The organism is Acinetobacter sp. (genome assembly GCF_036659555.1).
Lineage (GTDB): Bacteria > Pseudomonadota > Gammaproteobacteria > Pseudomonadales > Moraxellaceae > Acinetobacter.
The window spans coordinates 1-48,090 of sequence record NZ_JAVXCI010000011.1; the positions used below are offsets into that span (position 1 = coordinate 1).

The 48,090-nt window shown below is 52.2% G+C and carries 44 protein-coding genes; 19 read left to right on the plus strand and 25 right to left on the minus strand.

The window, feature by feature from the left end:
- Window positions 1-162 precede the first annotated feature (162 nt).
- The gene (gene glpK / locus RSA72_RS02735; RefSeq protein ID WP_332632723.1) at window positions 163-1,647 is read left to right on the plus strand and encodes a glycerol kinase GlpK; all 1,485 of its coding nucleotides are present in this window, start codon (window positions 163-165) and stop codon (window positions 1,645-1,647) included.
- 600 nt (window positions 1,648-2,247) lie between these two features.
- Here the strand turns inward: glpK and RSA72_RS02740 are convergent.
- From RSA72_RS02740 to RSA72_RS02750, 3 genes are all read right to left on the minus strand, one after another.
- Window positions 2,248-3,777 (minus strand): DHA2 family efflux MFS transporter permease subunit, encoded by a 1,530-nt coding sequence (locus RSA72_RS02740; protein ID WP_332621981.1) that lies wholly within the window; start codon window positions 3,775-3,777, stop codon window positions 2,248-2,250.
- A gap of 6 nt (window positions 3,778-3,783) precedes the next feature.
- Window positions 3,784-4,920, minus strand: coding sequence for an HlyD family efflux transporter periplasmic adaptor subunit (locus RSA72_RS02745; RefSeq protein WP_332621980.1), 1,137 nt, complete (start codon window positions 4,918-4,920; stop codon window positions 3,784-3,786).
- Window positions 4,921-5,173: 253 nt separating this feature from the next.
- Window positions 5,174-5,671 carry a thioesterase family protein gene (locus tag RSA72_RS02750; RefSeq protein ID WP_332621985.1) on the minus strand — a complete coding sequence of 166 codons (498 nt, stop codon included), beginning with the start codon at window positions 5,669-5,671 and terminating at the stop codon, window positions 5,174-5,176.
- 106 nt (window positions 5,672-5,777) lie between these two features.
- Between RSA72_RS02750 and hemB the strand changes: the two genes are divergently transcribed.
- Window positions 5,778-6,791 (plus strand): porphobilinogen synthase, encoded by a 1,014-nt coding sequence (hemB, locus tag RSA72_RS02755; protein ID WP_332621979.1) that lies wholly within the window; start codon window positions 5,778-5,780, stop codon window positions 6,789-6,791.
- 21 nt (window positions 6,792-6,812) lie between these two features.
- Window positions 6,813-7,934, plus strand: coding sequence for a glycine oxidase ThiO (thiO, locus tag RSA72_RS02760; RefSeq protein ID WP_332621978.1), 1,122 nt, complete (start codon window positions 6,813-6,815; stop codon window positions 7,932-7,934).
- Window positions 7,935-8,070: 136 nt separating this feature from the next.
- On the opposite strand, the gene RSA72_RS02765 is transcribed toward thiO, so the two are convergent.
- Entirely contained in the window at window positions 8,071-8,973 is a 903-nt protein-coding gene (locus RSA72_RS02765) for a TIGR01777 family oxidoreductase (RefSeq protein WP_332621976.1), read from the minus strand.
- A gap of 69 nt (window positions 8,974-9,042) precedes the next feature.
- The gene (locus RSA72_RS02770; RefSeq protein ID WP_332621984.1) at window positions 9,043-9,495 is read right to left on the minus strand and encodes an ABZJ_00895 family protein; all 453 of its coding nucleotides are present in this window, start codon (window positions 9,493-9,495) and stop codon (window positions 9,043-9,045) included.
- Window positions 9,496-10,406: 911 nt separating this feature from the next.
- Between RSA72_RS02770 and RSA72_RS02775 the strand changes: the two genes are divergently transcribed.
- On the plus strand, window positions 10,407-11,660 hold the full coding sequence (locus RSA72_RS02775) for an exonuclease SbcCD subunit D C-terminal domain-containing protein (RefSeq protein ID WP_332621975.1): 1,254 nt from the start codon (window positions 10,407-10,409) through the stop codon (window positions 11,658-11,660).
- A 9-nt stretch (window positions 11,661-11,669) separates the two neighbouring features.
- Window positions 11,670-15,266 (plus strand): AAA family ATPase, encoded by a 3,597-nt coding sequence (locus tag RSA72_RS02780; protein ID WP_332621974.1) that lies wholly within the window; start codon window positions 11,670-11,672, stop codon window positions 15,264-15,266.
- 86 nt (window positions 15,267-15,352) lie between these two features.
- On the opposite strand, the gene RSA72_RS02785 is transcribed toward RSA72_RS02780, so the two are convergent.
- The 3 genes from RSA72_RS02785 to RSA72_RS02795 all read right to left on the minus strand — a co-directional run bounded on the left by RSA72_RS02785 (window position 15,353) and on the right by RSA72_RS02795 (window position 18,298).
- A complete protein-coding gene (locus RSA72_RS02785) occupies window positions 15,353-16,168 on the minus strand; it encodes a hypothetical protein (RefSeq protein WP_332621973.1) in 816 nt (271 codons plus the stop codon).
- A 463-nt stretch (window positions 16,169-16,631) separates the two neighbouring features.
- Window positions 16,632-17,429, minus strand: a complete 798-nt coding sequence (locus tag RSA72_RS02790) for a thioesterase family protein (RefSeq protein ID WP_332621972.1) — start codon at window positions 17,427-17,429, stop codon at window positions 16,632-16,634.
- Window positions 17,430-17,611: 182 nt separating this feature from the next.
- The gene (locus tag RSA72_RS02795; protein ID WP_332621971.1) at window positions 17,612-18,298 is read right to left on the minus strand and encodes a YggS family pyridoxal phosphate-dependent enzyme; all 687 of its coding nucleotides are present in this window, start codon (window positions 18,296-18,298) and stop codon (window positions 17,612-17,614) included.
- A 123-nt stretch (window positions 18,299-18,421) separates the two neighbouring features.
- Here RSA72_RS02795 and RSA72_RS02800 point away from each other — a divergent pair, with 123 nt between their 5' ends.
- Together RSA72_RS02800 and RSA72_RS02805 are read left to right on the plus strand one after the other, a co-directional pair.
- Entirely contained in the window at window positions 18,422-19,459 is a 1,038-nt protein-coding gene (locus RSA72_RS02800; RefSeq protein ID WP_332621983.1) for a type IV pilus twitching motility protein PilT, read from the plus strand.
- 27 nt (window positions 19,460-19,486) lie between these two features.
- Entirely contained in the window at window positions 19,487-20,608 is a 1,122-nt protein-coding gene (locus tag RSA72_RS02805) for a PilT/PilU family type 4a pilus ATPase (RefSeq protein ID WP_332621969.1), read from the plus strand.
- Between the two features lie 83 nt (window positions 20,609-20,691).
- Here the strand turns inward: RSA72_RS02805 and fur are convergent, their stop codons facing one another.
- On the minus strand, window positions 20,692-21,129 hold the full coding sequence (gene fur, locus RSA72_RS02810) for a ferric iron uptake transcriptional regulator (protein ID WP_332621968.1): 438 nt from the start codon (window positions 21,127-21,129) through the stop codon (window positions 20,692-20,694).
- 112 nt (window positions 21,130-21,241) lie between these two features.
- Here fur and RSA72_RS02815 point away from each other — a divergent pair, with 112 nt between their 5' ends.
- A complete protein-coding gene (locus RSA72_RS02815) occupies window positions 21,242-21,640 on the plus strand; it encodes an outer membrane protein assembly factor BamE (RefSeq protein ID WP_332632725.1) in 399 nt (132 codons plus the stop codon).
- 357 nt (window positions 21,641-21,997) lie between these two features.
- Here the strand turns inward: RSA72_RS02815 and RSA72_RS02820 are convergent, their stop codons facing one another.
- The 10 genes from RSA72_RS02820 to RSA72_RS02865 form a co-directional block, all read right to left on the minus strand.
- Window positions 21,998-22,312: an RnfH family protein gene (locus RSA72_RS02820; RefSeq protein WP_068910645.1), complete on the minus strand. Its 315-nt coding sequence runs from the start codon at window positions 22,310-22,312 to the stop codon at window positions 21,998-22,000.
- Window positions 22,312-23,394: a hypothetical protein gene (locus RSA72_RS02825; RefSeq protein WP_332621565.1), complete on the minus strand. Its 1,083-nt coding sequence runs from the start codon at window positions 23,392-23,394 to the stop codon at window positions 22,312-22,314. The genes RSA72_RS02820 and RSA72_RS02825 overlap by 1 nt, the downstream gene beginning before the upstream one ends.
- A 141-nt stretch (window positions 23,395-23,535) precedes the next feature.
- A complete protein-coding gene (locus tag RSA72_RS02830) occupies window positions 23,536-23,991 on the minus strand; it encodes a bacteriohemerythrin (RefSeq protein WP_332621566.1) in 456 nt (151 codons plus the stop codon).
- 285 nt (window positions 23,992-24,276) lie between these two features.
- On the minus strand, window positions 24,277-25,125 hold the full coding sequence (locus tag RSA72_RS02835) for a class II glutamine amidotransferase (RefSeq protein WP_332621567.1): 849 nt from the start codon (window positions 25,123-25,125) through the stop codon (window positions 24,277-24,279).
- Between the two features lie 93 nt (window positions 25,126-25,218).
- Complete coding sequence (locus RSA72_RS02840) at window positions 25,219-26,001, minus strand: GNAT family N-acetyltransferase (RefSeq protein ID WP_332621568.1); 783 nt, start codon at window positions 25,999-26,001, stop codon at window positions 25,219-25,221.
- A gap of 122 nt (window positions 26,002-26,123) precedes the next feature.
- Window positions 26,124-27,032, minus strand: coding sequence for an acetylglutamate kinase (argB, locus tag RSA72_RS02845; protein ID WP_332621569.1), 909 nt, complete (start codon window positions 27,030-27,032; stop codon window positions 26,124-26,126).
- A 10-nt stretch (window positions 27,033-27,042) separates the two neighbouring features.
- On the minus strand, window positions 27,043-28,464 hold the full coding sequence (locus RSA72_RS02850) for a phosphomannomutase/phosphoglucomutase (protein WP_332621570.1): 1,422 nt from the start codon (window positions 28,462-28,464) through the stop codon (window positions 27,043-27,045).
- 725 nt (window positions 28,465-29,189) lie between these two features.
- Window positions 29,190-29,642, minus strand: coding sequence for a dUTP diphosphatase (gene dut / locus RSA72_RS02855; RefSeq protein ID WP_332621571.1), 453 nt, complete (start codon window positions 29,640-29,642; stop codon window positions 29,190-29,192).
- A gap of 38 nt (window positions 29,643-29,680) precedes the next feature.
- On the minus strand, window positions 29,681-31,720 hold the full coding sequence (locus tag RSA72_RS02860; RefSeq protein WP_332621572.1) for a UvrD-helicase domain-containing protein: 2,040 nt from the start codon (window positions 31,718-31,720) through the stop codon (window positions 29,681-29,683).
- A 126-nt stretch (window positions 31,721-31,846) separates the two neighbouring features.
- Window positions 31,847-32,497, minus strand: coding sequence for an OmpA family protein (locus tag RSA72_RS02865; RefSeq protein ID WP_332621574.1), 651 nt, complete (start codon window positions 32,495-32,497; stop codon window positions 31,847-31,849).
- A 249-nt stretch (window positions 32,498-32,746) separates the two neighbouring features.
- Between RSA72_RS02865 and RSA72_RS02870 the strand changes: the two genes are divergently transcribed.
- The 6 genes from RSA72_RS02870 (at window position 32,747) to RSA72_RS02895 (ending at window position 37,226) form a co-directional block, all read left to right on the plus strand.
- Window positions 32,747-33,679: an acyltransferase gene (locus RSA72_RS02870; protein WP_332621576.1), complete on the plus strand. Its 933-nt coding sequence runs from the start codon at window positions 32,747-32,749 to the stop codon at window positions 33,677-33,679.
- An 11-nt stretch (window positions 33,680-33,690) separates the two neighbouring features.
- Window positions 33,691-34,749: a preprotein translocase subunit SecA gene (locus RSA72_RS02875; protein ID WP_332621578.1), complete on the plus strand. Its 1,059-nt coding sequence runs from the start codon at window positions 33,691-33,693 to the stop codon at window positions 34,747-34,749.
- Window positions 34,750-34,871: 122 nt separating this feature from the next.
- Window positions 34,872-35,591 (plus strand): septum site-determining protein MinC, encoded by a 720-nt coding sequence (gene minC, locus RSA72_RS02880; RefSeq protein WP_332621580.1) that lies wholly within the window; start codon window positions 34,872-34,874, stop codon window positions 35,589-35,591.
- A gap of 64 nt (window positions 35,592-35,655) precedes the next feature.
- A complete protein-coding gene (gene minD / locus RSA72_RS02885) occupies window positions 35,656-36,468 on the plus strand; it encodes a septum site-determining protein MinD (RefSeq protein WP_332621582.1) in 813 nt (270 codons plus the stop codon).
- Window position 36,469: 1 nt separating this feature from the next.
- Complete coding sequence (gene minE, locus RSA72_RS02890; RefSeq protein WP_332621583.1) at window positions 36,470-36,742, plus strand: cell division topological specificity factor MinE; 273 nt, start codon at window positions 36,470-36,472, stop codon at window positions 36,740-36,742.
- Between the two features lie 196 nt (window positions 36,743-36,938).
- Window positions 36,939-37,226 carry a PA4642 family protein gene (locus tag RSA72_RS02895; protein WP_332621584.1) on the plus strand — a complete coding sequence of 96 codons (288 nt, stop codon included), beginning with the start codon at window positions 36,939-36,941 and terminating at the stop codon, window positions 37,224-37,226.
- Window positions 37,227-37,284: 58 nt separating this feature from the next.
- Here RSA72_RS02895 and RSA72_RS02900 read toward each other — a convergent pair whose 3' ends face one another.
- Window positions 37,285-38,187, minus strand: coding sequence for an AEC family transporter (locus RSA72_RS02900; RefSeq protein WP_332621586.1), 903 nt, complete (start codon window positions 38,185-38,187; stop codon window positions 37,285-37,287).
- A gap of 80 nt (window positions 38,188-38,267) precedes the next feature.
- Between RSA72_RS02900 and RSA72_RS02905 the strand changes: the two genes are divergently transcribed.
- Window positions 38,268-38,432, plus strand: coding sequence for a helix-turn-helix domain-containing protein (locus RSA72_RS02905; RefSeq protein WP_443098272.1), 165 nt, complete (start codon window positions 38,268-38,270; stop codon window positions 38,430-38,432).
- On the opposite strand, the gene RSA72_RS14575 is transcribed toward RSA72_RS02905, so the two are convergent.
- Window positions 38,387-38,611 carry a hypothetical protein gene (locus RSA72_RS14575; RefSeq protein WP_443098273.1) on the minus strand — a complete coding sequence of 75 codons (225 nt, stop codon included), beginning with the start codon at window positions 38,609-38,611 and terminating at the stop codon, window positions 38,387-38,389. The two genes, RSA72_RS02905 and RSA72_RS14575, sit on opposite strands and share 46 nt — an antisense overlap.
- 154 nt (window positions 38,612-38,765) lie before the next feature.
- Here RSA72_RS14575 and RSA72_RS02910 point away from each other — a divergent pair, with 154 nt between their 5' ends.
- Window positions 38,766-39,308, plus strand: a complete 543-nt coding sequence (locus tag RSA72_RS02910) for a hypothetical protein (RefSeq protein WP_332621588.1) — start codon at window positions 38,766-38,768, stop codon at window positions 39,306-39,308.
- Between the two features lie 23 nt (window positions 39,309-39,331).
- On the opposite strand, the gene RSA72_RS02915 is transcribed toward RSA72_RS02910, so the two are convergent.
- Window positions 39,332-42,403, minus strand: coding sequence for a DNA translocase FtsK (locus RSA72_RS02915; protein ID WP_332621590.1), 3,072 nt, complete (start codon window positions 42,401-42,403; stop codon window positions 39,332-39,334).
- A gap of 251 nt (window positions 42,404-42,654) precedes the next feature.
- On the opposite strand from RSA72_RS02915, the gene trxB reads away from it, so the two are divergent.
- From trxB to RSA72_RS02930, 3 genes are all read left to right on the plus strand, one after another.
- Entirely contained in the window at window positions 42,655-43,608 is a 954-nt protein-coding gene (trxB, locus tag RSA72_RS02920) for a thioredoxin-disulfide reductase (protein ID WP_332621593.1), read from the plus strand.
- Between the two features lie 411 nt (window positions 43,609-44,019).
- A complete protein-coding gene (gene aat / locus RSA72_RS02925; protein ID WP_332621603.1) occupies window positions 44,020-44,751 on the plus strand; it encodes a leucyl/phenylalanyl-tRNA--protein transferase in 732 nt (243 codons plus the stop codon).
- Window positions 44,752-44,790: 39 nt separating this feature from the next.
- The gene (locus RSA72_RS02930; protein WP_332621595.1) at window positions 44,791-45,606 is read left to right on the plus strand and encodes an arginyltransferase; all 816 of its coding nucleotides are present in this window, start codon (window positions 44,791-44,793) and stop codon (window positions 45,604-45,606) included.
- Between the two features lie 5 nt (window positions 45,607-45,611).
- Here RSA72_RS02930 and rimI read toward each other — a convergent pair whose 3' ends face one another.
- The 3 genes from rimI to RSA72_RS02945 form a co-directional block, all read right to left on the minus strand.
- The gene (gene rimI, locus RSA72_RS02935; RefSeq protein WP_332621597.1) at window positions 45,612-46,070 is read right to left on the minus strand and encodes a ribosomal protein S18-alanine N-acetyltransferase; all 459 of its coding nucleotides are present in this window, start codon (window positions 46,068-46,070) and stop codon (window positions 45,612-45,614) included.
- A gap of 119 nt (window positions 46,071-46,189) precedes the next feature.
- Window positions 46,190-47,071 (minus strand): metal-dependent hydrolase, encoded by an 882-nt coding sequence (locus tag RSA72_RS02940; RefSeq protein WP_332621599.1) that lies wholly within the window; start codon window positions 47,069-47,071, stop codon window positions 46,190-46,192.
- A gap of 216 nt (window positions 47,072-47,287) precedes the next feature.
- On the minus strand, window positions 47,288-48,090 hold an 803-nt coding region (locus RSA72_RS02945), incomplete at its 5' end, for an elongation factor Tu (protein ID WP_332632727.1).

The following is a 48,090-nucleotide window of genomic DNA, read 5'->3' on the forward strand; positions in this document are numbered from 1 at the left end:
TCATCACCAGCGTCGAAGCCAGAAACACCCCCAAAGTACAGCGCAATCATAGCACAAATGTCTAAACACGCGGTGTTTTTTTTAAACATTTGCACAATCAGATGCGCTTAATTACATAATTGCGCTAATATTTTGTTTTTCAAGCCTACATAAAGAAAAAATATGAGCTATTTATTGGCACTCGATCAGGGAACGACATCCAGCCGCGCAATTATTTTCAATGAGCACGGGCAGGTTCAGGCAGCGGCTCAGCGCGAAACTCATATCAAAACCCCGCATTCCGGCTGGGTGGAGCAGGACGCTCAGGAAATCTGGAGTTCGCAGATTGCCGTAGTGCAGCAGGCTTTAGCCACGGCGCGGATTCTCGCCAAAGACATTAAGGCGATTGGCCTGACCAACCAGCGGGAAACCACCGTGGTTTGGGACAAGCGCACAGGCAAGCCGCTGGCGCCGGCCATTGTCTGGCAAGACCGCCGCGCCGCCGGCTGGTGCAATCAGCTGATGCAGCAGGGCCTGCACGGCAGCATCCATAAAAAAACCGGCCTGCGCATAGATCCTTATTTCAGCGCGGGCAAGCTGGTCTGGCTGCTGGAAAATACTGCAGGCTTGCGGGAACTGGCGCTGCAGGGCCATGCCGCATTTGGCACCATTGACAGCTGGCTGATCTGGAACCTGACCCAAGGCGCTGAACACGTCATAGAGGCCAGCAATGCTTCCCGCACCATGCTGATGAACCTGCAGGCGCAGCAATGGGATGAAGAACTGCTGCAGCTGTTCAATATTCCGCCGGCGATGCTGCCTAAAATCATCAGTTCAGACAGCTATGTGGCGGATACGGCAACCGGCCTGCTGGGCGCGGATATCCCCATTACCGGGATTTTAGGCGACCAGCAGTCCGCCCTGTTCGGCCAGTCCTGTTTCGATGCTGGCACGGCCAAAAACACCTACGGTACAGGCTGCTTTCTGCTGTTCAATACAGGCAATCAGGTGCAGTTCAGCGCCAATCAGCTGCTGTCTACGCTGGCCTGGCAGGCGCAGGGGCAAACCGTTTACGCGCTTGAAGGCAGCGTATTTATGGCCGGCGCGATTGTGCAGTGGCTGCGCGACGGCCTGGGCATTATTCAAAAAAGCAGCGAAGTGGAAAAGCTGGCCTGCCAAGTCCAGCATACCGATGGCGTGGTTCTCGTTCCGGCATTTACCGGGCTTGGCGCGCCGCATTGGGACAGCGAAGCGCGCGCCCTGCTCTGCGGCATGTCGCGCGGAACCAATAAGGCCCATATTGCCCGGGCGGCGCTGGAGTCAATCGCTTTTCAGGTTTCAGATGTGCTGACCGCCATGCAGTCCGATATTTCCAGCCCGCTGAAGGAATTACGGGTCGACGGCGGCGCCAGCAGCAATGACATGCTGATGCAGTTCCAAGCCGACATTTTAAATGTGCCGGTGCTGCGGCCTAAGCTTTTAGAATCGACCGCATGGGGCGCAGCCGCCATGGCGGGCCTCAAATCCGGGGTGTTTTCCAGCCTGGATGAAATCGCCGCCTCTTGGCAGCTGGAGCGCGCTTTTGAACCGAAGATGAGTGCCGACCAGCGCGGCTATCATCTGGATCTGTGGCAGTCTGCGCTGAAGCGCGCCAAGTCTGATTTATAACAGCATCATCCTTTTAAAGCTCATCCCGCGCGGATGGGCTGAGGATTTCAACCTTCCCTGCCCCTAATGCTGATCAGTTAAGGAGTTTTGCAATAAACTCCTTAACTGATCAGGGCAGTTCACGGCGGAGTCTTACCGTTTTTAAATCGAATTTTGGGAGCTCGTTTTGTTCCTTGCGAAACAGTGTTTCTCATTCGCCAAATGAGAAGCGAAGCTTCGCAAGGAAAGCATCTTGCGGCGCAGTGCGCCTCACCGCGAAACCTGTTCACTTTCTGCACTTGAACAGCTTTCATCGCAAAAACAGTCCATTTCAAAGGCCACCGCTGCGCCTTGCACTGCAAACAAAGCAGTGCTTTGTTTTTGCTCAGGTTGCGGATGACACTTCCGTGTATCAAATAATATCGTAAGTTTAAAAAAGAGAATGCCAATCAGTTTCTTAACTGATTGGCATGATTCCCTGCCCCCTGCTTTTTAAAAAGCTGAGGGGTCTAAAAGGCATCCCAAAAAACCGCGCCGGAAAATAAATAAAGCCAGCCCATTTCCCAACTGGCCTGCTTTATTGCAAAACGCGGTTTTCCATCCGCATGGCTTATGGCCGCTTTAATGTGCATGCCCGCCGCCGCTGGCGCCCGCTTTCGGCTTCGGGCACAGCCAAATAATCAGGGCCGCGAAGATGAAGACCATCGCCAAAATTAAAAATACATGATTCGCCGACAGCGTCAGCGCCTCTTTATCCACCAGGCTGGAAATATAGCCTAATGCGCGCTCTGAACTCATGCCGCTCTGCATTAAGCTGTTTTTCACTTCATCCACATGCAGCGCGCCCGCCATCTCGCTTCTGGCCACTTTGGCATGGTCATCCCAAATAGTGACTGCCAGCGATGCGCCAATCGCGCCCGCCATGGTGCGCAAAAAGTTCATCAAGCCGGCTGCCGAAGCCATTTCCTGCGGCAGCACCGAAGCCAGGGCCATATTCGACAGCGGAATGAAGAAAAACGGCACGGCGAAACCCTGCAGCATCTGCGGCAAGGCCAAGGCCATAAAGTCGGCATCCGTCGTCCAAAAGGCCCGCATCAGCGTTACCCCGCCTAAAATGCTCAGGCCGAAACTGGCCAAGGCGCGCTGGTCATATTTGGCGGCCAGCTTGGCGACCACCGGCGACATGGTCAAGCTGCCAAGGCCCATGGTTGCAGTAAGGTAGCCTGCCCATGTTGCGGTATAGCCCAGGTTAATCTGCAGCCACTGCGGAATCAGCACAATGCTGCCGAAGAACGCGCCGAAGCCAAAAGCCAAGGCCAGCACTGAAACCGTAAAGCCGCGGTATCTGAAAATCTGAATATTGACGATTGGATGGCGCTCTGTCAGCTCCCAAATGGTGAAAACGGTCAGGCCGACAAGCGCGGTCAGCGCCAAAATCACAATAGACGGACTGCTGAACCAGTCGCGTTCATGGCCCAAATCCAGCATCAGCTGCAGTGCGCCGATCCACAGCACCAGCAGCAGCAGGCCGCCTTTATCAATTTTGAGCTGCGCGGTTGCTGTTTCGGCAGGTTTCAATAAACGCATGGCCGCCAGCGCGCAGGCTATGCCGACCGGAATATTGATAAAGAAAATCCAGTGCCAGGACAGGTTGTCGCTGATTGATCCGCCTAAAACCGGCCCTAAAATCGGCCCCACCACGGTGGTCATGGCCCACATGCCCATCGCCTGCGACTGCTTTTCCGGCGGGAAAATCCGCATCAGCAGCATTTGGCTCAGCGGCATAATCGGGCCGCCGAACAGGCCTTGGCCAATCCGGCAGAACACCAGCATCTCCAGGCTGGAAGATAAGCCGCATAAGACCGAAAAAACTGTAAAGCCGATCAGGCTGATAATAAACACCCGCACCCCGCCAAAGCGCCCCGCTAGCCAGCCGGTCAGCGGCACGCAGATCGCTTCGGCGACAGCATAGGAAGTGATGACCCAAGTGCCCTGCGAGCTGGAAACTGCAAGGCTGCCGGTAATATGCGGCACAGAAACATTGGCGATGGTCATGTCCAGCACGACCATAAAGTTGGCCAGCGCCAGAACAAAGGCTGCCAGCATCAGCCGCCCGCCTTTCAGGTCGCCATACGGTACATAGTGATTCATAGGCGCTTACTTCGATGACAGGTCGATTTTCACTTCCATCGATAAGCCGACGCGCAGCGGATGCTCAGCCAGCTGTTTCGGATCCAGCTGAATGCGTATCGGCAGGCGCTGCACCACTTTAATCCAGTTGCCTGTGGCATTCTGCGCAGGAATCAGGGCAAAGGCTGCGCCCGTGCCGCCGGAAAAGCCGGCCACTGTGCCATGATATTCCACGGCCTCACCGTACAAATCTGAAGTCAGCACCGCTTTCTGGCCCGGACGGACTTTTTCCAGCTGGCTTTCCTTAAAGTTGGCGTCAACATACAGCTGCGACACTGGAACCACCATCATCAGCACCGCGCCCGGCGCCACCCGCTGGCCAGCCTGAATATTGCGCCGCGTCACCACGCCGTCAAACGGCGCTTTAATTTCTGTGCGCTCTAAATCAAGCAGGGCCTGTTTCAAGCGCGCCTGCGCAATCAGCACATCTGGCGCCGAGTTTTCATTGCTGCCGCGAATCAGGGCTTCATTGGCTGCAAAAGTGCTTTGCGCAGCCTTTTGGCTGGATTTGGCCTGCGCCAGACCGGCTTGCGCCAAGTCATGGCCGGCCTGCGCGTTATTCAATGCGCTTTGCGCTGAACTCAGCTCTTCTTTGGAAATTGCCCCCGAAGCGCTCAGCTGCCGGCGCCGGCTGAACTCATCCTTTGCCTTGTCCAGCTCGGCTTTGGCCTTCGCCACTTGCGCTGCTGCGCTGTGAATGCCGTCATCGCTGACAAAGACCTGCGAATTCAGCGCGCTGCTGTTGGCCTGGGTCTGCCTGTACTGGCGCTGCGCTTTCATCAGTTCCGCTTTGGCTTGCGCCAGCGCAATTTCAGCATCGCGCGGATCGATCTGCACCAGCACATCGCCCTTTTTCACCTGCCGGGTATCGCTGACCAGCACCTGCGCCACTTGGCCTGTCACCATAGAGGTCACTGACGCGGTTTCCGCGCCGACATAGGCATTGTCGGTGCTGACGGAGCTGTTGAAAAAAACTTTCCAAATCAGGTACAGCGCCAGCGCAAGAACTAAAATAATGCCGATCAGGCCTAAAGCTTTCCTGCGCTTGGCTTTAAGCTGCTGATCGCCGGGCGAATCCAGCAGGGTGTTTTGAGCATCTGTCATCGATTTTTCCTAAATCCAGCAGACTTGGTCACCCGGCATCATCCCTGCGCTTGACTCAGGATGCGGACATTTTTGTCCCAAATGCTGTCGATGAGAAAGTCATTTTTTAAAATTTGACGCATTTTAAAGTGAAATAATCATATTTTGAGAATATAAAATGTAACTGATCAGTCTTTTTCCATCCTGCGGCGCCAGATTTTCATCTGGCGGCGCAAATTATAGTTAATTATTATTGATTTAGCTTAAGCCAAGCTCAGTAGGCATAAGAGGCGATCGCCGTCGCAATCGCCTTGCCTTCATCATTGACCAGCGTCATGCGCATGGTGCAGCCCTTGCGGCCTAAGCGCAGGGTTTCAGCGCGCGCAATAAAGTGCTTGCCGCGGCCCGGCGCCAGATAGTCCACCCGCATATCGACTGTCGCCAGGCGGGTCACCTTTTTAATGGCATCGGGAAGCTCATCAGCTTCGGCCTTTTTATACAGCTCGCCCATCGCCGCAATGCCGCCGATGCTGTCCAGAATAGTCGCAGCGACGCCGCCGTGCAGAATCTGAAAGGCCACATTGCCGATCATGAAAGGCTGCATTTCAATATAGGCTTCAATTTGCCCATCGGCAACGCGCATCAGCATATCGTTGTGCTTAAAGTAAGGAGAGCTGTTAAATGCATGGCACAGCTGCTTGAGGACAACATTTATATCCGCTTTTGCACCCAAATGAATATTTCCTGTCCAATTTTTATCTGAATCACTCATCATCTGCCCGGATACCTTAATTTGAGAAATAGCGCTTAACTTATGCCCCAAAAACCGATTCTGGGGCTACAATAGCGCCAGTTTAATACTGATCAATGGGATTGTTATGACTTATACGTTCAATCGCCCGGCATTTCCTGCCACCCGCATGCGCCGCATCCGCAAAAATGACCAGCTCCGCGCCATGGTGCGTGAAACCCAGCTGACGGCCGATCATCTCATTTATCCAGTATTTGTCCTGCCGGGCCAGAATCAGACCCAGGATATTCCCAGCATGCCCGGCATTCAGCGCCTGTCGGCGGATCTGCTGCTGAAAAAATCTGAGCGCCTGCTGGAACTGGGCGTGTCAAAGCTGGCGCTGTTTCCAGTTACCCCGCATCAAGACAAAAGCCTGACCGCAGAAGCCGCCTGGCGTGAAGACGGATTAGTGCAAAATACGGTGCGCCTGCTGAAAAAAGAGCTGCCGGAAATGGTGCTGATTACTGACGGCGCGCTCGACCCCTATACCACGCACGGCCAAGACGGCATTATTGATGACACCGGCTATGTGCTGAATGATGAAACCGTTGAATGCCTGATTAAGCAGGCTTTAAGCCATGCCGAAGCCGGCGCTGACGTGGTCGCGCCCAGCGACATGATGGACGGGCGCATTGGCGCCATCCGCCAAGCTTTGGAAGCCAATGGCCACATCTACACCAGCATCATGGCCTATTCGGCAAAATACGCCTCCAGCTTCTACGGCCCCTTCCGCGATGCGGTCGGCTCATCCGGCAACCTGAAAGGCGGCAACAAATACAATTACCAGATGGATGTCGGCAACCGCGCGGAAGCGCTGCATGAAATTGCGCTGGATATTCAGGAAGGCGCAGACATGGTGATTGTCAAGCCGGGCATGCCCTATCTGGACATTGTGCGCGAAGCGAAAGACACCTTTGGCGTGCCGACCTTCGTATATCAGGTCAGTGGCGAATACGCCATGCTGGCTGGCGCGATTCAGAACGGCTGGCTGTCTGACAGCGTAATTATTGAATCCCTGATGAGCTGCCGCCGCGCCGGCGCTGACGGCATCTGGACTTATTTTGCTGAAGAAGCTGCGCTGAAACTCAAAGACATGAAATAAACGGACTTTAGCCATTTAAAAATGAAAGTTGCCATTATTGGCGCAGGCATCAGCGGCTTGCTGTCTGCGCTCGAACTGATTGAACAGGGCTGTTCCGTCACGATTTTTGATCAGCAGCAGGCCGGAAAAGCAGCCTCATGGGCCGGCGGCGGCATCCTCTCGCCCATGTATCCCTGGCGCTATCCGCAGGCTGTCAATGAGCTCGCCCAGCACGGCAAAGCGCTGTATCAGGCATGGAATGAAAAATTAAGGCCGGTCAGCGGCATTGATTTTGAAATTCATGACAGCGGCATGCTGATTTTTGATGAAGATGATTTTGAAACCGGCCTGAATTACTCTGCCCGGCATCAGGAGCCGATGCAGCAATGCGAATACCTGCAGCGGGAACAGCTGGAGCAGGTCAATCCGCACATTGCGGCGCAGTTCCGGCACGCCATTTATTTTCCGCAGCTTGCCAATGTGCGCAACCCCCGCCTGCTGCAGTCGCTTACCGCCTACTTAAAGCAGCATCCGCTGGTGCAGTTTATTGAGCATTGCCCGGTTGCGCAGCTGCAGATTCAGCATCAGCGCATTCAGTCCATTCAAACCGCGGACGGCGCGCGGCATAGGGCAGATCAGTATGTGCTGGCCACCGGCGCGTGGTCTGCACATTGGGCGGCGCAGCTGCAGCTGGATATTCCGGTTCAGCCGATTCAGGGCCAGATGGTGCTGTTCAAGGCCCCGGCGCACTGGCTGCCGACCATGTGCATGAATAAAGTCATGTACTTGATTCCGCGCGCAGACGGCCATATTGTCTGCGGTTCCAGCACCCTGCAGGCCGGCTTCAGCACCGCGCCGGATGCTGCCGTGCAGCGCAGCATTCTGCAGGCCTGCTTTGAAATGGTGCCTGAGCTGGAACAGTTTCCGATTGTGCAGCAGTGGGCCGGCTTAAGGCCCGGCTCACCGGCGGGCGTGCCTTATATCGGAAAAATGCCGGATCTGGAGAATCTCTGGGCCAATTTCGGCCATTACCGCAATGGCTTATGCATGGGGCCGGCCTCGGCGCAGCTGCTGCGCCAGCTGATGCTGAAGCAGCCTGTGCTGGCCTGCCCGGATGCCTACGACCCTGCGCAGCTTGCCGGAATGCGCGCGCCAGCGCTTTGAACGGCCCAAGAGCACCAGCCATCCGCTTGAATGCTGAAAATGCGGGGCTGAAAGCTGCGCCGGAAATGGCGCAGTTTTCAGGCTTTAAGCGCCTGAATCCTCCAAGATAGCGGATGCCTCAGACGCCCTGAATTGATCAGCCCAGCACATCCGCCAGCGCTTCTTTCATTGCTGGAAATTCAAAGCTGAATCCCGCCTCAGTCAGCGCCTGCGGCTTGACATACTGCCCGTTCAGCAGCAGCTGCGACTGTTCACCCAGCAGGCACTTGAAAACAAATGCCGGCATACACAGCAAGGGGCGCTTTTTCAGCTGGCGCGCAGCCAGTTCAGCAAACTGCGCCTGAGGAACGCTTCCCGGCGCAGTCAGATTGAAAACTTTCGCCTCTGTCGGCCGGGTCATTAGAAATTCAATGCCCCGCAGCACATCGCGGATATGCACCCAAACCACAGGCTGCCGGCCATGGCCAATCCTGCCGATTAAATTCATGCGGATCGGCATCAGCATCTGCGGCAAAATGCCGCCTTTGGCCGCAAACACGATACCTAGGCGGATAATCTTCGTATTCTGCTGCGGAAACTGCCGCGCCGCCTGCTCCCACTGCTGGCACAGTTCGGACTGAAAGATCGGCTGCGGCGGCGAATCTTCAGTGCAGGGCTGCTGCCATTTTTCCTCCGGGTCGATGCCGTAATAGCCCACAGCGGAACCGGAAATAATGCACTTCGGCGCAATCCGGCGCCGTTCCAGATAGCTGTAGAGGTTTTGCGTGGTCTGCACCCGGCTTTGAATCAGCTGCTGCTTGCGCTGCGCTGTCCAGCGCCCTTTGCCAATGCTTTCGCCGGCCAAATTAATCACATAATCAATCTGGTCGGTTTTCAGCTCATCCAGCCGCTGCACCCAAGTCAGGTCAGGATGGCTTGAGGTTCTGCCGCTTTGCCGGCTTAGGCCGATGACGGCATAATCCTTGGACAGCAAGTACTTAATTAAATGCGAGCCGATAAAGCCGCTGGCCCCTGTAATCAACACCCGTTCTTTATGCATAAAGCGCTCTCATTTTTAAACTGGCTGGCTGCAGTTATCTATAGAATAAGATCAGCTTTTGTTCAAGCCTTATTCTGCGCCGAACATTTTCTGCGCCATGCGGCGCGCTTGCGGGCCGTAGAACCAGTAGGTCAGCAGATACAATGGAATGGCGATCAGCAAGGCCATAATCAGCACAATGCTGAGAAACTGCGGCTGCTGCAGGTACAGCAGGAAATTCTGCCAGATTTCAGGGTCTTTGTAGGCAAAAACCGCAATACCCAGAATTTGAAAGGCGATATTGTAGCCCCAGAAAATCAGGCTGAAGCCCAAAGTGAGCTTTTTGCGCTCAGCCTGCGCCGGCGCACGCCGGTTGCGCTTCAGGAAGATAAACAGCACCCAGATCATGGCTGCAATGTACGGCACAGCCGTCAGCACGCCACCGACGCCTAAAGGCAGAAAAGCCGCCAGTACGCCGCACAGGCAAGTCACGGCAAAGCAGATCAGAAAAAATATTATAAAATAGCGCTTTAGAGACATCAGAACGATGACCGGAAAAAAATAATGCAGCCAGTATAAAAAAAAATGAGTTTTTTTTCATTTTATTGTCAACCGATCTGAAACTGCACGCGTTATATAGGGTACAAGGTCTGTAGCAACCGATGATTTGTACTGGCATCCGCAATGTTTCGGTGACCTTTTCTTAAAGCAATAAGCTTCATTTCAAGCTTAGGTTTTAAACAGCAGCTAAAACCTCAACTTGGAATAGATTTTTTGACCGGCGATTTATCATCACTCGAATCGCCGGTCTTTTATTTTCTATCATTTATTTTAAGCTGTTTTTTGAGCAATAAAATGCCCATCTTTGCCCAATGTTCCGGCAATCAGGCCAATCCACTCCCCCCCTATAGCTAAATTCTAAAGTCTGCATTACAAATCATTGCCTATAAAATATGGTTGCACTGAATTTTAGTCGCGTTAACTATTTCGGCAATTAACGATGATGCTTGCACTGCCTCATTTTTGCTTTAAAAGTTTCAATGCCTTTGCGCAAGCAATATTTTACTTTGGAAAGACCCAAAGTAAACAAAAGTCTTTTGTTGCCCATACACGGCGTCCTTGCCGTGATGGGCAACGTGCGGCATCCATGCCGCACACACGTATCTGAAGTTTATTTTACTCAAGAGTCTAGGACGCTAAGGGGGGGGCACGGAATCGTTTAAGAAAACTTAGCTATATCGCTAAATTTTGAAATCTGTACCAAACATAATTTCCCATAAAATATGATTTCATTAGGTTTTGTGTGTGGTAGCTATTTAGGTAATTAGCTATAGATGAAAATGCAAAATAAATGCAGAGCGCTGAACAGCCGGACACGCCTTTTAAACAGGCTGCTTATTCGCGCTAGCAAAATATGCTAAGTTGTGCAGGGCATTTCCACTATTCAGGTTCACATGACTGTACGCTTTTTTCATACTTCCGACTGGCATTTAGGGCAATTCTTTTACAACCATTCGCGCCAGTATGAACATGAACAGTTTTTAGCCTGGCTGCTGGAACAGATTAAGGCCAGACAGCCGAATGCCCTGCTGATCGCCGGCGATATTTTTGATGTCATCAATCCCGCATCCAGCGCGCAAAAGCAGCTGTATCAGTTTTTAGCCGATGCCCACAGCCTTGCGCCGCAGATGCAGACCCTGATGATTGCCGGCAATCACGACTCCGGCTACCGCATTGAGCAGGTTGAACCGCTGCTGGAAAAATACCATGCCAAAACTGTGGGCGTGATTCATAAAGATGCCGATGGCCAGCTGGATTTAGAACGCCTGCTGGTGCCTATTTACGATGCGGATCAGAATATCGCAGCATGGTGCCTGACCTTGCCCTTTCTGCGCCCTGCGGAAATTACCGGCATCAATGAACATACCGCCAGCAGCCAAAGCGCAATTGCCTATCTGCATCAGCAGCTGATTGCCGAAGCGAAAAAAAGAAAAACTGCCGGTCAGGCGCTGATCCTTATGTCGCATGCGCATATGCAGGGCGCGGAGACTTCCGACTCGGAACGCCCGATTATCATCGGCAATGAAGAAGCCCTTTCGACCGCTTTATTTGATGAGGTGATTGATTATGTGGCGCTTGGGCACCTGCATAAGCCGCAGAAAGTCGGGCAGTTGCATATCCGCTACAGCGGCTCGCCGATTCCTCTGTCCTTCAGTGAAATTAATTATAAGCATCAGGTCGTTGAAGTGACGATTCATCCGGAACAAAACGCGGAATCGCGCCTGCAGCTGCAGGCGCTGGCCATTCCGCGCAGCGTGCAGCTGCATAAAATTAAAGGCGCGCTGGAGGATGTCTTCATTCAATTAAAAGCTTTGCCAAGCGGAGAAATCGGCCATATCGACCAGCGCGAATATGTCGATATTGAATACCATACCGATGCGCCGCCGCCGCCGAATTTAAGGCAGCAGCTGGAAGATGCCCTGCCGCCCGGCCGCTACCGCCTAGTGCGGATTACCCGGCAGTATTTGGCTTCTGAAAATAACGGCGCTGCAGCTGATGCGGCGCATTTGGAGCCGCCGACGCCGGAAAAGCTGTTCCAGCAGATTTGGGAAAAGCAGGGCTATGCTGCCGATAATGAGGTGCTGAGCGATTTTATGAGCCTGGTGCATGACGCGCAGAAATCGCTTGAATCTGAACCGCAGCCTTAAGGACGCGCCATGAAAATTCTATCCATCCGCATGAAAAATCTGGCGTCAATTTCCGGCGAGCATTTCATTGATTTTGAAGCGGAGCCTTTGGCCAATGCCGGCTTGATTGCGATTGTCGGCAAAACCGGCGCCGGCAAATCCACCATTTTAGACGCCATGTGCCTCGCGCTATTCAACCGCATTCCGCGCTTGAAAGACAGCGACGGCAAACTCACCGATGCCGACGGCTCAGAGCTGCTGACCAACTCCCCGCTGACGGTGCTGCGGCGCGGCGCGGCGCACGGCTTTGCCGAACTGTGCTTTGTGGCGCAGGATCAAAAGCGCTATTTGGCGCGCTGGGAATTAAAGCGCGCGCGCGAAAAAGCCGACGGCCGGCTGCAAAGCGTGCAGCGCTATTTAACCTGCCTGAGCGACGGCGTAGTGGTTGCTGACAAAGCCAAGGCGGTGGATGCCGGCATTTTGAAAGTCACCCAGCTCAGCTTTGAGCAGTTTACCCGCGCGGTGCTGCTGGCGCAGTCAGAAGTCACGGCCTTTTTAAAAGCCCGCGACAATGAGCGCGGCGAGCTTCTGGAATATCTGACCAATTCATCAATCTTTGGGAAAATTGGCCAGCTGGCCTATGAAAAAACCAAGCAGGCTGCCGGCCAGCGCAAAGAACTGGAAAATATTTTAGGCCATATTGAGATTTTATCGGATGAAGAAACCGCTGAATCAGCCGCTGCATTGCAGCAGGCCGAGGCCGGCTGCATAAAGCTTGAGGCGGAAAAATCCCGGCTGGATAAACAGCAGCAGTGGTTTGAACGCAGGCACAAGCTGGACGGCGAAATTATTTTGAAGCAGCAGCTGGCGGAGATTCAGCGCAAGGCGCTGCAGGATTTAATGCCTGAACGGGAACGCTTAAACCGCTTGGAAATATTTTCAGGGATTCGCCCAAGCGTGTTCCAGCAGCAGCAATTGCTCAAGGCTGAACAGCAGCTGGCGCCGCAGCTGCAAAAACAGCAGCAGCTGTTTGACGGCTTACTGATGCAGTTTGAAGCTGAAAAAGCGCAATTCAGTCAAGCCGAAAGCGCACTCGCTGAACTGCAAGAGTTTGAAAATAAAAATTTTGACGCCATCAATCAGGTTCGCCACTGCAATGCCGAGCGTGACCGCATCGGCGCAGAATTCAAAAAAATTCAGGCGAAACTGACCGGTTTGGAGCAGGCCAAAGCGCCCTTGACGGATCAGCAGCAGGCATTGCAGCAGCAGATGCAGCAGATGGCTGAGCAGCAAGCGCAGCTCAATCAGCAGCTTGCAGAAACCCGGCAGTTTGCAGCTTTGGACAAAGGCATCACGGCGCATCTGCAGCAGCTTGGCCAGTTCATTCAGCAGTATCAAAGCATTGAAAATCAATTAGGAAATATTGCCCAAGCTGAACAGCGGCTGATTGAACAAAAAACGCAGCTGCAGCAGTCTGCAGATCAAGCTGGCGGCATTGAACAGCTTGAAGCGAAAATTGAACAGGCGCGCCGGCAGCGCGACATCAAAATCAGTCAGCGCAATCAGCTGGATGCTATTCAGCAGAAGCTGGCGCAGTTTTTTGAATGGCAGGCTGAATCGCGACAATTGCAAGAGCAGCTGAAAGCGTCTTCAGCACAGCTGCAGCAGCTGGAACACAGCACATTCAGCGCTGAACAGAATTTTCAGGCTGCCAAAGATGCCCGCTTAAAATTGCAGGAAGTTTTGCAGCAGCAACGCCTCCTGCATACGGAAAATGTTGAACATCTGCGCGCCGAATTAACAGATGGCGAACCCTGCTTAGTTTGCGGGAGCACCTCCCACCCCTATAAAGCGGATGATGCGGCCGTGTCCAAAGCGCTGTTTGAACTGCAGCAGCTGCAGGAACAGCAGGCTGCGCAAAAAGAACAGAATGCCTTTAAAGCTTGGCAGCTGGCGCAGCAGCAGCTGGCCCGGCTGAATGCTGAATTGGCGCAGCTTAAAGTATCAATGCAGAATACATCGGACAAAACCGCCACTGCTGCCAAGGCTTTAACCGAACAGTGCAAAATAGCCAATATTCAGCTCGATTTAACTCTGGCGCAGCCTGAGGCCGTGGCGCAGGCAGCGCAGATCCAGCAAAGCTTTACTCTGGATATTCAGCAGCTTGAAGAGCAATCCAGTCTTTGGATTCAGAGCATTAAAGCGCAGCAGCAGCTGATGCAAAAGATTCAGCAGGCCGAACATCTGCTGCAAACAGCACAGCATCAGCAGAGCCAAGTTCAGCATATTGCGGACTGCCTGCCAGACAGCGAGATTGCGCTATGGCAGCAGCAGAGCACCGCCGCTGCGCAGCAGGTTTACAGCTGCTTAAACCGCCGCGCCCGGCAGCTGGAACAGCATGAGCAGCTGAAGCAGCAGCTGGAGCTGAAGCATCAGGAACTCAATACCCTCCAGCTGAATCTTGCCAATACAGCCAAGCAGATTGAGGATGCGGCGCACAGCCTCAATGAGATTAAACTCAGCGGGCAGCATAACACGGAAACCGCACATCAGCTGATTCTGCAAATGACCGGTTTAAGCGACGCTAAGCCGAATGAATGGCTGCTTCAGCACGATCTGCACCGCCAGCAGACGCAGCAGCGGCATCAGCAGCTCAAGCAAGTTTTTGACTGCATCCGCCATCAATTTGAACAGGAAAAGAGCGCGCTGGAGCAGCTGAAAGCGCAGCTGCAGCAGAACCGGCACAGCGCAAATCTGGTGAAGCAGGATATTCAGCAATGGCTTGCCCAGCACACGGACTTCCAGCTGCAGGATTTAGACCCTCTAGCGCAGATCAGCCCGGCGCAAGAACAGCAAATAAGGCAACAGCTGCAAAATACCGAACGCCTATGCAATGAAGCAAGCGCCGCGCTGAAAACCATGCAGGAGCAATTGGCTGAGCATGCAGCGCATCAGCCTGAAATTGATTTGACCCAGCTGCAGCAATTGACTGTGCAGAATGCAGAAATACTGAAAACACAGTTTGAGCATCGGGATCAGCTCAGGCTGAAACTGGAGCTGCATCAGCAGAATGCAGCCAAACAGAAGCAGTTCGCCGAGCAGATTCAGCAAGTGCAGCAGCAGGAGCAGCGCTGGGGCAAAATTTCCGGCCTGATTGGCGACTCCAAAGGCAAAGACTTCCGCGATTATGCACAGCAGTATAATCTGGACATTCTGCTGGAGCATGCCAATCAGCAGCTGGCGATGCTGTCGCAGCGCTATACTTTAAAGCGTTTGGACAATTCCCTCAGCCTGGCCATTATTGACCATGACATGGACGGCGAAACCCGTTCCGTCGCTTCGCTTTCCGGCGGAGAGTCTTTCCTAACCGCCCTCGCCCTGTCGCTGGCGATTGCCAATATGGCCTCCGGTTCCATGAAAATCGAATCGCTGTTTATTGATGAAGGCTTCGGCACGCTGGATGCATGCTCCCTGCATATGGTGATGAATGCGCTGGATCAGCTGCAGAACCAGGGGCGCAAGGTGGTGCTGATCTCGCATATACAGGAAATGCATGAGCGCATTCCCGTGCAGATTCAGGTGCGGCCTTTAGGCGCAGGCGCAAGCACAATTGAAGTGGTGTGCTGAAGCGCCATCGCGCCTGTCCTGAGCATTAAGGCATCAAGATGCGGCGGGCTATTTCTGCGGAAACAGCCTGCCGCTTCAGGCAGCCATCAATTGCGGTCAGCAGGGAAAGCATTCGGCGCAGGCGCATATTTGCCTTCCGGCTGCTTGGCGGCGCGCGGAACATTCAGCTCATATACGGCCGTCCCAATGACTCCAGTATTCTGAATTGAGCCGTGGGCCGAGTTGGCTGCATAAGAGTCCTTAGGCTTGCTGAAAGTAAAGGACGCCACGGATGAACTGCTCTTTCTGAAGCCTTCAATCGCAAAAGAACTGTAAGGGCGCAGCACATAACCGCTGCTGTAGCGCGAAGCTTTCTGGCCATTCAATACGTCCAAGCCATCTACGCTGGCGACAATTTCAAAGGTCTGCGCGCTGCTGTTGCTGTATTTCAGCTGATAGCTCTGCCCATCATTGGCGGAAAGATAATAATTCTGCCCGTCACGGTACAGCGGCAGCGCGCGCCCGCGGTCATCGGTCACGGCAAAGCTGACTTTGCCTGAAGCCAAAGAAATGCTGCTGATGCTGCGCCCGGAGAACTGCTTACCCGCATAGCGGACCTGCACTTCTGACAGCGGCGCTGCCGATAGGCGCTTTAAATCCACCTCGGTAACATGCGAGCTGATCTCATCACCCCACTTAGTGCCTAGGCGTTCCCCTGAACTGATGCTGCTGTTCAGTGAAGGCGCTGGCGCCGCTGCGGCCTTTGCCAGCCCTGAAGCGGAGGCTTGCGCATCCGCAGCTTCAGCTTCCATCTGCTGAGCAGCAGATTCAGACTGCTGCACTGCGGTCGAGCTGCAGGCCGCCAGCAAGCCAGCAGCCAGCGCTGCTAAAAAAGTCCATAAAACTGCATATAATCGCGCCATCTGAATATCCTGTTATTAGAATGTTTTACAGGCAGTATAAAAGAGCCGCTGAAGCCATGCAGGAAAAGTTTGTTGGCTTATTATAACTGCCGCAAAGCGTGGAAATTCAGGCCGACTTCCCTTCTCAGGCCAATTTCTAGCCTCAGCAAAACGCCGCTGAAAGCCGGTCAGCTGTCCTAATGCCAGTCAGTTAAGAGTAATTTATCAGTAGATCTCTTTCATCAATCAACAAGTGATCATTAATTGACAGTGAAATTAATATTGAGAGTTTCTTCTCTTGCGCCATATATAGCTCAGGGAGAAGATTAGGATGAGGGATTTTTTTTAATAAAATCCCCTCCCTAGCCCTCTCCTTAAAAAGGAGAGGGAATTCCCATTGTGAATTAAATATTGTTTAAAAATGACTTATGAAAGGAGTCTATTACTGATTATTCCCACCTAACCTCGAGCCATCTGGCATCAGTCAGCCGACCGGCCTTAAGGTCAGAATCTGCTCGCTGCGGCCAAAGGGGCCGTAAATGTCATGCAGCACCGAACTGGTCAGGCCTATGCCGTCATCGCCATACTGCTGCACTGTTTCCAGACCCAGCCACTTGCCCTGCGGCATGCGGTGCAGGTGAATCTGCAAATCCAGATTCGGAAAGCCCCATGTAAACGGCCACGGCTGGCGCGGCGCAATGCCGTTTGCAGTGTCCACCAAGCCCATCAGGCGCACAAAATCAGAGCTGCCTTCGCCTGCAACCATCGCATGCTTTGTGCTGAGCCAGACAATGCCCTTGCCTGCACGGCGCTCATGGCTTCTGGCTTCCACCGACTGAATGTAGCCTCCCGGCCACTGGCGGATGCCTTCCCACAGCGGCGCATCTTCCGGGCCAAAAACCGAAGGGTCTTCAAGGCCTTTTACCGGCTGGCTGTTTTGCGTCGCCATGCGCCAAGTGCGGGCCGCAATGCAGGCCTTGCCCTGCGCCTTCATTTCCGACTCAATCAGTTCAATGGTCCTGCCGGGCCGGATAACCTTTGTGCTGATGCTGAATTCACCTGCAGGAATCAGGCCCAGAATATCCAGGCTGATGCGGCCGATGCGCATATCGCTGCGCGGCGCAAAGCGCTCCAGCTCGGCGCAGATGATGCCGGTTGCCGGCGCCATATGCTGCTCGTGCTCATTCCATGCGCCCTGCGCCAATGGCGTCGAGCGGTAATGCGCGGTGACGGTGCCGGCGGCATCCGTTCCGCGCTCAATCAATTGATAGTATGCGGTCATGAACTTTCCTGTTTATTGCCTGAATTGAGCTGCTTCGCTATCCAAGCTATCAATATATCGTGTGTTTTTTGTACTCAACTTTAGTGGAAAGTTCAATTGATAATGCAAAAACTGAACCAAGGGGTTCAGTTTTCTGCCGCTCAATGGCCTGCAAATGCGCTGCAGCCTGCACAAAACCTCAGCTATTGAGCATAATCCCGCGCGCCGAATAAAGCGGTGCCGACACGCACCAGCGTTGAACCGGCCGCCACGGCTGCAGCCATATCGCCGGACATTCCCATGCTCAAAGTATCCCACTGTTCAGGATGCGCATGCTGCGCTTTCACCTGATCAAACAGCTGCCGGGCGTCGGCAAAGGCCTGCACATTATGCGGCGCGGGAATGACCATCAGGCCGCGCAATGCCAAATTAGGCAGCCGGCTGATCCGCTGCACCAGTTCCGGAACCTCAGCAGGCGGGCAGCCGTCTTTACTCTCCTGCCCATCAATATTGACCTGCAGGCAAATATTCAAAGGCGCTTGCGCAACGCCGCGCTGGCTGGACAGGCGCTCTGCGATAATCAGCCGGTCAACCCCATGCACCCAGGCAAATTTTTCAGCCAAATGCTTGGTTTTATTGCGCTGCACATGGCCAATAAAGTGCCATTCAATGTCCAGGTCAGGCAGCGCTTCAATTTTATCCAAAGCTTCCTGCAGGTAATTCTCGCCGAATGCGCGCTGGCCGGCAGCATGCATTGCGCGCAGCATTTCACTGGGATGCGTTTTTGACACCGCCAATAGCTGCACGGATTGCGCATCGCGCCCTGCCTGCAGGCAGGCCTGCTGAATCTGGCGCAGCACCTGCGCTCTGGCGTGTTGAAGTGTATTCATTGACGGGGTTCTCATTTCATTCATCTTTTTTTGCTTTGCTCAGCAACTAACAGTTGGTTAAGCTGAGGGAAAGCCTTATTATTCTAGCAAAATAATTAAGATTTAGACGCTCTCGGGGACATCATGGACATTACAGAATTATTGGCATTTTCCGCTAAAAACGGCGCATCGGATTTACACTTGTCTGCAGGCATGCCGCCGATGATCCGTGTGGATGGCGAAGTGCGCCGCATCAACTTGCCGCCGCTTGAGCATAAAGAAGTGCACAAGCTGGTGTACGATATCATGAATGATAAGCAGCGCCGTGACTTTGAAGAAAAACTGGAAACTGACTTTTCATTTGAAGTGCCGGGCGTGGCGCGTTTCCGTGTCAACGCATTCAACCAGAACCGCGGCGCAGGCGCAGTATTCCGTACCATTCCCTCCAAAGTGCTTTCCATGGAAGACTTGGGCATGGGGCAAATCTTTAAAGATATCTGCGAATATCCGCGCGGCATTGTGCTGGTCACCGGCCCGACCGGTTCTGGCAAATCGACAACTTTAGCCGCCATGATGGACTACATTAACGACAACCGCTATGACCATATTCTGACCGTCGAAGACCCGATTGAATTTGTGCATACTTCTAAAAAATGCCTGATCAACCAGCGTGAAGTGCACCGCGATACCCACGGCTTCAATGAAGCCCTGCGTTCCGCGCTGCGTGAAGACCCGGATATTATTCTGGTCGGCGAGATGCGTGACCTGGAAACGATCCGCCTGGCGCTGACCGCTGCCGAAACCGGCCACTTGGTGTTCGGCACGCTGCATACAACTTCGGCTGCCAAAACCATTGACCGTGTGATTGACGTATTCCCTGCCGAAGAAAAAGACATGGTGCGCGCCATGCTTTCTGAATCTCTGCAGGCGGTTATTTCCCAGACCTTATTGAAGAAAAATGGCGGCGGCCGTGTGGCTGCGCATGAAATCATGATCGGCATTCCGGCCATCCGCAACCTGATCCGTGAAAACAAGGTCGCGCAGATGTATTCCGCCATTCAAACCGGCGCAAACTACGGCATGACCACGCTGGACCAGAGCTTAAAAACGCTGGTGTCCAAAGGCATCATCAGCCCTCAGGCTGCCCGCACGGCAGCCAAACAGCCTGAATCTTTCCTATAAAAATAATCTTGCTTTGGGGGACAACCTATGGACTTTAACGGCCTGCTCGACTACATGGTGGAAAAAAAAGCGTCTGACTTATTTATTACCGCTGATGTAGAGCCGTCAATTAAAATTAACGGCACCATCATGCCGATCGGCTCAACCAAGCTGCCCGGCGCCACCGTCGGGCAGCTGCTGAACTCCATCATGTCGGATAAGCAGCGCAAGGAATTTGCCGAAACGCGCGAATGCAACTTCGCGATTACCAATAAAGACAAGTCTTCGCGCTTCCGGGTCAGCGCCTTCCAGCAGCGCGACCAGCCGGGCATGGTGCTGCGCCGCATTGAAACCGTTATTCCAACCATGGATGAGCTGAAGCTGCCGCCAATCCTGAAAGAACTGTCGATGACCAAGCGCGGCATCATTATTTTTGTCGGCGCAACCGGTACCGGCAAATCCACCTCTTTGGCGTCCATTATCGGCTTCCGCAATGAAAATTCGCATGGCCATATCATCACCATTGAAGACCCGATTGAATTTATCCATGAGCACAAAGGCTGCATCATTACCCAGCGTGAAGTCGGCATTGATACCGACTCCTTTGAAATTGCGCTGAAAAACACCCTGCGCCAGGCGCCGGATGTGATCCTGATTGGCGAGATCCGCTCCCGCGAAACCATGGATTACGCGATTGCCTTTGCTGAAACCGGCCACTTGGTTTTTGCCACGCTGCACGCCAACAACGCCAACCAGGCGATTGACCGGATCATCCACTTCTTTGAAGCAGACCGCCACAGCCAATTGTTTATGGATCTGTCGCTGAACCTGAAAGCCATGGTGGCGCAGCAGCTGATTCCAACCATTGACGGCAATTCACGGCGCGCAGCCATTGAAATCCTGATCAACTCGCCGTTAATTTCCGATCTGATCCGCAAAGGTGAAGTGCATGAAATTAAAGACTTAATGAAGCGTTCACGCGAACTGGGCATGCAGACCTTTGACCAGGCCTTATTTGACTTGTACAAGGCCAAGCAGATTACCTACAAAGATGCGCTGAAGCATGCCGATTCGCCGAACGACTTGCGCCTGCAGATTAAACTCTCAGAAGAAGGCGGCGACCGCCTGCTGCAGGCCAGCGCCAATATCACTTTTGACGGGCAGTCTTAATGCTGCGCTGCATAAATGCTTAAGCAAAAAAAACAGGCTTCAAATGAAGCCTGTTTTTTATCCTGCAGATTTGCAGCCGCAGATTATTTCTTGCGGTACGCATCCTGGCATTCAAGCGCATCGCAGTAGCCGTATAAATTCAATGAATGGCCGGTCAGCGCAAAACCGTATTTTTCCGCAACCTCATGCTGCTCATGCTCAATCACGTCATTCGTGAATTCAACAACTTTATTGCAGTTCTGGCAGACGATGTGGTCGTGGTGATCTTCCTGCATAATCTCAAAAACAGAATGATTGTTTTCAAAATGATGGCGCTGAATAATCCCGGCAGCTTCAAACTGCGTTAACACACGGTATACAGTTGCTAAACCTACATCTTCACCCTGTTCCAGTAAAGTCTTGTAGATATCTTCCGCACTTAAATGGTGCTGCTTTGAATTTTCTAGTAATTCCAATATTTTAATTCGTGGAAGTGTAACTTTAAGTCCAGCTTTGCGTAAATCTTGGTTTGATATCGGCATGAAAAAAGGTCTCTCAACAAAATTAAAGTTGGAATATGCAACAAACTTCAGATGCAGTATGATCTATCCCTGGATCAAATGCATCATAATTAATTTGGGATAGTGTAGCAAAATGCAAAAACTCATGCTGACGTTATTCGTCACTTCATTGCTCGTAGGCTGTTCAACTTTGGGCGTTTATAAAGTTGATATTCCGCAAGGAACACCCTTAACAAAGGCGCAGGCATCTCAAATCCAGGCTGGCATGAGTCACCAGCAAGTCCGCTTTCTGCTCGGCAGCCCAACGATAGCAGATCCAATGAATCCATTACGCTGGGACTACATCTACAAGTATACCCCAGGAACCTATGCTAAAAAAGCCAAGATCCCTGCAGCCCACGGCCAGCATTTAAAAATCTACTTTAATCAAAACGGCATTGTGGAAAAAGTTGAGGGCTTGGACACCATCCCTGAATCTCAGCCAGGCTTGCCGGGTTCGAAAGAAGCAATTCTAAACGCGCCTCCACTATAGTCAGTTTAAAATAAAAAGAAAGCCCCCAATGAGGCAATGCTGATCAGTTAAGGAGTTTTGCACGGAACTCCTTAACTTTTTGGGCCATTCACGGCGAATTCCCGCCACTTTGAAACAAGCATCTGCAGCCCGCCTGCGCCTTGCGCCACAAAATCTTTCCGCTTTCTGTCCTTAATAATTTTTAATTTAAAAACAGCATATTATAAACACTGCCACCTTATCTTTCCTGTATATCAGGCCGTTCGTATTCAGCGCTTCGCCCTGCGCATCAAGCCCAGCTTGAAATTAAAAAAAAGAAATGCCGGCCAATTCTGAACTGGCCGGCATTTCCCGTTGCGGTTTTGCTTAAAGCTTGAATTATTTCGCGCGGTTGCCCTTGCTAAAGCGCCCGACGGGATTATTTTGCGCCCGCTTGCGCCGGATCTCTTTCGGGTTAACCGTTAAGGCGCGGTATATCTCTACCCGGTCGCCCGCCGCCAGCGGCTGCTGCGGGTCCTGCAGGCGCGCGCCGAAAATGCCCAGCTGCAGCGCTTCCGGCAAATCCGCCAGCTGGCGGATGCCGCTTTGCTCAATGGCGTCCCAGGCCGTCATGCCCGGCGCAAACGGCACGGCAAGATGAAACTGCTGCCCGGCGGCCGCATAGGCCACCCAAACCTGCGCTGGCGCCGCCATCAGAATAATTTGCCCAGCACAGCGGCAATGGCTGCAATAATTGCGATAGGCAGCGCAATGCGCACCGCAATGCGCCAGATATTATAAAAAGCTTCATTGCTGAAATTCATCGCTTTGCGCAGGTGGCTGATTTTCATGATCCAGCCGGCAAACAGCGCATAGATTAAGCAGACCGCCAGCCCCCACAGCATCAGCAGAATATTGAATACCCCGCTGATTTCAGGAATAGCCCAGACGGCAACGGCCGCCAGCGGAATTCCCCACTGCGCAGCAGCAGCCAGCTGGCGCTGCTGCAGCTGCTCGCGCGCCATCTGCAGGAGCAGCGCTGCCGCCATGACCGCGCCGAACACCAGCGCATAGGCAGGCAATTGCGCTTGAACGGCGAAAAAGCCGAAGGCAGCCACGGCAAGCAGCTGCGCAAGCCAGATCGGCAGCGCCATTTTGCTGGCGCTATCCTGCTGCTGCAGCGCGCTCAGGCTGGACTGCCAGTACAGCCCCATGCCCAAGCCGCTGGCGACTAAAGCCAAAACGGCGGCGCTGCCCCATTCGCCGAATTCCACTGGCGTGACATGCCATGCAGGCAAACCGGTTCCAAATACATTGGCTAAAATCAGCGAGGCCAGCACGCCGGCAGTAGTCAAAGCCACAAGAATTGGGCGCGCCACAAGCGACAGGGCAAAAGCAGCCAGCGTCAAGCCGGCATAAAAGATGCTGGCTGAAACCGGCGCATTGGCCAGCTGATGCATAATTTGAGCGCCGTTGGACAGCATTCCGCCGGCCAAAAATGGAATGAAAACTGCAGCCAGCCAGCCGGCAAGGCGCCATTTTGAAGATGCATCCGCATCGCGGGTTAAGCTGGACAAGGCCTGCAATGCCGTGGTTTTTGAGCGCTTCGCCAGCGCAATTTCCAAATAGCAGAGCGGCAACGCAGCAATCAGCATGGCTGCCAGCCACAGCAGCCAAAAGTCCAGCTGGCGGTCAGCCTGAATACCGGTTATTGGCGCGAGCGTCGCAATAATAATAAACGATAGGCAAAACGCCATCAGCGGCGGTAACCATTTTGACATCGCATTGTCCTGCATGATGCGTTCCTTGTTAAAATCTAGCGCTATTTTGCCCTGCCCAAGGCTGAAAATCAAAAACAAAAAGCAAACCACCCTAACAGTGATTTGCTGCGCTAATTTATAATTAGATTCTAATTCTTGTTATCCCGCCGGCTTTTATTATGAGAAGAAACGAGAGAACCAGTTTTTGCCTTTTTTCTTTTCTTTCTCTTTAATAATGCCCATCATATTTTCTTTCACGGCGCCGACATAATCCGCGTCATCGTGCTGAATATGATTAATCAGCCATTTTGAAAGTACTTCATGCAGTTCAGATTCAATCGCCTGGCCCATTTCAAAGCGGTCACGGTAAGATTCAATTTTCTTAATAAACAGATCATGCACGCGCTTATGCGGCACGCGGTATTTATAGCCCGCCTCTTCCTGAAGGGATTCTTCAAAAGTAAAATGCGACTGGGTATAGTCAATAATATTTTCAAGAGTCTGCTTTACGCGGTCACGGTCTGTATTCGCATTAATGCCGTCAATTTCATTAATGTAGTCCAGAATCCGCCTGTGCTGATCGTCAATCACATCGATGCCAGTGTTATAGTCTGGAATCCATTTCATTTTCATTACGGCCGCCTAATAATATCAATAATATAAAGGACATATCACATAAATTTAATGATATCGCTAAACAGGGCAAATAAAAATGCAGTGAATTACTCGGGTTTCCATGAAAACTGGCTTTTTCTTTGCATGCTGCTGTTTTGCATGCAGTTTATCGGGCAATCCCGACCATAATGCTAAGATATTTTTTAACCAATTCAATAATTTATATTCAGGTATTTCTAAATAATTTTCCTGAAAAGCCCAAATCCGCCTAAAAAATCTGCACACTGCAGCACATTATCTGGATTAATATTGATCTGCTTTGGTCACGCGCTTAAGAGAAGGATCCAGCAGCTCGCGCTCCAGGCGGGCAATCCGGGTCAGGCCATGGCGGACCGGGCGCCCGTCCTGGAATAAAATCATTTCGCCCGGCGCAAACGCCGTCCAGACTTCATTCTGCGTCAGCGGCTCAGTGGTGATGACCGCGACCCGGTCTTCCGGCGTGGTGACTTCACTGAAATCCACCTCCACATCCAGATCAATCAGCTGCGCCGGCTTAAATGGATATTCACGCACCAGCCAGTGCAGCTTGGTAATGGCATAGGCAAACAGGGCCTGGCCATTGGACAGGCAGAAATTAAACGTGCCATGCTCCGCAATTTCCGGAGCAATCTCAAGCAGCGCATCAAAAACCTGCCCTAACGACGGCTCTGCGTAGCCAAAGCGCTTGACCAGCTGCTCCAGCAGATAGCAGAACGCCAGCTCGCTGTCGGTATTGCCGACCGGGGTAAAGCGCCCCGCCAGTTCAGGCTGGAAATCATGCAAGTCGCCATTATGCGCAAAAATCCACTGCCGCCCCCACAGCTCGCGGCTGAACGGATGCGAATTTTCCAGATTGATTTTGCCCTGCGTCGCTTTGCGGATATGCGCAATCACATTGCGCGATTTAATCGGATAATTGCGGATGAATTCCGCAATCGGCGACTCGACGGCAGACTGGTTGTCGGCAAACAGCCGGCAGGCCTTGTCTTCAAAAAAAGCGATGCCAAAGCCGTCACAGTGGTCAGAGGTGATTCCCGCGCGCTGCGAGAAGCCCCGGAAAGAAAAGGTAATATCCGTCGGTGTCGCGCAATTCATTCCAAGCAGCTGGCACATAAGCCTTCATCATCTGTTTAACCCACCACACAGCTATTCTGCATCACTCCTTATGCCATTTCAAACGGGAAAACCTGGATTTTTTATGAATTTTTATGCATTCGCCATAATTTTTTTCTGCAGAATGAAGTTTTCCGCCAGCTGGCTGACCTCAAGATAGACAAAATAATCCAGACAGTTGAACGCTTCATCATAGAAAGCCTGCTGCGACAGCTGCGCCTGCATTTTCAGGTAAACATCAAAAAGCTTAGGAATGCGCTCATCCTGCTGCAGGCTGTACTGCGGATACGGCGGCTCAAAAGCCCGCTGCGCCTGTATGCCGCAGCGGGCATGCTCAGGCAGCGCCTGCATGCGCTGATGGGTATAGTAGGCCCGCGCCTCATTGCCCTGCAGCCGGATGCTGACGCAGCCAATCAGATGCTTGGCGCGCATTTCCCAAATGACTTTCGGCAGCAGGTTCAGCCACAGCACCGACAGCGCCTTGCCGGAACGGCAGCGCGGATGCACGCAGGTGCGGCCGATTTCGACAATATTTTCCAGATGGCCCAGCTCATCGGCAATTTTAAATTCCTGATGGCTGTAGCTCTGGTACAGCTCATGGCCCTGGAAAAGCTTCAAGCGCGTATAGGCGACAATTTCATTGCTCCATTTGTCGCGCAGCACCGCATGCTCACAGCTGAAATCGTACAGGTCCTGATCCAGCCCGGCCTCAAACTGAATGCCGAACTGCTGCGAAAACTGCGCAGTGCGGAAACGCTGCGCCTCCTGCAGCCCCTGCAAATCCTCAATCCATTCAAATTTATAGGCAGCGCCGGCAGCTTTTTTCTGAAATGGAAATGCAAAGTTTTGACGGTACTGATTTAGCTTGTCCAACATCTGATGCGCCCTTGGTGTTTTTTTCTACACTAGGCAATGCCGATGACACTTTGATGACGCAGAGGCCGCAAACAGGCAATAAAAAAAGCCCCATTGCAATGAGGCTTTCCTTCAGTTTTCCGCTACGCTTTTTTCAGACTGCTGCGGTTGGTAATCAGCGTACCCACGCCATGGTCGGTGAAGATTTCCAGCAGCGTGGCATGTGGCACGCGGCCATCGACAATATGCGCGCTGACCACGCCGCCTTTGACTGCATCCAGCGCGCAGCCAACTTTCGGAATCATGCCGCCGTAAATCACGCCGGTTTCAATCAGGCGGTCAACTTCCTGCGTGGTCAGGCCCGTCAGCAGGTTCTTGTTTTCATCCAGCACGCCGCTGATATTGGTCAGCAGAATCAGTTTTTCCGCGCCCAGCGCTTCCGCCACTTTGCCGGCAACCAGATCGGCATTGATGTTGTAGGTATTGCCCTCATCATCGACGCCTAGAGGCGCAATCACTGGAATAAAGTCCCCTTGAGTAAACATTTCCAGCACATCGGTTTTGACGCCCACCACTTCGCCGACCAAGCCAAGGTCAATTTCCGCCACCGTGCCGTCTTCAGCAGTTTTGCGCATCAGCAGCTTTTGCGCGCGGAGCAAATTGCCGTCTTTGCCAGTGAGGCCGATGGCGCGCCCGCCGTGCTGATTAATCAGATTGACAATGGATTTATTGACGCTGCCGCCCAAAACCATTTCAACCACTTCCATGGTGGCAGGGTCAGTCACGCGCATGCCGTCAATGCGGTCAGACTCGCGGCCCAGCTGCTTCAGGAAGGAGTCAACCTGCGGCCCGCCGCCATGCACCACAATCGGATTCAGGCCCACGGTTTTCAACAAGACAATATCGCGCGCAAATGAACTTTCCAGCTCAGGGTCGGTCATTGCGTTGCCGCCATACTTCACAACCAGCGTTTTACCCGAAAATCTTTGAATATACGGCAAAGCTTCTGTCAAAATTTGCGCTTTGCTGATGCCAGTCTGCTGATGTGGCATTCGCCTCTCCTTATTGAGCGTCTAAAATGTCTTGAGCAATATGCGGGTACTGCTCCAATAACATGGAACTGAACAGGGTGCGTATTTCATCCAAGCGCGCGGCGTTGTCCGCGTCAAAGCGCACTGTAAAGTACTCACCTGTATTCGATGCCCGAATGATGCCAAATCCATCATCAAAATCAAGCCGTATGCCGTCAATTTTACTGATTTCCGCATCAATATACTGAGCCTGCTGCTCAACAGCATTTAAAACCGTTTGCGGGATGGCCTGATAGGTGCTGATGTAAATATCTTCCGTGCCACTGCGCTCAGGATAGGCCTGCACCGCCTGCGACAGGCTCAGGCCTTGCTGCTGCATATGCTCAATAACGCGCAGCGCCGCATACAGGCCGTCATCATAGCCGCCGCCGCGCCCGTCATTAAACACATAATGCCCGGCATATTCGCCGCCGAAAACAGCGCGGCCCTGCGACTGCGCCAAATACTTGCGCAGGAAAGAACTGCCGGTGCGGATCATCACCGGCTGGCCGCCCAGCGCCTGCACGGTATTTTTCACCATGCTGGAGCATTTCACATCATAGACAATTTCACGCCCCGGATGCTGCGCCAGGCAGATTTCCGCAAAAAGGCACAGCAGGCGGTCTGCGGAGATGACTTTGCCGCGCTCATCAATCAGCACCAGCCGGTCGCCGTCGCCGTCCAGGGCAATGCCGACATCCGCCTGCTGTTCAAGCACGGCCTGGCGGATCTTCTGCAGATGGATTTCCTGGGACGGATCCGGCGCATGGTCCGGGAAATTGCCATCCGCCTCGCAGCGGATGGCCGTCACGGCGCAACCGAGCTTTTGCAGCACCAAGGCTGCGCAGCGTCCTGCAGAGCCGTTCAGGCCATCTAAAACCGCTTTTACCGGATGCTTCAGCTGAATGTCCGCCAGCAGGGAATGCTGATACTGCAGGCAGTACTCAGGGAAAATCTGATGTTCCAGCTGCGGCTGCTGCGCTGCAGGCTTCGGCACAAAATATTCCTTGGACGCGCGGGCAACCTGCTGAATCATTTCAGGGCACGGCGGCTCGCTCTGCACAATCCACTTAATGCCGTTGTCGGTTTTAGGGTTATGGCTGGCAGTGACCATAATGCCGTTGCCGCCATACTGGCGCGCTATGCAGTACAGCATTGGGCTGGAACAGCAGCCGATAATGGCGACGCTTAACTGATGCTGTTCACAGACCTCCTGAATGATGGCTGCATAGCCGGGGCTGCTCAGGCGGGCATCATAGCCGATCACCAGCTGCTGCTGGCCGGCGCGGAGATACTGCTGCGCTAAGCCGTGCGCAATTGCGCGCACCATTTCCGCGTTCAGCAGCGATACTTTGCCGCGGATATCATAGGCGCGGAAAATATGCATCGGAAAATTATTATACAGTGACCCCATAATACGTTCTTCTAATCATTAACCCTGCATAGACCGGTTTATCATTTCAAACCGCCGGTCAAATTAATTCAATTATATTCACCTTTCAAAGGCGTTTCTTTTTTATATCATTTGCGCTTAATAATCAATTGAAAAAAATTAAACACTTGAATCGCGAAGATTTAAAATTTACTTTCAAAGCTGATTATTTAATCTAAAAGGAATTATTTAAAAAATTGCGGATATCTTAAATGCATCCTGTTTTTGGAATAGATAATAGCCTTCATTGGACCGCTTGCGAAAGTATCATTTTTGACTATTTTAGGCTTTGATATTTCTTTAAGAATCAAAGCTTATCGCCGATTAATTTTTGACTCACGCAAGAAGTCTATTAATGCAATAAAGTTGACGAATTTCTCATTTTTATCAAAAAGTATATGATTTACCGCATATTAACTTGCATGACAGTTCATTATTCAATTCACGCTTTTAAATAAGCAATTTCAGCAAATACATTAACTTATATAAATGCAAGGATTGAACTGCAAATGCCCGCAATTATGCACGCGGGCTGGAATCTGGCTGAAAATTGAAATGCTGCAAACCCTGGGACGGCGGCTGATTCTTAATTATTTTTTTAGAAGAAAAATATTAAAAACCGTTTACTGATAATAAAAAAAGCGGATTGCTGAATAATCATGCAATCCGCTTTCAATACTGCAGCCTGCCTTTCAGCAGCTGCCGGCTCAGTTTTTGCCGGTATGGCCAAAACCGCCTGCGCCGCGTTCGGTGGCTGCGAACTCATCAACCAGATCAAATTCAGCCTGCACAACCGGCACCAGCACATACTGCGCCAGACGCTCGCCCGGCTCCAGGCTGAATGCAGTTTGGCTGCGGTTCCAGACCGAAACCATCAGCTCACCCTGATAGTCGGAGTCAATCAGGCCGACCAAATTGCCCAATACAATGCCGTGCTTATGGCCCAGACCGGAGCGCGGCAAAATCAGGCCGGCAAAGTTCACATCTTCAATATAAATAGCTAAGCCGGTTTTCACCAATACTGTTTGGCCCGGCTCAATCACCGTGGTCTGCTCTACGCAGGCGCGCAGATCCAGACCTGCAGAGCCGGACGTTGCATAGGCCGGCATAGGCCATTCCGCGCCTAGGCGCGCGTCGAGTACTTTGACCTGAACTTTCATTGCTTCATTCCTGTTTTATTCAGCTAATGGGGGGGAGATTAGCGCTTGATCAGCGCGCGTAAATTTTCTAAATAATGCTGCGCCTGCTGCTTCGGATCGATATTGCCGGCCAGCTTTTTCTTGCGTCCCAGCCATTCCAGCTCATCTTCCGGCAGCTCATCCAAAAAGCGGCTTGGCGTCTGCTGCTTCATCTGCCCGCCGGCCTTGCGCTGCTCCGCCAGAGTAATGGTCAGGCCCTGGCGCGCGCGGGTGATGCCCACATACATTAGGCGGCGCTCTTCTTCCACGGTTTCGGCGGCGATCGAGTTTTTATGCGGCAGCAGCTCTTCTTCCAGTCCAATCAGATAGACATAAGGAAATTCCAGGCCTTTGGAGGCATGCAGGGTCAGCAGATTGACCTTGTCGGTGTCTTCCTCTTCCTGCTGCTGTTCCAGCATGTCCAGCAGCACCATTTTGCGGATCACGCTTTCAATGTTCTTTTCATCGACATTTTCCGCGCGGTTGATCAGGCTCTGAATGCTGCTGTACAGCACTTCAATATTGTCCAGCTTGGTTTTTTCCTGCGCCGGCGTGGCTGCGGTTTCTTTGACATAGTCAATATAGCCGGCTTCCAGCATCATCTGGCGGATGATCGGCACCGGCTCATCATCTTCCAGCAGATTGCGGGTAAAGCGCGCAATAAAGTCTGAAAATTCAGCCAGCTGTGTGGTGGCCTTTTTCGGAATCGCCATGGTCAGGCGCTGATCGCCGGCGGCCGCCAGCAGGGATAAGCGCTGCTCCTGCGCAAACAGCCCGAGCTTTTCCAGCGTCACCGGGCCAATCGCGCGCTTGGGCGTATTGATGATGCGCAGGAAAGCGCTGTCATCTTCCGGGTTAATGATCAAGCGCAGATAGCTCATCATGTCTTTGATTTCGGAACGCGCAAAGAATGACTGGCCGCCGGACAGCTTATAGGGAATCTGCATCTGGCGCAGCTGGGTTTCCAGCACGCGAGCCTGAAAGTTGCCGCGGTACAGAATCGCGTAGTCTTTCCAGCTTTTGCCGTTCATCAGCTTATGCGTAATCAGGTCTTTCACCACGCGTTCCGCTTCATCATCGTCGTTGCGGCAGGTAATCACGCGGATCACTTCGCCGTGGCCCTTGTCTGACCAGAGTTTTTTATCAAAAATATGCGGGTTGTTGCCAATCACAGTATTGGCAGCTTTCAGGATGCGGCTGGTTGAGCGGTAATTCTGCTCCAGCTTAATGACTTTTAAATTGCGGAAATCTTCCTGCAGCAGCGCCATATTTTCAGGCTTCGCGCCGCGCCAGGCGTAAATCGACTGGTCGTCATCGCCTACTGCGGTAAACTGCCCCATCACCCCCACCAGCAGCTTCACCAGAATATACTGCGCGGTGTTGGTGTCCTGATATTCATCGACCAGCAAATAGCGGATGCGGTTTTGCCAGCGCTCGCGCACCTCTAAATTTTCCTGCAGCAGGCGGGTCGGCATCACAATCAGGTCGTCAAAATCCACGGCATTGTAGGCGCGCAGGTTGCGCTCATACAGCTGATACAAGTGCGCCATCTGCACATCTTCAGGCGTTTCGCAGGTGGTATGCGCCTGCTCCGGCGGAATCAGGTCATTTTTCCAGTCAGAAATCATCTTCATGGCTCTGGCGATCAGTTCTTTGCTTTCTGCGCCGGAAAGATTGTCGCGGTGCATCAGGTCCATCAGGATGCGCTTGCAGTCATCGGCATCCAGAATGGAAAAATTGGCCTTTAAAGGGGTATTTTTCAATTCCAGGCGCAGCAGATTCAGTCCAAAGGTATGGAAGGTTGAAACCGAAAGGCCTTTGGCTTCTTCGCGCGACATCAGCTTGGTCACGCGCTCCTTCATTTCCCGCGCCGCCTTATTGGTAAAGGTCATGGCGGTAATGCGGTGCGCCGGAATGCCGCAGTGCTTGACCAGATAGGCAATTTTCCGGGTAATGACCGATGTCTTGCCTGAACCTGCGCCTGCAAGCACCAACAAGGGCCCTTGAGTATATTTCATGGCTTCAAGTTGCTTGTCGTTTAACTGACTTGCGAGCGACATAGTGTTTCCTTTTCCTGATCCGGACTCGATTATAGTCATCTCCGGCGGCATTGCATAATCTAAAAGATGATTTTACCCGCATAAAAAAAACCGCCCGGAGGCGGTTTCCCTGATGCAGCAACTGAATTACTGGATTGCGTAAATGCTGATTTCTACGCGGCGGTTCTGCTCACGGCCCGCCGGCGTTGCGTTTGAAGCGATTGGGTTAGCTGCGCCTTGGCCCTGCGCATTGATGCGTGTCGTTGAAACACCCTGAGCCGCTAAATAGCTGGCCACAGACTGCGCGCGCGCCTGAGACAGTGGAATATTGATCGAGTCATTGCCGGTGCTGTCTGTATAGCCAGTCACCAGAATGCCGCTCTTGTTGTCTTCTGTCAGCGTCTGCGCAACTTTATTCAAAGTCGAATAGAAGTTCGGCTTGATGTTGGATTTGTTGGTATCAAATGTGATGCTGCCCGGCATAATCAGGCCGACAGAACCGTCTGGATTGCGGTTGACTTCCACCCCGGTGCCCGCCATTTGCTCACGCAGCTTTTTCTCTTTATTGTCTAAATAAACCCCGGTTGCGCCGCCCAACACTGCGCCAATGGCTGCTGCGCGGTTATTTTGCGCGCTGGTGTTGGCATTGCCCCTAGACAGGCCATAGCCCGCCGCTGCGCCAACTAATGCGCCGATCGCCGCTTTGTCATATTCCATACCGCCTGTACCGCCGGCAGTCTGACAGCCAGATAGTACCAATGCCCCTGCTGCTGCAGCTGAAATCGCTAATGCACGCATTGCATGCCTCCTTCTTTAATGTTTTGTTGCATGGTTGAGATGATGGATGAAAAAAAATGGCCCGACCATTGATTTTTTGTTAATAGTAAAATCTTTCGTTACATATTGTAATATTTAGCAAAGGAAATTCCGTTAACTTCGTCACAATTTCTTCACAGTTGGTTTTCAAGGCTTTTTTATTTCCAAAACAGCAGCTATATTTGTGGCAATCGGCAAATTTTAAACAATTTGATCCTAGGACTTTTTTATATGCCATCTAAAACCAAGAAGCAACCTGCATTAAAAAAAATCACACGCGGGCTTACAGTCGGTTCAGCCATTACAGCCAGCACTTTTTTTCATGGCCCGCCAGTTCTGGCCCTGGGCCTGACCAAGCTGTTCAGGCAGTGCAGCAAGGTGGATGAAGCCAATATCAAAATCACCAACAGCTGGCTGGGCGTCAACAACTGGCTGATTGACCATGTTCTGCCGAATACCCGGTGGGATATTACCGTGGATGAGCAGCTGGATTTGAACCTGCAGGGGCGCTACCTGATGACCTGCAACCACCAAAGCTGGGTCGACACCACGGTCAACCAGTATTTTGGCCTGAGCCGCATGCCGCTGACGCGCTTTTTCACCAAATGGGAGCTTATTTTTATCCCTTTTGTCGGCCAAGCCTTTAAAATTCTGGGCTTCCCGATGATGAAGCGCCACAGCAAAGAGCAGATCGCCGCCAATCCTGAGCTGAAATACCGCGACCTTGAAGAAGCGCGCAAATCCTGCGGGCAGCTGCTGAGCCAGCCCTTTACCCTGCTGAATTATCTGGAAGGCACGCGCTTCAGCCCGGAGAAAAAAGCGCGCCAGAATTCGCCGTACCGGCACCTGCTCAAGCCGAAAGCCGGCGGCCTCGCGCTGGCTTTGGAGATTTTAGGCGACAAGGTTGACGCGCTGGTGGACATGACCATTGTCTACCCGGATGGCGCGCCGGGCTACGGCGAATTCTGGCTGGGCGAAGTGCCGCGCATTGCGGTGAATCTGCGCAAAATTGACATTCCGGCCTGGGTGCTGGCCGGCAGCTATGAAGATGATGCCGAATTCCGGGAAAAATTCCAAAACTGGCTTGACCAGCTTTGGACTGAAAAAGACCGGCTGATTGAACAAATGACAGCGCAATATACAGCAGCTGCCCAACAAGGTTGAAGTGAACGCATATGCCGCAGAATGATGCCGTAAAAAAATCCAAATACCACCATTTAGACCCGGACAGCTGGCCATTCAAGCTGTATTTGGTCTATGACATCTTCATGGTGTTCATCATTATTTTCAATTTGTTCTGCCTGGGCATGAACTTCTTCCTGATGAGCAACATCGGCGGCTGGTTCTTCAGCACCATCCATCTGTCCAGCGTGCTGGAATTTTACCGCGGGCATCTGCATCCGTGGGTGATCAGCACCGAAGCCTGGTTCATCATTTTCCTGATTGTGGAACTGCTGGTGCGCTGGGGCATTGCCATTATTAACCGGCACCATCAGCGCTGGTTTTTCTTTCCTTTTATTCACTGGTATGAAGTGCTGGCGATTATTCCTCACTTGCGCTTTTTGCGCCTCTTCCGCGCCGGCAGCATCGCCTACCGCCTATATGAAATGGGCTATCAGATTTTTCCGGCTTCCTGGCAGAAAAAGGGCCTGTTTTATTACCGCGTCATCATGGAAGAGCTGTCTGACCGCATCGTGATTACCGTGCTGGACGGCATCAAGCATGAGCTGACCACCAGCACCACGCATAAGGATTTAATCAGCAATCTGGTGCAGCACCACCGCGAAATGTTTGCGCAGGTGCTGGCCGAAATGCTGCAGGAAAACCTCAGCCGGGAGCTGCGCGCTGACCGGGAACGCATTGCGAAAAATGTCGGGCAGATTGTCAATCAAGCCATTGAGGACACCCCTGAGCTGACCCAGCTGCTGAGGCTGATCCCCATTGTCGGCGGGCGCATTGAACAGCAGATTCAAAGCATCGGCCAGCGCCTAGGGGAAAATATTACCCAAGGCCTGATCGACCCTTTCGCTGACCCGGCAGCCTCTTCAGCCGCCAGCCCGAATCTGTATGCCGATATTTCCAAGCGGATCAGCCGGATAGAAGTAGAAAACAACGCCCATCTGGATGAACTGGTGCGCTCAGCGGTTTTTGAAAGCCTGCATGCGGTGCGCAAGCAAGTCAAAGTCAAGCAGTGGCAGCAGATCATGCAGGAGCAGGATCAAGCCAAAGATTAAGCACCAAGACAAAATAATTGTTTTTCACGCTAGAGAATTGCGCCGTTTTGCTCTAGCATTTGCTGTATTTGCGATATCACTTCGGCATAAAACCAATAGCTCAGAAGTATTAAGGAATAATTATGGCTGACATACGGATAAAAGGCAGAATGGTCAATGCGATTCGCATTAGCCTCGATACAAATGATCATGATGCGATCCGCCAGCAGCTCACGCCAATGCTTCAGAAAGGCTTTCCGGCCGGCGCTTTGGCTGTGATTGAAAGCAGCGCTGAACAGGAGCTGATCGGGCTCCTGCAATTGCTGATCAGCCTGAACCTGCAGCCAATGGCTGTGACTGAAGGGCTGCTGGCGGATCAGGCGCGCGCCATCCAGTTTCCGGTGATTCCTGCTGACCGTCAGCTGCAGCAGGTGAAAGCCACCAAAGAGCTGGCTGCGGAAGCCGCGCCTGCGCCGGCTGAACTGAAAGCGGAACAGGACGCGCCTGAAGAAGCGCCGGCTGCGCGCCATATCACCTCTTACCACAATGAAATTCTGCGCACCGGGCAATGCCTGGTGCAGGACCATGGCGACATTATCAGCACTGCCGGCATGAACAGCGGTTCAGAAGCAATTGCTTCAGGAAATATACATATTTACGGCAGCGCCCGTGGTAGAGTCATTGCCGGTGCTGGAGGCAACACCGCAGCGCGCATTTTCTGCCACTCACTGGAGGCGGAACTGGTGTCTATTGCGGGAACCTATTGCGTGGCGGATGACATCCCGCAGCATGTCGCAAAGCAGCCTGTGCATATTTATTTAAATGACCAGCACGAGCTGGTATTTGAAGCTTTGCAGTTTTAATGTATAAATAAACACCAAAAACCCCGTTTATACAGGGGGATTTACCATAACAGGAGTGGATTCGGTGGCGAAAATTGTTGTCGTAACATCAGGCAAGGGCGGCGTAGGTAAAACTACAACAAGTGCATCTTTTGCAACAGGTTTAGCCCAGCGCGGCCACAAAACTGTTGTGATCGATTTTGACGTGGGCTTGCGCAACCTGGATTTGATCATGGGCTGTGAGCGCCGCGTGGTTTATGATTTTGTCAACGTACTGAATAACGAAGCCCGGCTGCAGCAGGCGCTGATCCGCGATAAAGACATAGAAAACCTGTATATTTTGCCGGCTTCGCAAACCCGCGACAAAGACGCCCTGAGCGATGAAGGCGTTGCGCGCGTGATGGACGAGCTTTCTCAGGAATTTGACTACATTATCTGCGACTCACCGGCAGGCATTGAACGCGGCGCGATTCTGGCCATGTACCATGCAGATGAAGCGATTATTGTCACCAACCCTGAAATTTCCTCAGTGCGCGACTCTGACCGCATTATCGGCATGCTGGACAGCAAGACCAAAAAAGTTGAACAGAACGAAGGCCGCATCCGCAAGCACCTGTGCATTACCCGCTTCAACCCGGAACGCGCTGACAAGCAGGAAATGCTGACCATTGATGACATTTCCAAAGATATTCTGCGGGTGCCGACTTTAGGCGTGATTCCTGAATGCAAGAGCGTGCTGCAGGCATCCAACGAAGGCAAGCCGGTCATTCTGTTCACCGAAGAATCCGCAGGCCAGGCCTATGATGACTTAGTCGCCCGTTTTCTTGGCGAAGAGCGCCCTTACCGGCATATCACTGTAAAACCTAAAGGCTGGCTAGCACGATTATTTGGAGCGTAAAATGGCAGGATTCTGGAGCAAACTTTTCAGCAGCGACGATAAGCCGTCTAGCGCGCAGACCGCAAAAGACCGCCTGAAAGTCATTGTTGCGTCTGAACAGGGCTTAGGCAAGCGCTTGAGCCAGGAAAAAATTGACCAAATGAAGACCGAAATCATGCAGGTTGTGAACCGCTATGTGCGCGGTGTCGATGAGCAGCATATTCAAATGTCTGTGCGCTCTGAAGCAAATATTGAAATGCTTGAAATGAATATCAATTTGCCTGAAGAGCGATAATCTGATTTCTGATTAGTCAAGCAAATTGAATCAAGGCAAAATATGCGGCATGGGACTGGATGAGTAAAGCGCAGCTTTACCCAGTCGCAAGACTGGAAGCCACGCTTCCAGTTGGCGGATTAAGTGAAAACCGCTTTTCCCTGCCGCAAGTTATTTTGCCTTTTTTTATTTTCAAAAAAATACCGAGGAGACTGCGATGGCATTATCTCAACCTGCAACGTTTAACGAAGAATGGTCTGACGAACGCGTATTTGCCTATCTGAATCAGCTGCCTCCTGAAGGCGTGAACAGCGACTTTCACGTGCTTTACCATGCGTTCAAGCATATGCGCCCGGCGGATTATGAGCGCCTGCTGGCGCAGTTCACTGCTGACGGCCGCGATGTCAATGCGCTGAACCCTGAAGGCCAGCGCATTCATGAAGTGATTGCGCAGTACCCGCGCCAAAGCGCAGACTTTCTGGACGTTCTGGCCAAGTTCGCTTAAGCTGCTGTCAGCCGGATTAAAGCCTGCATCTGCAGGCTTTTTTACTGGATAGGCAAATTCAGAACAGCAGCTGCATCAGCAGCGGAAAACTGGCGGCGAAGCACAGCGTCTGCATGCTGATCACGCCCGCCATCAGCTGGCTGTCACCGCGGAAATAGCGCGTTAAAATATAAGCCGCTGAAGCGGTCGGCAGCGCAAAGAATGTCACCACAATGGCATTTTCCAGCGGACTCAGCCCAATCCAATGGCAAACCGCATAGGCAAAGCACGGCATTGCAATGAGGCGCCCTGCGGTATTCCACGACAAAGCGAATAAATCATGGCGCAATTGCTTAAACTGCAAGGCGGCGCCGACGGACAGCAGCCCCAAGGGCAGGCTCGCGGCGGCTAAAATTTTCAGCAGGGACTGCAAGCCGGAAAACAGGCTCAAGCCCGAAAGGTTGAACAGCACGCCCGCCGCGCAGCCTAAAATCAGCGGATTTTTAATAATGGACAGCAGCGTTTTGCCAAACTGGCCCGGCTGGCCTTGCGCAAAGGACAGTACGGACAGCGCATTCACCGCAGGAATGGCCACGGCAATCAGCATAGCGAACAGCTGCATGCCCTGCGCGCCATATAATGTCCCCATCAGCGACAGGCCAATATAGGTGTTAAAGCGCACATGGCTTTGCAGATAGACGCCGAAACGGGCCGGCGGAATGCGGTACAGCTTCTTCAGCAGCCAAAATACAGCACTGGCGCTGAAAATCACCGCGCCTGCTGCTGCCAGCATGCTGAAAACCGCATGCAAATCCAGCTGCACATCGGCCAGATTGCTGAACAGCAGCACCGGGAACAGAATAAAATAATTCAGCTTTTCAGAATTGCCCCAAAACTCATCTTTAACAAATTGCGTCCGTTTTAATACATATCCCATGGCAATCAGAACTGCCAACGGAAATAAAGCCATGATCAGGTTCATCGCTGCATCCATTTGCGCCCGCGGCGCGCGTTCACTGTCAATCAGCCCACAATATAACCCTCATTCACCTTCATAACAAAATGAGTGAATGCTTATACCGCCATGACTTTTACCCAGCTGGAATTTTTGTTTTAGTGGCGGAATATCAAAGTTTTACTTTGGCGGCCAAACAGCTGAATATCACCCAATCCGCTGTTTCCTACGCTTTAAAGTCACTGGAGAAGCATGGAATATCCGCCTGCTGATCCGCGGGCAGAATCAGGTTGAGCTGACACATATTGGCTGGCGGCTGCTGCAGGATATTTTCATTGTGCTGATACCGGCATCTTACCCCATCGCCCGGCACGCGCAGCTGAATATTCAGGAGCTGGCGCAGGAAATATTTTATTTCGATGCATAAAAAGCCCGCGCTGTAAAAATCCATACCCTATCCGCTCCGGCTGCGGCCCAATCCATCCAGTCAAGTCCAGATTTTATGACTGCATGCAGTGCAGGCCAATAAAGATTCAAGAAATGCTTGATCTCGAACAGAATTATTCCTATATTTTCAATCTGCTGAATTATAAAAGAAAATTACGATGCAAGATGCAGAAAACACTTTAGAAGAAACTGCTGTGCAGAATTCTGCAATTAAAGGGCAGAAAATTCTCAGCCTGAATAAATTCATATTTTTATCGGTGATTTCTTTCGGACTCTATCCAATCTGGTGGATGTTTGAAGCCTGGCGGTTTTTCATGCAGAAAGACCGGCTGGATATTATGCCCGCAGCCCGAGCCGTATTTGCGTTTCTGTTCCTGTATCCCCTGCTGGATGAAATTAAAGATTATGCCGGACAGCGCGGCGCGGCCTGTGATTTTTCACCAGGAGTGCAGTATGTGGGTTTCGTCATCCTATCATTGCTGTCCAGGCTGCCTGACCCCTATTGGCTGGTTTCAGTGTTTGCCTTTATCTTCCTGATTCCGGCATTTCAGGCGCTTAACCATGCCAAGCGCAGCGCGCCTGGGCTGAGCATCATTGAAGCGCGCGGCTTCAGCATGCCGCAAATCATTCTGATTATCGCCGGCGCCATTTTCTGGCTGCTGGTTTTAGCCACTTTTATATTTTTAGATGAGCTGCAGTGAGTCCAGCGCACTGCAGCTTTTACTCAGGCCAGAATATCGCGCTTGCCGTTTGCGCCCATGGCGCTGACAATGCCGTTTTCTTCCATCTGGTCAATAATCCGCGCGGCGCGGTTATAGCCGAGGCTGAATTTGCGCTGCAGCGATGATGTCGATGCTTTGCGGGTTTCCAGCACAAAGGAAACACACTGGTCATACAGGGCATCGCGGTCAGAACCGCCGTCGCCCTCTTCAAAGCCGCGCGATGCCGGCTCTTCATCATACGGCGTTAAAATTTCATCGACATAATTCGGTTCACCGCGCTCGCGCCAGGCATCGCAAATCCGGTTGACTTCATCATCGGCAATGAATGCGCCGTGCACGCGTTCCGGCTCAATTTTACCCGGCCCAAGGAACAGCATGTCGCCATGGCCGAGCAAGTCTTCCGCCCCGCCCGCATCCAGAATGGTGCGCGAGTCAATTTTGCTGTTAACGCGCAGCGCCACGCGGGTTGGAATATTGGCTTTAATCAGGCCGGTAATCACATCCACCGATGGGCGCTGCGTCGCCAGCAGCAAATGAATGCCGGCAGCGCGCGATTTCTGCGCCAGACGGGTAATCATTTCTTCGGCTTTCTTGCCGACCTGCATAATCATGTCGGCAAATTCATCGGCTACAATCACAATTGACGGCAGCGGCTGCAGGCGCGGCGCGCGCTCGCCTGCGACGGAGTCGCTGGCTTTCCATGTCGGGTCAATCAGGTCTTCGCCGTTCGCAATCGCCTCTTCCACTTTGCGGTTATAGTCGCTGAGCTTGCGGATTTTCAGGAACGACATCAGCTTATAGCGCCGCTCCATCTCATTCACGCACCAGTTCAATGCACTGACCGCATCTTTCATGTCAGTTACAACAGGCGTCAGCAAATGCGGAATATCGTTATAGTTGGCCAGTTCCAGCTGTTTCGGGTCAATCAGAATCAAACGCAGCTGATCCGGAGTGTATTTCAGCAGCATCGACAAGATCATCGAGTTTACCGCCACCGATTTTCCTGAACCGGTCGTGCCCGCAACCAGCATATGCGGCGCTTTGCCCAGATCTGCAATCACCGGATTGCCGGAAATATCTTTACCCATCGCCATTGAGAGTATGCTGTTTGGGTCGGTAAACGCCGGAATGGTCAATAATTCAATCAAGCGGACCATTTCGCGCGCGCTGTTCGGAACTTCAATGCCGATATATGGCTTGCCCGGAATGACTTCCACCACACGCACAGACGCCATGGACATTGAACGCGCCAAGTCACGGGAAATATTGGTCACTTTAGAGGCCTTAACCCCCGGCGCCAGATCCAGCTCAAAACGCGTAACGACTGGGCCCGGCTGCGCTTCTACAACTTGCGCTTTGACATTGAATTCCTGCAGCTTGATTTCCAGCAGCTCAGACAGGCGCGCCAGCTGCTCCGCTGTGAAGTTCACTTTTTTATCCGGATCGACATCATCCAGCAAGTCCAGGCCCGGCAGCGGCGGCAGGCCGCGGCGCTTTTGCGCAACCTGCATGGCGCGTGACATTGGACGGCCTGAAGCATCGGTCAGCGGCGCATCAAAATCAAAGTCATCTTCTTCCTCAGCATCAGGCTCGGCCGGCTTGCCTGCCGTGTCTTGCCAAACATCGCGGAAAGCATCCTTATTGACTGAAATCAGCGCCTTTTCCTCTTCTGAAACATAGGACAGCGGCTGCGCCGGCGGATTGAAGCCGGTTTGAATTTCTGCATTGACCAAAGGCGAAGACTGCGCATAGCTGCTGGCCGTGCGCGGTGCTGGAGGCGGCTCCAAGTCATCCACCAGCAGGTCGTCCAGATCATCAAACGCTGTGTCCAATGCAGCTTTTGGCGCATGCGTAACGGCCACTGCCGCGGCAGCAGAAGCTGAGGCAGTGTCATCCACCAGATGCAGCAGCGCGTCGGCTTCAGGCGGATTAAACGGAGTATGCACATCTGTAGCGGTTTTGCCGTTCGGCACTGCCGCCAGCAGCTCATCAAAGATCTCGTCATCGTCCCAGTCCACATTCGGCTGCTTAGACGTATCTTGCGCTTCAGCCGGCGCCTGCGGATGCACCACCTGCTGAAAATGCCCCGCCGGGCTTTGCGGCTGCTGTTCTTCAGCTGCTTTCAGCAAGGCATCAATATCCTGCTTATGGCGCTGATCTTCCGTGGAATGCAGCGCGCGCCAGACTTCGCCGGTCGCTACAACGCGCTGGCTGTCCTGCTTCAGACGGTGCGCTTTCTCCAAAGTGCGCTCAAAATCATCCTCTGCCTCTTCCTGTTCCGGCGCTTCTTCCTGCTGAACCTGTTCCTGCGCTGCAGACCATTCTTTATGCGCAATATCTTCGAACAGGCGCTCGGCGGCGCGGTCGCGCACCACCGGATCAACCTCTACCGGCTGGTGTTCCGGCGCAGGGGAAATTTCCGCCGGCGCTTTGGCTGGCGCAGCTGCGGCCGGCTTTTTCGCCTGAGGCGCCGTGCAGTCAAATGCGGACTCAGACTCCGGCACATTGCGGTAAAATAAATCCTGCAGATAAGCCGGCGCAGCCTTCAGGGTGGCCCAAGTGCGGTTCCATTTTACCCCAAAGGCCAAAGTAAACAGCAGAACCAAAAATGCCAGCAGCAATGCCACTGCGCCATACACGGTCAGCAGGCTTTCCAGGCTGCCGCCCAGCTCATAGCCGATAATGCCACCGGACGCGTTATCCAAAGTATCCGCCGGCACTTGCCAGAACAGAAACAGCAGGCTGGCGCTGGCCAGCAGAATAAAGAACTGGGCCGCATAGCGGAATGGCCGGTTGAGGAAGCTGTGCGGCCACCAGACCTGCATGGCCTCAGCAAAGAAATAGACAGGAATCAGCAGGCTTGCCCAACCGAGAAAGCCGAACAGCAAATCCGCAATCCAGGCGCCGGCAACGCCGCTGGCATTGGATACCTGCTGGGTATCGCTGGAAATATGCATCCAGCCCGGGTCAAATGGCGTATACGTTACTGTTGCAAGAAACAGATAAATCCCAAACGAGACTAAAAATAATGTCATTACTAAGCGCTGTGCATAAGCACCCGACACCGCTGTCATATACTGTCCTGTAGCCAATTCTTCATGAATGTTTTTGTTTGCTGTTATGCTTCAAAAAGCGTTGCAATAGCCCATTATTATGCACCTGTTGCAACAAAAAAGGTGCATGATTATTGATGCAAGTTGTTAACTGCCGCCTATATAGCTCAAATCGATTTGCATGATCAGTAATATCGGCCTTAATCCCGCACAACAGCCGGCCGCTTTCACGTATAATTCGACAAATTTTCATATAAAAAAGGATGCCTCAGATGAGCGCTCGCCACTCACGTTTGATTATTCTCGGTTCTGGCCCTGCCGGCTACAGCGCTGCTGTCTATGCGGCCCGCGCCAACTTAAAGCCGACATTGATTGCAGGCCTGCAGCTGGGCGGCCAGCTCACCACCACCACTGACGTGGACAACTGGCCGGGCGACCCAGAAGGCTTGACCGGCCCGGCGCTGATGGAGCGCATGCAGGCGCATGCGGAACGCTTCGGCACTGAAATTGTCTATGACCATATCAATGAAGTGGATTTAAGCGTCCGTCCATTTGTGCTGAAAGGCGATATGGAAGAATTCACCTGCGATGCGCTGATCATCTGCACAGGCGCAACTGCGCAGTATTTGGGCCTTGAATCAGAAGCGGCGTTTATGGGCCAGGGCGTCAGCGCCTGCGCAACCTGTGACGGCTTCTTTTACAAAGGCCAAAAGGTCATGGTAGTTGGCGGCGGCAATACCGCTGTTGAAGAAGCGCTGTATCTTTCCAATATTGCATCGCATGTGACTTTAGTGCACCGCCGCGACGCGCTGCGCTCTGAAAAAATTCTGCAGGACCATCTTTTTGAAAAAGAAAAAGAAGGAAAAATCAGCATCATCTGGAATCATCAAGTCGATGAAGTGCTGGGCGACAAGACCGGCGTGACTGCAGTCCGCCTGCAGTCTACCCAAGACAGCACCAAGCAGGATGTTGAAGTCACCGGCTTATTTGTCGCCATTGGCCACAAGCCGAACAGCGGCATGTTTGAAGGCCAGCTGAACCTGCGTGACGGCTATATCCAAGTGCAGAGCGGCACAGCCGGCAACGCCACTCAAACCTCAATTCCGGGCGTATTTGCCGCCGGTGATATTGCTGACAGCGTTTACCGCCAAGCCATTACTTCTGCCGGTTCAGGCTGCATGGCGGCGCTGGATGCAGAAAAATATCTGGATGCTTTAGGCCAATAATCTCAGGCATTTAAAAAGGCCGCCCGCTCAGGGTAATGCCAGTCAATTCAGAAACTGACTGGCATTTTCTTTTTTAAATTCAGAATATTATTTGATACACGGAAGTGTCATACGCAACCTGCGTGGTCTTTGAAATGGACTGTTTTTGCAACAGAGGCTTTTTAAGCACAGAAAGTGGACAGGTTTCGCGGATGACAAATGCTTTTGGTTCTTTTGGCGAATGAGAAACACTGTTTCGCAAGGAACAAAACGAGCTCCAAAAATTCGATTTAAAAACGGTAAGACTCCGCCATGAATAGCCTAAAAGTTAAGGAATTTATTGAAAACTCCTTAACTGATCAGCATTAGCCCGCTCAGGGCGGTTTTTTATGTATGATAATTCATGATTTTATTGCCAGTGATTCAATGATGATGCAAACCCTGCCTGCTTCAGAATACATCTTTCCCGATCCCGCTGCAGCGGATCCCGAAGGCCAGGGGCTGATTTGCATCGGCGCAGACCTCTCCCCTTCCACGCTGTTTGAAGCCTATACGCATGGGCTGTTTCCATGGTTTTCTGCAGGCGAGCCGATTTGCTGGTGGAGTCCGGAACCGCGCTGCATCATCCGCCCGCAGGACTATCATTCCAGCAAGTCCTTAGTCCGCAATATGAAAAAAATGGACTATAAAATTACCGTCAATCATGCCTTTGAAACCGTCATCCGCTCCTGTTCGCTGCCGCGCAGCTATGCCGACGAAACCTGGATCAGCGAAGATATTATTCAAGGCTACTGCCGAATGTTTGAAGCGGGCTATGGCTACAGCGTAGAGGTCTGGGACAAAGAGCAAATTGTCGGCGGCCTCTACGGCATTTGCATCGGCCATGGCTGTTTCGGCGAATCCATGTTCAGCAGGCAAACTGATGTTTCCAAAATGGCTTTTTATGCGCTGATGCTGCTGGCGCAGGAAAACCGCCTGCCGTGGGTGGATTGCCAGCTGGTGAATGAGCATCTGCTGAGCTTAGGCGCCTGCACACTTTCTCGCCATGCGTACCTTAATTCGTTACAAGATGTGATAAAACACCCCCCTATCGATTGGAAAAAGTATCAGGACAGTGTATTTTCAAGTAAAACAATAGCGCAAAATGCCCGGCTGATTGAATAACGATTGACTGGATCACAAGAATAGAGAGGGATATTTGACATGAACTCTTATCACCCAAAATCCCTGTTGAATGAATTGCAGTATTACATCACGCCGCCGCATGACTGCAGCTATCTGAAAAAAAAATCTGCGCGCATGGTGTTTTTAGACCCGGTGCACCGCATCGACGTGGTTACGCTGTCCGAACTGTCCCGCATGGGCTTCAGGCGCAGCGGCGACTTTGTCTACCGCCCCGAATGCCACCTGTGCCGCCAGTGCCTGTCTTCGCGCGTGCCTGTGCAGGACTTTGTCATGAACAGCAGCCAGAAAAAGGCCTGGAAGCGCAATCAGGACTTGAGCCTGAAGATTACCCGCCCGGAAGATGCCTCTGAAATCCACTACGCCCTGTATGAGCGCTATATTATTGAACGGCATGCCGATGGCGACATGTTTCCGCCCAGCCATGACCAGTTTGAAAAATTCCTGATTCACAGCTGCACCGACAGTTTCTTTTTAGAGCTGTGGCAAGGGGAGCGCCTGATCAGCGTGTCGACCTGCGACCCTTTGGATGACGGACTTTCTGCGGTATATACGTTTTACGACCCGGATGAAACCCGGCGCTCGCTGGGCGTTTTCGCGGTCTTAAAGCAAATTGAATATGCCAAGCAGCTGAATCTGGCCTATGTCTACTTAGGCTATTGGGTGCCCCACTCCAGTAAAATGAACTACAAATCGGAATACATTCCGCTGGAGCTTCTGCTCGAAGGGCAATGGCGCAGGCTGAACCGCACGCTGACTGCTGAAGAAATCACGCAATTGGGCGATTCCTTAATGACGACACTGCCCTCCGGCTGGAATAACTCCATCATCAAATAAGCGCGCTACTTGAACAGTTTGGAAAAATCATCACAGCAGGCTTTGACCATAATAATGGCATGCTCGCGCGTGCCGTCCGCCTTAGGATAATAATTTTTGCGCAAGTCAATCTGATGAAAGCCGGATTTTTCGTACAGCTGAATTGCCGGCTTATTGCTTTCCCGCACTTCCAGAAAAATCTGCACAGGATTATTTTTCAGCATCGCAATGGACTGCTCCAGCAGCTGATAGCCCAGCCCTTTGCCTTGCTGGCTTGGATGCACCGCCATCAGCAGCAGATTAGCCTCATCCAGCACCGGCTGCAGAATGCAGAAGCCCGCCACCTTGCCTTGCAGCTCAATCACTGTGCTTTGATGCGCAGCCGCAGACTCTTCAAACTGCTTTTTTGTCCACGGATGGCTCTGCACCAGGCTTTCAATTTCCGCTGCAGCGGCTGCATCGGAGGCATTCATCAAGCGAATCATGTCCGTTTATCTTTTTCAGTTACAGGAATAGCGAATTATAAAAACTTTATGAAAAAAATCGAGCAAAAAAAAGAGCGGCTTGCGCCGCTCAAAGCGTCAACAGCAGCGGCGGCATGAAATTAAAATCCCAGTTTTGCCCTCCATGCATCCAGCAGGCCGGCGGTATTCAAATCATCCGGGTGAAAGCCGGGGCGGAAATACGCCAGCATTTCTCTGCCCATGCCGGCAATAATGCCTTTAGACGGGCTGTAGCCGTAGGTATAGATATCCTTCAGCGCCGTTAAATTCAGCTGCCGGTCATCCCGCAGCAGGCGCAAGACAAAATAGCTCTGCACAGCAAACAAGATCAGCATAGCAGTCACTAAAGCGCCTGTGCGCAGCGCATAAGCCTTAAAGCCCTTGCCAAACACCGCTTCAAAAACATCATAAGCCACCGCTTTGTGCTCATTTTCTTCAACCGCATGCCACAGCCACATGGTTTTCATCGTTTTATCTGTCATAAGTTCCTGAATATGCGGATTCGTCAGCAGCTGCGATGCGATTGTGGCGGTAAAATGCTCCAGCGCTATTGTCGCAGTCAGATCCACCATTTCCTGCGTAATTCCTGCTGGCTTGCCGGCAAATGCAAAGGCCTTGCGCATGCCCTGAATGACGCGTTCAGCCGTTCTGTCCAGGCACGCTACATCATGGCCGTATTTTTGCGCAGACGCATTAAAGCCGGCATGCTCCTGGGTATGCATAGCTTCCTGCCCAATAAAGGCGCTGATTTCCTTCTGCAGCGCCTGATTGCCTTGAATTTCCGGATGCTGGCGCACTGCCCGCACACTGTCTATAAAGAACTTTTCTCCTGCCGGAAATAATGCAGACAGCGCCGTCATAAAGTGGGTCAGCCCTGCAGAGCCATTCATCCAGTATTCCGGAACACGGTCAAAATCAAAGCTCATGCGCCGGACGGGAAAGCTCGCGCCGGCGCGGCTGCTGGTCTTTACTTTTGCATTCATATAACTACTCCTTTCAAGTGAAGCATTCACTTAAAAACTTATATTTTTTTTCATGCTTTTATCTTACGTTTTTATTGTTTTTCTTTAAGCGCAGTTAAGGCCAGTAAATTATCAGCCGGGGACAGCCTGCAGAAATATTGTCTGACCTTTTTCCGCAAGAAAATTCAGGCATAAAAAAAGCGCCCCTAGGGGACGCTTTTTTCACACAATTCGTGATTATGAAATTACTTTCGCAACAACACCAGCACCAACTGTACGGCCGCCTTCACGGATCGCGAAGCGTAAGCCAGCGTCCATTGCGATCGGGTGGATTAATTCTACTGACATTTCCACGTTGTCACCAGGCATAACCATTTCAACGCCTTCTTGCAGCTTGATTGCGCCAGTTACGTCAGTTGTACGGAAGTAGAACTGCGGACGGTAACCGTTAAGGAATGGAGTGTGACGGCCGCCTTCTTCTTTAGAAAGTACGTATACTTCTGCATCGAATTTAGTGTGCGGTTTGATTGCGCCCGGCTTAGCCAATACTTGACCGCGCTGAACGTCTTCACGCTTAGTACCGCGCAGAAGAACACCGCAGTTCTCGCCCGCACGGCCTTCGTCTAGAAGCTTGCGGAACATTTCTACGCCAGTTACTGTAGTCACAACAGTGTCACGGATACCAACGATTTCAACTGATTCGCCTACTTTCACGATACCTGATTCAACACGGCCAGTTACTACTGTACCGCGGCCAGAAATAGAGAATACGTCTTCGATTGGCATTAAGAATGCTTTATCGATTGCGCGCTCTGGCTCTGGAATGTAAGAGTCAAGAGCTTCAACCAGCGCTACAACAGCCGGCTCGCCGTATTGACTTTCGTCACCGTTAAGCGCAAGAAGAGCTGAACCGCGGATTACTGGAGTGTCGTCGCCCGGGAAGTCATAAGTAGAAAGAAGTTCACGAACTTCCATTTCTACCAGCTCAAGAAGCTCTTCGTCATCTACAAGGTCGCATTTGTTTAAGAATACAACGATGT

Coding starts and splice junctions, on each gene's coding strand:
- RSA72_RS02895 (WP_332621584.1), top strand. CDS start 36,939: ATGGCATTATCTCAACCTGCAACGTTTAACGAAGAATGGTCTGACGAA.
- fur (WP_332621968.1), bottom strand. CDS start 21,129: ATGCCGATATCAAACCAAGATTTACGCAAAGCTGGACTTAAAGTTACA.
- RSA72_RS02790 (WP_332621972.1), bottom strand. CDS start 17,429: ATGACCGCATACTATCAATTGATTGAGCGCGGAACGGATGCCGCCGGC.
- RSA72_RS02775 (WP_332621975.1), top strand. CDS start 10,407: ATGACTGTACGCTTTTTTCATACTTCCGACTGGCATTTAGGGCAATTC.
- minC (WP_332621580.1), top strand. CDS start 34,872: ATGGCTGACATACGGATAAAAGGCAGAATGGTCAATGCGATTCGCATT.
- RSA72_RS02820 (WP_068910645.1), bottom strand. CDS start 22,312: ATGGCGGCGCCAGCGCAGGTTTGGGTGGCCTATGCGGCCGCCGGGCAG.
- hemB (WP_332621979.1), top strand. CDS start 5,778: ATGACTTATACGTTCAATCGCCCGGCATTTCCTGCCACCCGCATGCGC.
- RSA72_RS02875 (WP_332621578.1), top strand. CDS start 33,691: ATGCCGCAGAATGATGCCGTAAAAAAATCCAAATACCACCATTTAGAC.
- RSA72_RS02905 (WP_443098272.1), top strand. CDS start 38,268: ATGAGTGAATGCTTATACCGCCATGACTTTTACCCAGCTGGAATTTTT.
- aat (WP_332621603.1), top strand. CDS start 44,020: ATGCAAACCCTGCCTGCTTCAGAATACATCTTTCCCGATCCCGCTGCA.
- glpK (WP_332632723.1), top strand. CDS start 163: ATGAGCTATTTATTGGCACTCGATCAGGGAACGACATCCAGCCGCGCA.
- RSA72_RS02785 (WP_332621973.1), bottom strand. CDS start 16,168: ATGGCGCGATTATATGCAGTTTTATGGACTTTTTTAGCAGCGCTGGCT.
- RSA72_RS02795 (WP_332621971.1), bottom strand. CDS start 18,298: ATGAATACACTTCAACACGCCAGAGCGCAGGTGCTGCGCCAGATTCAG.
- trxB (WP_332621593.1), top strand. CDS start 42,655: ATGAGCGCTCGCCACTCACGTTTGATTATTCTCGGTTCTGGCCCTGCC.
- RSA72_RS02805 (WP_332621969.1), top strand. CDS start 19,487: ATGGACTTTAACGGCCTGCTCGACTACATGGTGGAAAAAAAAGCGTCT.
- argB (WP_332621569.1), bottom strand. CDS start 27,032: ATGCCACATCAGCAGACTGGCATCAGCAAAGCGCAAATTTTGACAGAA.
- rimI (WP_332621597.1), bottom strand. CDS start 46,070: ATGATTCGCTTGATGAATGCCTCCGATGCAGCCGCTGCAGCGGAAATT.
- RSA72_RS02840 (WP_332621568.1), bottom strand. CDS start 26,001: ATGTTGGACAAGCTAAATCAGTACCGTCAAAACTTTGCATTTCCATTT.
- RSA72_RS02780 (WP_332621974.1), top strand. CDS start 11,670: ATGAAAATTCTATCCATCCGCATGAAAAATCTGGCGTCAATTTCCGGC.
- RSA72_RS02825 (WP_332621565.1), bottom strand. CDS start 23,394: ATGCAGGACAATGCGATGTCAAAATGGTTACCGCCGCTGATGGCGTTT.
- RSA72_RS02930 (WP_332621595.1), top strand. CDS start 44,791: ATGAACTCTTATCACCCAAAATCCCTGTTGAATGAATTGCAGTATTAC.
- minE (WP_332621583.1), top strand. CDS start 36,470: ATGGCAGGATTCTGGAGCAAACTTTTCAGCAGCGACGATAAGCCGTCT.
- dut (WP_332621571.1), bottom strand. CDS start 29,642: ATGAAAGTTCAGGTCAAAGTACTCGACGCGCGCCTAGGCGCGGAATGG.
- RSA72_RS02830 (WP_332621566.1), bottom strand. CDS start 23,991: ATGAAAATGAAATGGATTCCAGACTATAACACTGGCATCGATGTGATT.
- RSA72_RS02850 (WP_332621570.1), bottom strand. CDS start 28,464: ATGGGGTCACTGTATAATAATTTTCCGATGCATATTTTCCGCGCCTAT.
- RSA72_RS02765 (WP_332621976.1), bottom strand. CDS start 8,973: ATGCATAAAGAACGGGTGTTGATTACAGGGGCCAGCGGCTTTATCGGC.
- RSA72_RS02815 (WP_332632725.1), top strand. CDS start 21,242: ATGCAAAAACTCATGCTGACGTTATTCGTCACTTCATTGCTCGTAGGC.
- RSA72_RS02870 (WP_332621576.1), top strand. CDS start 32,747: ATGCCATCTAAAACCAAGAAGCAACCTGCATTAAAAAAAATCACACGC.
- RSA72_RS02835 (WP_332621567.1), bottom strand. CDS start 25,125: ATGTGCCAGCTGCTTGGAATGAATTGCGCGACACCGACGGATATTACC.
- RSA72_RS02750 (WP_332621985.1), bottom strand. CDS start 5,671: ATGAGTGATTCAGATAAAAATTGGACAGGAAATATTCATTTGGGTGCA.
- RSA72_RS02940 (WP_332621599.1), bottom strand. CDS start 47,071: ATGAATGCAAAAGTAAAGACCAGCAGCCGCGCCGGCGCGAGCTTTCCC.
- thiO (WP_332621978.1), top strand. CDS start 6,813: ATGAAAGTTGCCATTATTGGCGCAGGCATCAGCGGCTTGCTGTCTGCG.
- RSA72_RS02915 (WP_332621590.1), bottom strand. CDS start 42,403: ATGACAGCGGTGTCGGGTGCTTATGCACAGCGCTTAGTAATGACATTA.
- RSA72_RS02800 (WP_332621983.1), top strand. CDS start 18,422: ATGGACATTACAGAATTATTGGCATTTTCCGCTAAAAACGGCGCATCG.
- RSA72_RS02740 (WP_332621981.1), bottom strand. CDS start 3,777: ATGAATCACTATGTACCGTATGGCGACCTGAAAGGCGGGCGGCTGATG.
- RSA72_RS02910 (WP_332621588.1), top strand. CDS start 38,766: ATGCAAGATGCAGAAAACACTTTAGAAGAAACTGCTGTGCAGAATTCT.
- RSA72_RS14575 (WP_443098273.1), bottom strand. CDS start 38,611: ATGGATTTTTACAGCGCGGGCTTTTTATGCATCGAAATAAAATATTTC.
- RSA72_RS02745 (WP_332621980.1), bottom strand. CDS start 4,920: ATGACAGATGCTCAAAACACCCTGCTGGATTCGCCCGGCGATCAGCAG.
- RSA72_RS02865 (WP_332621574.1), bottom strand. CDS start 32,497: ATGCGTGCATTAGCGATTTCAGCTGCAGCAGCAGGGGCATTGGTACTA.
- RSA72_RS02900 (WP_332621586.1), bottom strand. CDS start 38,187: ATGAACCTGATCATGGCTTTATTTCCGTTGGCAGTTCTGATTGCCATG.
- RSA72_RS02860 (WP_332621572.1), bottom strand. CDS start 31,720: ATGTCGCTCGCAAGTCAGTTAAACGACAAGCAACTTGAAGCCATGAAA.